This is a genomic window from Streptomyces sp. NPDC001156 (assembly GCF_053598275.1).
The window spans coordinates 1-41,745 of record NZ_JBSFJX010000076.1 but is presented as its reverse complement, the minus strand read 5'-3'; the positions used below and the strand labels follow the sequence as shown (position 1 = coordinate 41,745).

Genomic DNA, 41,745 nt, shown 5'->3' with positions numbered 1-41,745 from the left:
GACCGGGGCGGCTTCCGTCGTGACGACCGCGGTGGCTCCGGGGACCGGGGCGGCTTCCGTCGTGACGACCGCGGTGGCTCCGGGGACCGGGGCGGCTTCCGTCGTGACGACCGCGGTGGCTCCGGGGACCGGGGCGGACGGCCCGCCTTCCGCCGCGACGAACGCCCGGGAGGCCCGCGCCGTGACGACCGCGACCGGGACTTCCGCCGGGACGGTGACCGTCCCGGCCACCGGCGCGACGACGACCGTGGTGAGCGCCGCGACGACCGTGACCGCGGTTTCCGCCGGGACGACCAGCGCGGCGGCTTTGGTCGGCGCGACGACCGCCGTGGAGACGACCGTCGTGGGGACGACCGCGGCGGCTTCCGGCGCGACGACCGCCGTGACGACCGCCGCGACGACCGTAGGGACGGCGAGCGCACGGGCTACGGTCGGCGCGACGACCGCGGCGGCTACGGAGACCGCGCCGGTCACGGCGACCGTGGCGGGTATGGCGATCGTGCCGGTCACGGCGACCGCGGCGGCTACGGAGACCGTGCCGGGTACGGCCGTCGTGACGACCGCGGCGGTGAGCGCGGTGGCTTCCGTGGTCGCGACGACCGTGGCGACCGCGGTGCTGGTGCGCGCGGTCCGCGTCGTGATGACCGCGGCGCCCGCCCCGGTGGCTTCCGCGGCCGCGACGACCGTCGTGGTGACGACCGTCGTGGTGCGGGTCCTCGGTTCCGTGAGGAGCGGGACCGCGACCGCGACCGCGAGCCCATCAAGCGGCTGCCGATCCCCGAGGACGTCACCGGCGAGGAGATCGACAAGGACGTACGGCAGGAGTTGCAGAGCCTGCCCAAGACGCTCGCCGAGGACGTCGCCAAAAACCTGGTGATGGTCGCCAGGCTCATCGACGAGGACCCGGAGGGCGCGTACGCGTACTCCAAGGTGGCGCTGCGTCTCGCGTCCCGTGTCGCCGCCGTGCGCGAGGCGGCCGGCTTCGCCGCGTACGCCAACCAGAAGTACGGGGAGGCGCTCGGCGAGTTCCGGGCGGCCCGGCGCATGACCGGGAACACCGATCTGTGGCCGGTCATGGCCGACTGCGAGCGCGGTCTCGGGCGGCCCGAGAAGGCGCTCGACATGGCGGGTGCCCCGGAGGTGCACAAGCTCGACAAGGCGGGTCAGGTCGAGATGCGGCTCGTCGCGGCCGGTGCGCGCCGGGACATGGGGCAGCTCGACGCGGCCATCGTGACACTGCAGAGCCCGGAGCTTGCCTCCAACGCCGTACAGCCGTGGACGGCGCGGTTGCGCTACGCGTACGCCGACGCACTCCTCGCCGCCGGGCGGGAGAGCGAGGCCCGCGACTGGTTCGCCAAGGCCGTCGAGGCGGACAAGGACGGCAGCACGGATGCCTCCGACCGGCTCGCCGAACTGGACGGCGTGGAGTTCCTCGACGCGCTCGACGATGAGTCGGACGGCGAGAGCGAAGGCGACCCGCTGCCCTCGGACGCGGCTGCCGGGCTGGGCGAGGAGAGCGAGAGCGAGAAGGGCGACTCCGAAGACGACGACGAGCGCTGACCCGACTGGACGACGGGGCGGGGATCCTCAGCGGATCCCCGCCCCGGCGTCGCGTAGGGAGCGGGTTTCAGATCGCCTCGGGTGGCGCCAGGGCCCGGAGCACCAGTCCCGAGGCCGGCTTGGGACCGAACGACGTCGACTTGCGCGGCATCGTCACGCCCTGCCTGGCCAGTTCGCGTACGACCTCCTCGCGGACCGGGTGCATCAGCACGGCCGTCCCGCCGTCCCGCTCGGCCTTCTCGACCGTGGCGGCTGTGTCGTGGATGTAGGCGATGTGATCGGGCGAGTCCTCGGGAATGCGCCAGATGTTCTCGAGCAGCGTCGCGTGCAGGACCGTCGCGTCCAGGGTGCGCCAGGCCTCCGGGCGGTCCGCCCGGACCGTACGCGCCAGGACGTCCGGTGAGGGCCGGTCGACCAGGTGGAAGGCGCCGTCGCCCGCCAGCAGGAACGCGTTGCCGGCGCAGGACGCGTCGGCCAGCGCCGCCATGGCCTCGGGCAGTGAGACGTGCAGGTCGCGTACGCGGAACAGGCCCGTGAGGGCGGCCAGCGCCTCGGCGACCGGGAGGCGGTGCAGCAGGCGGTGGATCGCGCGGACCCGGAGGGGATAGCGGGCGGTGTCCACGAGGAGGACCAGACCGTAGTCCCAGGGGCTGGGGGAGGTGTGCTCCGCGCGTAGACGCAGATACGTCGCCCAGCGGTGGTGCCCGTCGGCGATCAGGGCCTGGTGGTGGGCCAGGTCCATCTGGATCTCGGCGAGGTCGACTGGATCCGTCACCGCCCAGAGGCAATGGCTGAAACCGTCCTCGGTGGTGGTGCACAACAGAGGCGGGCCCTCGGCGGTGCTCTCGATGACGGCCGCCGCACCGGTTTCCGAGCCCTTGCCGCGGTAGGTCAGCAGCAGCGGTTCGAGGTTGGCGGAGGTCGCGCGCATGAGGGCCGCGCGGTCGGCGATCACATGCGGCATCACGTCCTCGTGGGGCAGGACCACACCGTCCGACGGATGGGACACACGCAGGGCGCCGATGATGCCGCGTTGCAGCACACCGCCCCCTCGCTGTTCGTAGACGTAGAGGCCCGGCTCGGCGTCGGCGGTCAGGATCCCCTCGGTGACCCAGCGGCGCATGGTCTCCGCCGCCTGCTTGTTGCGTGCGGCGGGGGTGGAAGCCTGGGGGAGGATCAGCCGGACGATGTTGTGCGGATCGGCCGATTCGAGGCGGAGCAGCCCGTCCGGGCGTACGACGACGTCATACGGCGGGGAGGTGACCGCGGCGAGGCTGCCGACGCGGTCGGGGTCATAGCGCAGGCCCCGGAAAGGGTTCAGTTCAAGGCCCGTGTGCGCCGGTACGTCCCAGGGACCTGCAGTGTTCATTGATGCATCGTAAGTGTGCGGGCGTCGTGCGGGATGATCGGGGGAAACGAGCGAGCGAGGAGCGATGCGTAATGAGCCAGACCGTCAGGACACAGCCGGAGGGCAGTGCGCAGCCCCTGAACGAGGCGTACGACACCGCTCTGCTGGACCTGGACGGGGTGGTGTATGCCGGCGGGAACGCGATTCCGCACGCCGTGGAGTCCCTCGCTACCGCCCGTTCGGGCGGAATGCATCTGGCGTACGTCACGAACAACGCGCTGCGCACACCGGACGCGGTGGCCGCGCACCTCACGGAGTTGGGGATACCGGCGCGGGCGTCCGACGTCATCACCTCGGCGCAGGCGGTCGCCCGGCTGATCAGTGAGCAGGTGCCCGCCGGGTCCCGCGTGCTGGTCGTCGGTGGCGAGGGGCTGCGCGTCGCCCTGCGGGAGCGGGGGCTCACACCCGTGGAGTCGGCCGAGGACGACCCGGTGGCCGTGGTGCAGGGATACGGCGGTCCGGAGCTCCAGTGGGGGCGTTTCGCGGAGGCCTGCTATGCCGTCGCGCGCGGTGTGCCGTGGTTCGCGTCCAACACGGATCTTACGATCCCGAGCGCCCGGGGGATCGCGCCGGGCAACGGTGCGGCCGTCGAGGTCGTACGGATCGCGACGGGTGCCGAACCGCAGGTGGCGGGCAAACCGCTGCCGCCGATGCACCGGGAGACGATCCTGCGGACGGGCGCGCGGCGGCCGCTGGTGGTCGGGGACCGGCTGGACACGGACATCGAGGGCGCGTTCAACGGCGGGGTCGACTCGTTGCTGGTGCTGACGGGAGTGACGGACGGGACCCGGTTGCTCGCCGCCCTGCCGCAGCACCGGCCGACCTATGTGGATAAGGACCTGAGGGGCCTGCTCACCGGTCAGCCGGACGTCGTCGCGTCGGGTGACGACTTCCGCTGCGGCGGCTGGACGGCGACGGCGGGCAAGGAGCGGCTCGAGCTGGAGGGCGAGGGCGGGACCCTGGACGGGCTGCGGGCGCTGTGCGCGGCGGCCTGGACGGCGGCCGGTACGGGTCCGTGCGAGCTGGACGGCGGGAAGGCGCTGGCGCGACTGGGTCTGTGAGGGGGAGGACGGCCACCCCGTCGAGCCATAGCGAGGGTAGGCTAACCTAACCTCGTGTTGGTCGACAGTCCTCCCGAATCACGCGCGGAGATCGCCTCCGCGCCCCCGACTCGGAGGGTGACACGGGCTCTTGGGCTCCTCGTCTCCCTCCTGACCCTGGCGCTCGTCGCGCTGGCGAGCATCGCGATCGGTGCGAAGGGGCTGTCACCGGCCCAGGTCTGGCACGGCCTGTTCCACGACTCGGGGACGTATGCCGACGTCGTGGTGGGCGAGCGCCTCGCCCGTACGGCCCTCGGGCTGCTCGCCGGCGCCGCCCTCGGCCTGTCCGGTGCCGTCCTCCAGGCGCTCACCCGCAATCCGCTGGCCGACCCGGGCCTGCTCGGAATCAACGCGGGCGCGTCCGCGGCGGTCGTCACCGCGATCACGTACTTCGGTGTCACGAGCCTGAGCGGGTACGTCTGGTTCGCGTTCCTCGGCGCGGCCGCCGTCGGGGCCCTGGTGTGGTTCCTCGGCGGCAGCCGGGGCGCCACGCCCGTGCGGCTCGCGCTCGCCGGCACCGCGATCAGCGCGGCGCTCTACGGCTACCTCCAGGCCGTGATGATCACGGATGACGCGGCGCTCGGCAAGATGCGCTTCTGGACCGTCGGCTCGCTGGCGTCGGCCACCGACTCGACCATCACCCAGGTGCTGCCGTTCCTGCTGGCCGGAACTGTCGTCGCGCTGGCCCTGGCCAGGCCGCTGAACGCCGTGGCGATGGGTGACGACACCGCCCGCGCCCTGGGCGCCAACCTCGACCGCACCCGCGCCCTGTCCATGGCCGCCGCCACCGTCCTGTGCGGGGCGGCCACCGCTGCCTGCGGGCCGATCGCGTTCGTCGGGCTGATGGTGCCGCACGCCGTGCGGTCCTTCACGGGTCCCGACCTGCGCTGGATCCTGCCGTACGCGGCCGTCCTGTCGCCCGTGCTGCTGCTGGGCGCCGACGTCCTCGGCCGGGTCGTCGCCCGGCCCGCCGAACTTCAGGTGGGCATCGTGACCGCGGTCATCGGTGGCCCGGTCTTCATCTTCCTCGTACGGCGCAGGAGGACGGCGCAGCTGTGAAGGCCACGCGTACGTTCCGCACCCCCTGCGGACTCTCCGTGCACCTGGACGTCCGGGCGTTCACCGTCGTCGTACTGCTCCTGGTCGCCGCGCTCACCGTGAGTGTCGTACTGATCGGGACGGGCGACTACTCGATCCCGGCGGGGGACGTCCTCAGGGCGCTGGTGGGCGACGGCAACCCGGGGCAGGAGTTCATCGTCACCGAACTGCGTCTGCCGCGCGTGCTCGTCGGGCTGCTGGTCGGCGCCTCGCTCGGTCTCGGCGGTGCGCTCTTCCAGTCCGTCACCCGCAACCCGCTGGGCAGCCCGGACGTGCTCGGTCTCGGGCAGGGCTCGACGGCCGGGGCACTCGTGATGATCGTGCTGTTCTCCGGGAGCGCCACGCAGGTCACCGTGGGCGCCCTCGTGGGCGGCCTGGTGACCGGGCTCGCCGTTTATCTGCTGGCCTGGAAGCAAGGCATGCACGGCTATCGGCTGGTCCTGGTCGGCATCGGCGTGTCGGCCGTCGTCACGGCGGTCAACGGCTATCTGCTCACCAAGGCCGACATCGTGGGCGCGACCCGCGCGATCGTCTGGATGACCGGCTCTCTCAACGGCCGCGACTGGGACCAGGTGTGGCCGCTGCTCCTGATGTGCGCCGTCCTCGTCCCCCTGGTCCTCGGCAACGCCCGGGGCCTGCGGATGATGGAGATGGGCGACGACGTCCCGTACGCCCTCGGGGTGCGCGTCGAACGCGTACGGCTGCTGCTGATGGTCTCCGCCGTGCTGCTCACCGCCGGCGCCACCGCCGCCGCGGGCCCGGTCGGGTTCGTGGCGCTCACCGCACCGCAGCTCGCGCGCCGACTCACTCGCTCGCCCGGCCCGAACCTGCTGCCGTCCATGACCATGGGCGCCACCCTGCTCGTCGCGGCCGACTGGGCCTCCCAGCGGGTCTTCGGCGCGGACCAGCTGCCGGTCGGCGTGGTCACCGGAGTGCTCGGCGGTGTCTACCTGCTGTGGTTGCTGGTCAGCGAGCGACGGGCGGGCCGTATATGAGCAACGCCGGCGGACCCGACACGAACGTCATGAGGAGCACTGTGAACCGCCTCTCCGCGGACAACGTCACCCTTGCCTACGACCAGAGCGTGATCGCCGAGCAGTTGTCCGTGGAGATGCCCGACAACTCGTTCACGGTGATCGTCGGCCCGAACGCCTGCGGCAAGTCCACGCTGCTGCGCGCCCTGTCCAGGATGCTCAAGCCGTCCCAGGGGCGGGTGCTGCTCGATGGGCAGGTCATCCAGTCGCTGCCGGCGAAGAAGGTGGCGCGGACCCTGGGGCTGCTGCCGCAGTCCTCGATCGCGCCCGACGGGATCACCGTCGGCGACCTCGTGGGCCGCGGCCGCTATCCGCACCAGGGAATCCTGCGCCAGTGGTCCGGCGAGGACGAGCGGGTGGTCCAGGAGTCGATGGCGCAGACCGGCGTCGCGGAGCTCGCCGACCGCTATGTCGACGAGCTCTCCGGCGGCCAGCGGCAGCGCGTGTGGATCGCCATGGCGCTCGCCCAGCAGACACCGCTGCTGCTGCTCGACGAGCCGACCACCTATCTCGACATCCAGCACCAGATAGACGTGCTCGACCTGTGCGCGCAGCTGCACGAGGAGCAGGGGCGCACGCTCGTCGCGGTGCTGCACGACCTCAACCACGCCGCCCGGTACGCCACCCATCTGATCGCCCTGCGCGCCGGCAAGGTGATCGCAGAGGGTGCCCCGAACGACATCGTCACGGCCGGGCTGGTGGAGGAGGTCTTCGGGCTGCGCTGCCAGGTCATCGACGATCCGGAGACCGGGACGCCGCTGGTGGTGCCGGCGGCCCGCAAGGCGCGCGCCCGTACGACGGCCGAGAAGGCCTCCTGAGGCGTCTGGCGCGGGAGTGGGGCGGGCCTCGGGCGCCGGGGGGCCTACAGAAGCTTTCTGAGGCGGAACACGTCGAGCAGGGCCGCCTCCAGCTTCACCCGGCCCGAGCCCCAGGCCTTGGCGAAGTTCAGCTCGCCGTCGACCATCGCCACCAGGTCGTCGCCGGTCATCGTCAGCCGGATCTGGGCCTTCTCGGGCGGCGGCCCCTGGATCGTGTCGAGCACCTCGATCCGGCCGTCCCTGAGGCGGCCGAGGAAGCTGACGTCCAGGTCGGTGATCCGGCAGCTGAGCGAGCGGTCCATGCCGGCGGCCGCCCGGACGTCGCCGTCGGCGCCCGCCAGGTTGTCCGAGAGCTTGTCGAGTGCGCTGCGGCACTCCTCAATGGTCGCCATTGTCAGCGACGGTACCTCAGCGCTTCGAGGTAGCGTCGGGGCATGAGCGACTCAGTGCCCGAGGCCGAGGTCCCCACGGAGGCGGCGGTACCGGATCCGGACGCCCCGGACGGCACCGCATTCGAACCGGAGAACGACCCGGCCGCGCCCGCCCCGCTGAACGTGCCCCGGACCCCCACCGGCGACGCCGACGTCGACGCACAGCTGGAACGCCTGGCGGACGCCGACCACCTCGCCACGGACGGCCATGTGGAGGTGTACGAGGATGTACACAGGGGGCTGCGCGACGCGCTCACCGCGCTCGACGCCCGCCCGGGACCTCCGGCGCCCCCGTCGCCGTACGGACACAGGAGCTGAACCGAACGTGGCAGGAGTCGCACGCCGCCGTCTGGACGCGGAGCTGGTCCGCCGGAAGCTCGCGCGTTCGCGCGAGCACGCCGGCCAGCTGATCGCCGCGGGCCGGGTCACCGTCGGCAAGACCGTCGCCACCAAGTCCGCCACCCAGGTGGAGACCGCGGCGGCCATCGTCGTCGCACAGGACGGCAGCGACCCCGACTACGTGTCCAGGGGCGGCCACAAGCTCGCGGGCGCCCTGGAGGTCTTCGTACCGCAGGGCCTGAAGGTCGGGGGGCGGCGCGCGCTGGACGCGGGTGCGTCCACCGGTGGCTTCACCGACGTCCTGCTGCGCGCGGGCGCCGCCCATGTCGTCGCAGTGGACGTCGGATACGGACAGCTGGCCTGGACTCTGCAGAGCGATGAACGCGTCACCGTCAAGGACCGTACGAACGTACGCGAGTTGACGCTCGAAGCGATCGATGGGGAGCCTGTGGATCTTGTTGTGGGGGATCTGTCCTTCATCCCGCTCGGACTGGTGCTGCCCGCCCTTGTGCGGTGCGCGAAGCCGGACGCCGACCTGGTCATGATGGTCAAGCCCCAGTTCGAGGTGGGCAAGGAACGGCTGGGCAGCGGAGGCGTCGTCCGCAGCCCGCACCTGCGTGCGGAGGCCGTGCGCGGGGTGGCCGAGCGTGCCGCGGAGCTGGGACTCGGCGTCAAGGGTGTGACGGCCAGCCCGTTGCCCGGACCCTCGGGCAACGTCGAGTACTTTCTGTGGCTGCGAGCCGGAGCACCCGCACTGGATCCGGCCGACGTTGACCGTGCAGTGGCGGAGGGGCCGCGTTGACACAGATCCCAGGTCGTACTGTCTTCCTTCTCGCCCACACGGGGCGGCCGGCGGCCATCCGCAGTGCCGAACTCGTGGTCAAGGGGCTGCTGAGGTGCGGCATCGGCGTGCGCGTCCTGGAGGCCGAGGCGGAGGACCTGCCTCTGTCGGACGAGGTGGAGCTCGTCAAGGAGGCGACTCCCCAGTGCCTGGACGGCTGCGAGCTGCTCATCGTGCTCGGCGGTGACGGCACGCTCCTGCGCGGCGCGGAGTTCGCCCGCGCCTCCGGGGTGCCGATGCTCGGCGTCAACCTCGGCCGGGTCGGCTTCCTCGCCGAGGCCGAGCGCGACGACCTCGACCGGGTCGTCGACCGGGTCGTGATGAAGGCGTACGAGGTCGAGGAGCGCATGACCGTCGACGTCGTCGTGCACAAGAACGGCGACATCGTGCACACCGACTGGGCGCTGAACGAGGCGGCCGTGCAGAAGGTCTCCGCCGAGAAGCTACTGGAGGTCGTCCTGGAGATCGACGGGCGGCCGGTGACCGGGTTCGGCTGCGACGGCATCGTCTGCGCCACACCCACCGGGTCGACCGCCTACGCCTTCTCCGCGGGCGGGCCCGTGGTGTGGCCGGAGGTGGAGGCGCTGCTGATGGTGCCGATCAGTGCGCACGCGCTGTTCGCCAAGCCGCTGGTGACCTCGCCGAACTCCGTGCTCGCCGTGGAGGTGCAGCCGGACACCCCGCACGGGGTGCTGTGGTGCGACGGGCGCCGGACGGTGGAGCTGCCCGAGGGGGCACGGGTCGAGGTGCGGCGGGGAGCGGTTCCGGTGCGGCTGGCCCGGCTGCACCACGCCTCCTTCACGGACCGACTGGTGGCCAAGTTCGCGCTGCCCGTGTCCGGGTGGCGGGGGGCGCCGCACTAGGGGCCGCCGGAGGCGCGGTACCTCGCGGGGGTGATATGCGCCGCTCGGTGCCGTTCCGCCACCTGCGCCTTCGCGCGAGCGGGCCGGGGGCCGTCGCACATCCCCCGGCCGACCTCGTAAGGTCTTCTCCGTGTTGGAGGAGATGCGGATACGGTCGCTCGGAGTCATCGACGACGCGGTCGTCGAGCTGTCACCCGGCTTCACCGCCGTGACCGGTGAGACGGGTGCGGGCAAGACCATGGTCGTCACCAGCCTGGCCCTGCTGCTCGGCGGACGCGCCGACCCGGCGCTCGTACGGATCGGGGCCAAGAACGCGGTCGTGGAGGGGCGGATCACGGTGCCCGAGGGCGCCACCGCGGCCGTACGCGCCGAGGAGGCCGGGGCCGAGCTGGACGACGGGGCGCTGCTGATCAGCCGTACCGTTTCCGCCGAGGGCCGCTCCCGTGCGCACCTGGGCGGACGTTCCGTGCCCGTCGGCGTGCTCGCGGAGCTGGCCGACGAACTGGTCGCCGTCCACGGGCAGACCGACCAGCAGGGACTGCTGAAACTCTCGCGGCAGCGGCAGGCGCTCGACCGGTACGCCGGTGACGCGGTCGCGGTGCCGCTCACCAAGTACGGCGAGGCCTACCGGCGGCTGCGGGCCGTCTCCACCGAGCTGGAGGAGATCACCACCCGCGCCCGTGAGCGGGCCCAGGAAGCCGACATGCTGCGCTTCGGGCTCGAGGAGATCGCGGCCGTGGAGCCCCGGGCCGGCGAGGACGTGGAGCTGGCCGAGGAGGCGGAGCGGCTCGGGCACGCGGAGGCGCTCGCCTCCGCAGCGACGGTCGCGCACGCCGCGCTGGCGGGCAATCCGGAGGACCCCGAGGGCGTCGACGCCTCCACCCTGGTGGCCGGTGCGCACCGGGCCCTGGAAGCGGTGCGGTCGCACGACCCGGCGCTGGCGGGACTCGCCGAACGGATCGGGGAGATCGGGATCCTGCTCGGTGATGTGGCCGGTGAGCTGGCCGGGTACGCCGACGACCTGGACGCGGATCCGCTGCGGTTGGCTGCCGTCGAGGAACGGCGGGCCGCTCTGAACGCACTGACCCGGAAGTACGGCGAGGACGTGGGCGCCGTCCTCGCCTGGGCCGAGCAGAGCGCCGCGCGGCTGGCCGAACTCGACGGCGACGACGAGCGGATCGAGGAGCTGACCGCTGAGCGGGACGGGCTGAGCACCGAGCTGGGCGCGCTCGCCCAGGCGCTGACCGACGCGCGGACGGAGGCCGCCGAGCGCTTCGCCGCCGCCGTCACCGCGGAGCTGGCCTCGCTCGCCATGCCGCACGCCCGCGTCTCCTTCGAGCTCCGGCAGACGGACGACCCGGACGGCGTTGAGGTCGGCGGGCGTTCGGTCGCCTACGGGCCGTCGGGCGTCGACGAGGTCGAGCTGCTGCTCGCACCCCACCCCGGCGCGCCGCCGCGGCCCATCGCCAAGGGCGCCTCGGGCGGCGAGCTGTCCCGCGTGATGCTCGCAGTGGAGGTCGTCTTCGCGGGGACGGACCCCGTGCCCACGTACCTCTTCGACGAGGTCGACGCGGGCGTCGGCGGAAAGGCGGCCGTTGAGATCGGGCGGCGCCTGGCCCGGCTCGCGAAGAGCGCGCAGGTCGTGGTCGTCACCCACCTGCCGCAGGTGGCGGCCTTCGCGGACCGGCAGCTGCTGGTGGAGAAGACGAACGACGGATCGGTGACCCGCTCGGGCGTGAAGGTTCTGCAGGGCGAGGAGCGTATCCGCGAACTGTCGCGGATGCTGGCCGGCCAGGAGGACTCGGAGACGGCCCGGGCGCATGCCGAGGAACTGCTGGCGACGGCGCGGGCCGACGGGTAGCGGCCGCCCGCACCGGAGGGCTCTCGTAGGGTGACGGGATGATCATGCGTCTACCTACGATCGTCTCGTTCGGACTCACCGCGGCCGTCACCCGCGCCGCGACCGCCGTCCTGCGCACCACGGCTCCGGGCGGGCGTCACCGCTGGGAGCGGACGAACCACGCGGGCCGGACCGTCGGACTGTACCCGGGTCCCGCGCTGGCCGCGGCCGCAGCGCTCGGTGCGTGGCGCGTCCACCCCGCGGCCGGGGCGGCGGTGCTCGCCGCCGGGGCGTGCGGTGCCTACGACGACGTGGCCGGTGCCGGCGACCCGCGGCGCGGATTCCGGGCCCACCTTTCGGCTCTCCGGGAAGGCGAGATCACCAGCGGTGCCGTGAAGCTGTTCGGCATCTCCGCCGCCGCGCTGGCCGCCGGAGCAGCGCTCAAGGAGCGGCCCGTGGACAAGGTGCTCGCGGGTGTGGTGATCGCGGGGGCCGCGCATTTGGTGAACCTCATGGACGTACGCCCCGGGCGTGCCGCAGGTGCCGTCCTCGCGCTCGGTGCTCCGGGGCTGCTGCGCGGCGGCCCGGCCGGGGAACTGGCCGCCACCGCGACCGGCGCCGCGGCCGCCGTCCTCCCCGAGGATCTCGGCGCACGCGCGATGATCGGTGACACGGGCGCGCACGCCCTCGGGGCGGCGCTCGGCACCGCCGTCGCCGCCGCATGGGGGTCGCCGCGCCCGGGGGAGACCGGGAGCGGGAAAGGCCGGGCCGGACTCATCGTCCACGCGGCGGCCCTGGTGGCCGCGGCCGTGTACGGGGAGAAGGTGAGCGAGGCGGCGAGGTCGTGGCGCGTCGGAGCCCCGGCAAACCCAGCCGTGAGCGACGCCGGCGCCCGACTCCCTCACCCATGTGAGTGACCACACCGGTGCCCCGCCGACCGACCCGCGGTCGTCGCACGCACCCACCGGTGCCCCAGGACGCCCGTGCCCTGGCATGCTTGGGTCATCCGCGGAGCACCTCGCGCGGTCCACCCCCACGCGCGATCCTTCTGTACGTTTCTTCGTGACCGTCCGATGCCGAACCAGGAGCCCCGGCCACGTGAGCCTTGCGAGCAGCCACTCACCGCACGGCCGGTCGCCGCTGCGCACCGTGCAGGTGCTCGGCGGAGGCAGCGCGGGCAGCAGCGCGCATGTGCGCATGCTGACCTCGGGTCTGGTCGCACGGGGCGTGCGCGTGAGCGTGTGCGCTCCCGTCGAGGCCGAACGCACCTATGACTTCACCGGCGTGGGCGGCCGGCACATCCCTGTCCCCCGCAGCACGGACCCCAGCGCCCTCGCCGCGCTGCGTATCGCCTGCGCGGACGCCGACCTGGTGCACGCGCACGGGCTGCACGCGGGTCTGCGCGCCGCGCTCGCGCTCAGCGGGCGCCGCATCCCGCTGGTCGTCACCTGGCACACGCGGGCGCACGCCGAGGGCGCGCGCGCTCATCTCCAGCGCCTTCTCGAACGGCGCGTGGCCAGGGCCGCCTCCCTCGTCCTCGGCACCTCCTCCGACCTCGTCGACCGGGCCCGCCGCCGCGGCGCGCGGGACGCACGGCTCGCCGCGGTCGCTCTGCCCGCACCCCGCAAACCCGTCGAGTACGACGACCCCGACCGGCCGCACCCCAAGATCCGCGCCGAACTCGGCGCCACGGACCGCCCGTTGCTCATGGCCGTCGGGTCCCTGGACCGGCACCGCGGGTACGACATGCTGCTCGACGCCTCGCGCGGCTGGCTCCGGCTCGACCCGGTGCCCCTGGTCGTCATCGCCGGGGAGGGGCCGCTGCGCGGCGTGCTCCAGCGCCGCATCGACAGCGAGGGCCTGCCGGTGCGGCTGCTCGGCAGGCGTGAGGACGCCGCGGAACTGCTGGCCGCCGCCGACCTCGCACTGCTGACGAGCAATTGGGAGTCCCGGTCCGTTCTTGCCCAGGAGGCCCTGCACGCCCGGGTGCCGCTGGTCGCCACGGACGTCGGCGGCACCCGCGAACTGGTCGGCGACGCGGCCGAACTCGTGCCGTACGGGAACGCGGGGGCGCTCGCCACCGCCGTCGTACGGGTCCTCGGCGATCCGGCGCGGCGCGAGCTGCTGAAGGAGCAGGGCACCCGGCAGGCCGCCGGCTGGCCGACCGAGGATGAGATGGTGGCTCAAGTCCTCAGCGTCTACGATGAGTTGACGCAGATCGTGCCCTACGCGTAGACGCGCCGAGGTTTCTCTCGGAGGGCGACCACCGCGAGCGGCACGCGGTGCAGCGCGCCGGCTCTCAACCAATGACCGTGACCAGCGCGTTCGCTGCGTGACCCGGACAACTGCCGCAGGTCGATGCCCGGGAGCCGCAGACCGGTCATTCCGAGATCATCCGCCGTCCACCAAGCCGGATCAGGGTCTGAAGGCTTCCGGTGCATTCATCGTGCACCCTTCACCGACCTTGCTGAGGACGACATGTGCCTTGACGGACACTGCGAGCACAACGCTGCTCCCTTCGAACCCGACGCCGCGGGTGCCGACGACTCGGGTGCCGGAATGGGGCGGCGACGGCTGCTCACCGCGGGGTTGGCCGGTGCCGCCGCGCTGACCCTCGCCCCGGTCTCCTTCGCGCACGCGGCCGATGGCACCTCCGGCACCACTGCCCCGACCAGCGGCGACGAGACCCGCGTCATCACCGGGTTCCTGGAGACCGGGGTCGCGGACTTCGTCTACCTCCCCGTCGAGGTCCCCAAGGGCGTGCAGAAGATCGCCGTGTCGTACTCCTACGACAAGCCGGCCGTCCCCTCCGGCACCCCGGGCAACTCCTGCGACGTCGGTGTGTTCGACGAGCGGGGGATCGCGCTCGGCGGTCGTGGCTTCCGCGGCTGGTCCGGTGGTTTCCGCACCTCGTTCGAGATCAGCAACAGCGACGCCACCCCCGGCTACCTGCCCGGCCCCGTCAACGCCGGCACCTGGCACATCGTGCTCGGCCCGTACCAGGTGGCGCCGCAGGGCATGAACTACCGCGTCCAGGTGACGCTGACCTACGGCGAGCCCGGGCCCGCCTTCGTGACGAAGTACCCGCCGCAGCGGGCCAAGGGCCGCGGCCGTGACTGGTACCGCGGCGACTGCCACCTGCACACGGTCTACTCCGACGGCAAGCGCTTGCCGAGCGAGGTCGCTGCCGGTGCACGTGCCGCCGGGCTGGACTTCATGGTCTCCACCGACCACAACACGTCCTCCTCGCACGCGGTGTGGGGCGAGTACGCCGGACCGGACCTGCTGATCATGACCGGTGAGGAGGTCACCACCCGCAACGGTCACTGGCTGGCCCTCGGCCTTCCGGCGGGCGAGTGGATCGACTGGCGCTACCGCTCGCGCGACGACGCGTTCGGCCGCTTCTCACGACAGGTGCACCGCGCCGGCGGCCTCGTGGTTCCCGCACACATGTACTGCGCGTACGTGGCCTGCCAGTGGAAGTTCGGCTTCGACGACGCCGACGCCACCGAGGTGTGGACCGGACCGTGGACCTACGACGACGAGCACGCGGTCAGCACCTGGGACCAGAAGCTCGGTGAGGCGGTCCGCACCGGCAAGCGCTGGCTCCCGGCCATGGGCAACAGTGACGCGCACAGCGACCCGCAGGTCATCGGTCTCCCGCACAACGTTGTCTACGCCGACGACCTGGCCACCGACTCCATCACGGACGGTATCCGCGCGGGCCGTAGCTGGATCGCGGAGTCGTCCTCGGTCAAGCTGACCTTCACCGCCAGCGGCCACGGCAAGCAGGCCGGCATCGGCGAGAAGCTGGACGTTCCCGCCGGGGCGCCGGTGGACGTCCGCCTCGACGTGCAGGGCGTGCCCCACGGCACGGTCCGGTTCATCACCGACGAGGGCCAGATGCACCAGGAGTCGGTGGGCGCCGCCGGTTCCGGCACGGTGGTGTGGCGGACGACCGCCTCGCTCGCGGCGTACGTACGCGCCGAGGTGCGCCACCCGATGGCGGACGGCAGCCCGGGCCAGGGCAACACCATGGGCGACGCCCTGCTGTTCGGCCCCATGGCCGCGCTGACCAACCCCATCTTCCTCAACACGACGTCGCGAGGCTGACGTTCGGCCGTAGTTCCTGGGCGCGGCGGGGCTCGTCCCTCGCCGCGCCCAGCCGGCGGCACGTCGGAGCCGACGTGAGGCGTCACTTCGGCGTGCTGCTCGGCGACGGAGCCGTCCACCTCGTGCGGCCCGTCACCGACGCCCCCGCACAGCACACCTACGGCACATGTCTCCGGGCCCGCAGCGCCAGGCTGAGGGCCAGCACCGTCTGCGAGTCGTCGAGGTCCGTGCCCAGCAACTCACCGATCCGGGCGAGCCGGTTGTAGAGGGTCTGCCGGTTCAGATGCAGTTCGCGAGCGGTCTCCGCCTTGCGGCCCGCATGCGCCAGATACGTCTCCAGCGTGGGCAACAGCGGCGGCCTGGAGCGCAGGTCGTGCTCGCGCAGCGGGCCGATGGCACGGTCCACGAAGGCCGCCAGGTCCGGGTGGTCGCGCAGGCGCCACAGCAGGAGGTCGATGTCGAGGCGGCGGGCGTCGTACCAGGGGTGCTCCGGCAGCCCTTGTGCCGCCGTCGCCGTCTCCGCCGCGTGCCGCAGCCCCGCCGACGCCGCCGCCCAGCCGCCCGCGACGCCGACCACGACGACCGGCGGCCGCACACCGGGCCGTTGTATCCCGGCCCGCTCCACTCCGGCCCGCAGCGCCGCCGCCACCCGGTCGGCGACCGCCGAGCGCTCCGACTCCGAACGCAGACCCAGCAGCAGCGGCACCCGGCCCTCCACCGGCCGGACACCCAGCAGGACCGGCACGCCCACGGAGGCCAGTTCCTCCGCGACGGCCCGCGCCAGGACCGCCCAGCCCCCGCCGCCCGGCGCGAGTCCGTCCGCGAGCCGCATCACCACCGGCAGCAGGGGGCCGGTCCCCGGTCTGAAGCCGAGCACCCGGGCCTGCGCGGGTGCGTCCTCGGCGGCGATCCGGCCCTCGGCGAGGTCGGTGAGGAAGTCGCCGCGCCCGCGCGCCGCCAGCTCCTCCTCCTGCCGAGCCTGCATCAGTACCACCGCGAGGATGCCCGCGGCCCGTTCGGCGGCGATGCGGTGCACCGGCGCTACCGGCGCGCTCACCGGCAGCAGCACCAGCCTGGCCCGCACGGAACCGGTGCCGGGCCCGCCGCCCGGCACGTCGACGAGCGTCGTCCCGGCCGGGGGCTCGTCCTTGTGCTGGCCCCGCAGGCCCTCCCACACCTGGAGCGGGTCGGTGTCCGCCGGGCCCGTCCCGGCGGCGTACAGCAGCTGGCCGTCGGCCGTCTCCAGGAACACCGGATTGCCGCTGAAGTCGGCCAGGATGGCGAGCACTTGGGGCACCCCGCCGCCGCCGAGCAGTGCCTCGGTGCAGCGGCGGTGCACCTCCTCGGCCTGCTGGAGCAGTGCGTAGTGGCCGTTGACGATCTCGGTGTGGATCTCCTCGGTGACCGTCACGAACGGCACCTCGCGGTGCAGCTGGACGAGCGGCAGCCCGGCCGTGCGGGCCGTCTCGACGAGTGCGGCGGGCAGCCGGGCGAAGCGCGGGCCGAGCTCCACCACCAGGGCCGCGATACCGCGCTCGGCCAGCGTACGGACGAACGCGCGCTGGTCGGCGGGACGGGTGCCGAGGCCGTAACCGGTGGTCAGGAGCAGCTCTCCGCCCTTGAGCAGCGAGGCGATGTTCGGGACCTCGCCCGCGTGCACCCACCGCACCGTCCGGTGCAGCCGGTCGGCGCCGGCCAGCACCTCCGGCAGCCCGCTGCGCAGCCCGGGCAGTTCCAGCGCCCGCCGCACGGTGATTCCGGCGCCCTGGGTGTCCTCGGGGTCGAAACGGCTGTCCATGCGGTGACGCTACCTGCGCGAAGGCCCCGGGCGCACCGCCGGCCCCGGTCAGGCGGGCGGGATGTTGTGGTTGTACCGGAACACGTTGTCCGGGTCGTACTGGCGCTTGACCCGGGCCAGCCGGTTGAAGTTCTCGGTGCCGAGGCCGGCCACCACCCGGTCCCTGCCCTCGTCCCCGATGAAGTTCAGATAGACCGCCCCGGTGCTCCAGGGCCGTACGTCGGCGCGCAGGTCCCTGACCCAGCGCAGAGCCTGCTCGTCGTCCGCCGGGTCCTCCCAGACGCCGAAGGGGTGCACGGTCCAGGCCGCACCCCGGTAGGGGACCGGGTACTCGCCGGGTCCGGAGGCGATCGCGCCGCCCTGGGGGAAGAGCACGTGCTGACAGTCGGAGGGCACGGGCATTGCGGGGGCGCGGGCGCAGAAGACGTCGACCAGTTCGTCGGGCAGGCAGGTCACGTACTCGACCGACCAGTAGTTCCGCAGCCCGGGCGGGTCGTCGAGCATGCACTGCAGGTCGGCGTAGGGCATCGCGGAAACGACCTCCGCCTCGTGCGGCAGCGCCAGCAGCGGCTGGGCGATCTTGCGCAGGCCTTCCTCGCCGCCGACGTAGGTGACCAGTGCGGCGCACAGCAGTGTGCCGACCAGGTGCTCGGGGACGAACGGCTCGGGCGGGCCCGTGATGTACAGCACGGCGCCGCCCACCTCCGGCGGTCCGGTGGCGATGATGTCGCGGTAGGTCCGCACCGCCTCCGGGCCGGTCTCGGGCAGGAACATGAGCAGCGCGACGGAGAACTCGGGCAGTTCGTGCAGCTTGAGCGTGAGCGCGGTGGCGACGCCGAAGTTCCCGCCGCCGCCGTGCAGGGCCCAGAACAGCTCGGGGTTCTCCTCGGCGGTCGCGAGCACCGTGGTGCCGTCGGCGGTCACCAGCTCCACGCCGAGCAGGTTGTCCACTGCGAGGCCGAAGGCGCGGTCCAGCCAGCCGTTGCCGCCGCCGAGCACGAAGCCGCCGACGCCGGTCGTGGAGACCCGGCCCCCGGTGGTGGCGAGAGAATGCGGCTGGGTGGCGCGGTCCATCTGGCTCATCAGGGCGCCACCCTCCACCCGCACCGACGCGGACCCGGGATGGACCGTGATCTCGTGCATCCGGCGCAGGTCGACGACCAGGCCGTTGTCGTTCAGCGCCATGCCCGCGACGCTGTGGCCGCCGCCGCGGACCGCGATCTTCAGATCCAGGTCCCGGGCGAAGCGCACCGCCCGGACGACGTCGGTCGTCCCCTCGCACTGCGCGATCACGGCCGGGTGGCGGTCGATCAGCGCGTTGAAGACGGTCCGGGCCTCGTCGTAGCCGGAGTCACCGGGGGCGAGGACCTCGCCCTCGAGGTCCTCGCGGAGCGCGGCGAGCGCCGCGCCCGCCTTCGACGAGGGAGCCATGGCAGCCGCCCCTTCCAGCGAGGGGACACATCTGCCTTCAGCCTAGGCGGGCACGGCGCACCGGTCCTGTTCGGCGGCGGCGTGCGGAGGGGGCGGACTCAGCCGCCGTACGCGCCGGACGCGGTCAGCCGCAGGGCGGTGTCGATCAGCGGGACATGGCTGAACGCCTGCGGGAAGTTCCCGACCTGCCGCTGCAGACGCGGGTCCCACTCCTCGGCGAGCAGGCCGAGGTCGTTGCGCAGGGCGAGCAGCTTCTCGAAGAGCTTGCGGGCCTCGTCCACACGGCCGATCATCGCGAGGTCGTCGGCCAGCCAGAAGGAGCAGGCGAGGAACGCGCCCTCGTCACCCGGCAGCCCGTCCACGCCCTCCTCCGCGCCCGCGGTGGGGTAGCGCAGGATGAAGCCGTCGGGAGTGGACAGCTCGCGCTGGATCGCCTCGATCGTGCCGATCACGCGTTTGTCGTCCGGCGGCAGGAAGCCCATCTGCGGGATCAGCAGCAGCGAGGCGTCCAGTTCCCTGGATCCGTAGGACTGTGTGAAGGTGTTGCGCTCCTTGTCGTAGCCCTTCTCGCACACGTCCCGGTGGATGTCGTCGCGCAGCTCGCGCCACTTCTCCAGCGGGCCGTCCGCGTCGCCGGACTCGATCAGCTTGATCGTGCGGTCGACGGCGACCCAGGCCATGACCTTGGAGTGCACGAAATGGCGGCGGGGGCCGCGCACCTCCCAGATGCCCTCGTCCGGTTCGTCCCAGTGCTGCTCCAGGTAGCGGATCAGCTTCAACTGGAGCAGCGAGGCGTAGTCGTTGCGGGCCAGTCCGGTCATATGGGCCAGGTGCAGGGCCTCGGTGACCTCGCCGTATACGTCGAGCTGCAGCTGGTGGGCGGCGCCGTTGCCGACGCGCACCGGGGCCGAGTTCTGGTAGCCGGGCAGCCAGTCCAGCTCGGCCTCGCCCAGTTCCCGCTCGCCCGCGATGCCGTACATGATCTGCAGGTTCTCGGGATCGCCGGCGACGGCCCGCAGCAGCCACTCGCGCCAGGCGCGGGCCTCTTCACGGTAGCCGGTGCGCAGCAGCGAGGACAGGGTGATCGCCGCGTCACGCAGCCAGGTGTAGCGGTAGTCCCAGTTGCGCACGCCACCGATCTCCTCGGGCAGCGAGGTCGTGGGTGCGGCCACGATGCCGCCGGTCGGCCCGTAGGTGAGGGCCTTCAGCGTGATCAGGGAGCGGACCACCGCCTCGCGGTACGGACCGTGGTACGTACAGTGCTCCACCCACTCGCGCCAGAAGTCCTCGGCCGCCTCGAGCGACTGCTCGGGCTCCGGCAGCTGCGGCGGCTTCTGGTGCGAGGGCTGCCACGAGATGGTGAACGCGATCCGGTCGCCCGGCGCGACCGTGAAGTCGGCGTACGTCGTCAGTCCCTTGCCGTAGGTCTCGGCCTGGGTGTCGAACCACACAGAGTCGGGTCCGGCGACGGCGACGGTGCGGCCCTCGTGCTTGTGGACCCAGGGCACGACCCGTCCGTACGAGAACCGCATGCGCAGCGCCGACCGCATCGGCACCCGGCCGGTGACGCCCTCCACGATGCGGATCAGCTGCGGGGCGCCGTCACGCGGGGGCATGAAGTCGACGACCCGGACCGTGCCGCGCGGGGTGTCCCACTCGGACTCGAGGATCAGGGAGTCACCGCGGTAGGAGCGCCGGGTCGCCGTCGGCGGCTGGGCGTTCGGCGCGTGGGCCGGCCCGAGCCGCCAGAAGCCGTGCTCCTCCGTGCCGAGCAGTGCTGCGAAGACGGCATGGGAGTCGAATCGGGGCAGGCACAACCAGTCCACGGTGCCGTCCCGGCAGACCAGCGCCGCGGTCTGCATGTCTCCGATGAGTGCGTAGTCTTCGATGCGCCCGGCCAATTGAACTCCAGTCGAACGGCCACGTCGCCCTCGAGGGGCGGTCGCTCTTGCGGTCATGGGGTTGGTGAGAAAGTCGTTGTCCACCGACCCATTCGGAAAAGAAGCAGCCGATGTTCAACGATCTGACGAGCTCTTGTTGTTCCGGTGACGGGCGGGGGGTGGTGCCCTTTTCCGGATGTGCTCGGCAGCGAGTGTCCGAGCAGGATACGACGCACCTCCATGATCCGCGCGCCGCTCCGGATAACGCGAGTGCGCCGAACGAGTGGGGCGCGGGTGACTGTTGCGCGTCTGTGGTGACACGTGCGCGGAGCGTGGCCGGAAGCAGTCCCGCCCGGGCGCTGATACGCTGGTAGCCCGTGGACCGGTGGGCACGAAACCCCCGAACCGCAGCGACGGCACCCCCGACATCCCTCGGAGGACCAGCCGGACCGCACCAGACCGCGACCACGGGAGCCCCCTCTTGGCCATGCCGCCCGCTGCTTTCCGAACCAGCAAAGCCACGACGACCAAGCACATCTTCGTCACCGGGGGTGTTGCCTCCTCGCTCGGCAAGGGCCTGACGGCGTCCAGCCTCGGCATGCTGCTCAAGGCGCGGGGCCTGCGCGTCGTCATGCAGAAGCTCGACCCGTATCTGAACGTGGATCCGGGCACCATGAACCCCTTCCAGCACGGTGAGGTGTTCGTCACCAACGACGGCGCCGAGACCGACCTGGACATCGGCCACTACGAGCGCTTCCTCGACCGCGATCTGGACGGCTCCGCCAACGTCACCACCGGGCAGGTCTACTCGACGGTGATCGCCAAGGAGCGGCGCGGTGAGTACCTGGGTGACACGGTGCAGGTCATCCCGCACATCACCAACGAGATCAAGCACCGCATCCGGCGTATGGCCACCGACGAGGTGGACGTGGTGATCACCGAGGTCGGCGGCACCGTGGGCGACATCGAGTCGCTGCCGTTCCTGGAGACGGTGCGCCAGGTCCGCCACGAGGTCGGCCGTGACAACGTCTTCGTGGTGCACATCTCACTGTTGCCGTACATCGGTCCCTCGGGCGAGTTGAAGACCAAGCCGACCCAGCACTCGGTGGCCGCCCTGCGGAACATCGGCATCCAGCCGGACGCGATCGTCCTGCGCTGCGACCGCGAGGTCCCGACCGCGATCAAGCGCAAGATCTCCCTGATGTGCGACGTGGACGAGGCGGCCGTCGTGGCCTGCCCCGACGCCCGCTCGATCTACGACATCCCGAAGGTCGTGCATACCGAGGGCCTGGACGCCTATGTCGTCCGCAAGCTGGACCTGCCGTTCCGCGACGTGGAGTGGACGACCTGGGACGACCTGCTCGACCGCGTCCACAACCCGGAGCACGAGGTCACCCTCGCCCTGGTCGGCAAGTACATCGACCTGCCCGACGCCTATCTGTCGGTGACCGAGGCGCTGCGCGCGGGCGGCTTCGCCAACAAGGCCCGCGTGAAGATCAAGTGGGTCACGTCCGACGACTGCAAGACCCCGGCGGGCGCCAAGAAGCAGCTGTCCGACGCGGACGCGATCTGCATCCCCGGCGGGTTCGGCGACCGCGGTGTGTCCGGCAAGGTGGGCGCCATCCAGTACGCCCGCGAGAACAAGATCCCGTTGCTCGGACTCTGCCTGGGCCTGCAGTGCATCGTGATCGAGGCGGCGCGCAACCTGGCCGACATCTCCGACGCGAACTCCACCGAGTTCGACGCGGCCACCGGCCACCCCGTCATCTCCACCATGGCCGAGCAGCTCGACATCGTGGCGGGCGAGGGCGACATGGGCGGGACGATGCGGCTCGGCATGTACCCGGCCAAGCTGGCCGAGGGCTCGATCGTGCGCGAGGTGTACGACGGCAAGGAGTACGTCGAGGAGCGCCACCGGCACCGCTACGAGGTGAACAACGCCTACCGGGCCGAGCTGGAGAAGAAGGCGGGCATCGTGTTCTCCGGCACGTCGCCGGACGGCAAGCTCGTCGAGTACGTCGAGTACCCGCGCGAAGTGCACCCTTACCTGGTGGCGACGCAGGCGCATCCCGAGCTTCGCTCCCGCCCGACCCGGCCGCACCCGCTCTTCGCCGGCCTGGTCAAGGCGGCCGTCGAGCGCAAGAACGGCAAGTGACACAAGAGCTGTACGGTGGCCGGGGTACGCGTCCTGCGGGAGGCGTACCCCGGTTCGTGCGAGGGCGTGGGAGGAACAGGGCGACATGACGATCAAGGACACCCCCGAGGAGTGGGAGGTCAGGGCGAGTCAGACCCCGTTCGTCGGCAAGAAGACCTCGGTCCGCGCCGACGATGTGGTCATGCCCGACGGCTCGGTCGCCCGCCGCGACTACCAGGTGCACCCCGGCTCGGTGGCCGTCCTCGCCCTGGACGACGACGACCGGGTCCTGGTCATCCGCCAGTACCGCCACCCGGTGCGCCACAAGCTCTGGGAGATCCCGGCCGGACTCCTCGACGTCCCCGGTGAGAACCCGCTGCACGCCGCCCAGCGCGAGCTGTACGAGGAGGCGCACGTCAAGGCCGAGGACTGGCGTGTGCTGACCGACGTCTACACCACCCCCGGGGGCTGCGACGAGGCGGTGCGCATCTTCCTCGCCCGAGGTCTGTCCGAGGCCGACGGCCGGCGCTTCGAGGTGGAGGACGAGGAGGCCGACATGGAGCAGGCCAGGATCCCGGTCCAGGAACTGGCCCGGGGCGTGCTCGCCGGCGAGCTGCACAACAACTGCCTCGTGGTCGGTGTCCTCTCGCTCCTCGCCGCGCGCGGCGGCGACGGTCTCGACGCCCTGCGCCCGGCCGAGGCGCCGTGGCCCGCACGGCCCTTCGAGGCCTGACCACCACTGAGGCACCTTCGCTCACAGGCCTCACAACGCTCCGACCATGGCGGTCGTACCATCGGCTGATCCGATCGGGGGATGTGCCCGCCGTGGTCCACCCGGATCGTCGCAGAGCGTCAACTAGGCTCTGGGAACGACCCGCCCCAAGGCATCGGCGGGCCCGTGTGCGCAGTGGGACGGGAGCGTGGCCCGTGGCGGATCAGGCGGTGGAGACACCCGGCGTCGAACTGTGCCGGAGCGAGCGGCCCGCCGCCCCCGTGGACGGTCAGTTCCTCGGCCGCACACGGGAGTTGAAGGAACTCATGCTCGACATCGAGCGTGCGGGACTCGACACCCTCTCCGGCCGCAAGGCGCCCCGGGCCAGAGTGCTGCTGATCGCCGGCCGCCCCGGTTGCGGCCGCACCGCGCTCGCCGAGGAACTGGTGCGCCAGGTCGCACACCGTTACGAGGACGGCGTGCTGCGGGCCCGCCTCAGGGAGCCCGACGGCACACCCGTACCGACCGAGCGCACCGCCCGCGCACTGCTGACCGCCCTCGGCCTGCCCGCCCCCGCGGGCGCCGACGGGGACGAGCTGGGCCAAGCGGTGCGCGAGGGCCTGGCGGGCCGTCGCGTGCTGCTTCTGCTCGACGACGCCATGGCCGCCGAGCAGGTGGACCCGCTGCTGCCCGAGGCACCCGACTGCCTTGTCGTCGCCGTCTCCGAGGGCCCGCTGACCGGTATCACGGACGTCCGTCCCTGCACCCTCGGCGGACTCGACACCAAGTCGGCCCAGGAACTGCTCACGCGGTACACCGGATCGGTGCGCGTCACCGTCGACCCGAGCGCCGCCGAACGGCTGGTCGAGGAGTGCGCAGGCCACCCCGCCTCACTCGTCCTGGCCGGCGGCTGGCTGGCCGCCCGTCCCAAGGCGGGCGTCGCCGACCTCGGCAAGCAGCTGCGGGTCGGCGGCGACGAGGGACCGCCACTGGCCCGGGTCTTCCGGCTCGCCCACGCGGGGCTGCCGGGCACCGCCCAGCGGATGCTGCGCCTGCTCCATCTCGCCCCCGCCGGCCTCGTGGACCCGCACACCGCCTCCGCGCTCGCCGGCTGCTCGGTCGACGACGCCCGTACCGCCCTCGAGGAGTTCGCGGCCCACGGTTTCCTGCGACGCGTCGCCTGCGCCGTACCGCAGTACGAGGTACCCGGCTGTCTGCTGCCCCTGCTGCGAGCCGTGAGCGGCAGCCAGGACCGCCCCGCCGAGCTGCAGCTGGCCCGGGCGCGGATGCTGGAGCGGACCGTACGGCTACTGCAGTCCTGCCGCGCGATCACCGAGACGGACAGCCCGCAGGCCCGCGAGAAGCTGGCCGGACTGCCCAAGGCCCTGCGCTTCGAGAGTCCCCGGGCCGCGGAGGACTGGCTGCGCGTAGGGCAGCCCGCGCTGCTGGCCGCGGCCCGCCTCGCGGTCGCCGACGGCGAGCTGGACACGCTGGCCAGGCGTCTGATGGCCGCGCTGGTCAGGGCCATGGTCGCGCACTTCGGCACCCAGGCCGCGGCGCCCGAGCTGTACGGCATCCACCGGCTGGTCCTCGATGTCGCCGAGCGCCGCGACCTGCCTCGTGAACAGGCGGCGGCCCTGCTGAACCTCGCTGACCTGGACGCCCAGACCGGCCGTACGACGGAGGCGCTGGCCCGCTACCGGGCCGCGCTGGACGCCGGACGGCGTGCCGAGGACCCGTATGCGACGGCGCGCGCAATGGAATCCGTAGCAGGCGCCCACCAGGAGCTGGGCGACTACGACCGTGCCGCCGACTGGTACGGCCGGGCGCTCGCCCGGCGGCTCGCCCGCGACGAGGGCGCGGACGCCGCCCGGCTCTACGGCCGCATCGCGACCGTCCACACCTACGCGGGCCGCTACGGCGAGGCGCTGCGCAATTGGCGCGCGGCGGTGGCGGGACACCGCAGGAACAACGATGTCGCCGCCCACGCACGGGCCTTGAGCGAGCTCGCCCGGGTCCAGGAGTACGCCGGCCGGCCCGAGGAGTCGCTCCGCACCTGCCAGGAAGCGGTCGAGTGGGCGCGGCGCGCCGAGGATGTACGGCTCCAGGCGGCGCTGCAGCTCAGGCTGGCCGACACTCTCGAACGCCTCGGCGACCCGGCGGCCGCCGGTCTGCACCGGGGGGCCGCCTCGCGAATGCTGGGTGAAGTGGGTCCGGAAGACGCCGAAAACCAGGAACCCGCCGGTAACGCCTACGAAATCCGCAGTGCATCAGCTGAAGATTGATGCAATGAAAGGCTAGACAGCGGGAACGCCTTCATTAAACTGGCTCTGCCGCACATTCTCCGGCGGTGTCTCCCGATGTGCCCCTGCACGTCCGGGTATGCAGTTCAATGCCCCACATTCCCTGAGTCAAGGACCGTGATCGACGTGAAGGTCGGCATCCCCCGCGAGGTCAAGAACAACGAGTTCCGGGTGGCCATCACCCCCGCCGGCGTGCACGAGCTGGTGCGCAACGGCCACCAGGTCGTCGTGGAGCGGAACGCCGGCGTCGGCTCCTCGATCCCGGACGAGGAGTACATCGCCGCCGGCGCCCGGATCCTGGACACCGCCGACGAGGTCTGGGCCACCTCCGACCTGCTGCTGAAGGTCAAGGAGCCCGTCGCCGAGGAGTACCACCGCCTCCGCAAGGACCAGATCCTCTTCACCTACCTGCACCTGGCCGCCTCCAAGGAGTGCACGGACGCCCTCCTGGAGTCCGGCACCACGGCCATCGCGTACGAGACGGTCGAGCTGCCGAACCGGGCGCTCCCGCTGCTCGCCCCGATGTCCGAGGTGGCGGGCCGGCTGGCCCCGCAGGTCGGCGCCTACCACCTGATGGCCGCCAACGGCGGTCGCGGTGTGCTGCCCGGCGGTGTCCCGGGCGTGCCGGCCGGCAAGGCCGTCATCATCGGCGGTGGCGTCTCCGGCTGGAACGCCGCGCAGATCGCCATCGGTCTCGGCTTCCACGTGACCCTGCTCGACAAGGACATCAACAAGCTGAAGGAGGCGGACAAGATCTTCGGCACGAAGATCCAGACGGTCGTCTCCAACGCCTTCGAGCTCGAGAAGGCCTGCCTCGACGCCGACCTCGTCGTCGGCGCCGTCCTCATCCCGGGTGCCAAGGCCCCGAAGCTGGTCACCAACGAGCTCGTCTCCCGGATGAAGGCGGGAAGTGTCCTTGTCGACATCGCGATCGACCAGGGCGGCTGCTTCGAGGACTCCCGTCCCACCACGCACGCCGAGCCGACCTTCAAGGTCCACGAGTCGGTCTTCTACTGCGTCGCCAACATGCCCGGCGCCGTCCCCAACACCTCCACCTACGCGCTGACGAACGCCACGCTGCCCTACATCGTGGAGCTCGCCAACCGCGGCTGGGCCGAGGCGCTGCGCCGCGACGCCGCGCTGGCCAAGGGCCTCAACACCCATGACGGCAAGGTGGTTTACAAGGAGGTCGCCGAGGCACACGGCCTCGAGCACGTGGACCTGGAGACCCTCATCGGCTGAGCGGGCCGCGACCCGGGTCCGATTACCCGGCACTACAAGGCGATAGGTCAACACGCCTCGTCAACACCCGGCACCCGGCCGGACCTTGCCCGACAAGGTCCGGCCGGGTGTGTGTATGGTCACTTTGCGGCACTCGTTCAACTCGCCTCGAACGCAACCCTTCCACCGTTTCGTACACCGGTGAAACCTGGCGAACGGTGCCCGGACACTCTTGACAGCGGGATGTTTCATTGCCGACACATCGGGCCGGGTCCGGCGGATTGTGTTGCTGCGGACCGCCGACACGCCATAGAGTCGCCAACCGTCGGCATGGTGCCACGCTGACCTATCTAGAAGTTTCCTGGTCACCAAGGAGGTAAGACGACTTGTGAATGAGTCGACATTTGCTCCCGGGGGTGGTCAACCAGGAATGCCTGCGCGGGGCACGGGCCCCACGGGGCTCGAGGCTGTCGGCTCCGTCGCTGTCCGTACCTTCGCTGCCCACCAGAGCCAGAGCCCTTACCTGGCTGAGACAGCACATCAAAGCTTGGATGGCCAACACGTGAACGCCATGGCCGGCAACGGAAGTGGCGGGGTCCACAACCACTTCGCCGACTACGACGAACTGCCCGAAGGGCACTTCTACGACCCCGACGCCGAATACGAGCCCGATCCCGAGTACGCGGCCACGCTCGCGCCCGACGCGGCCCGCCAGCGCCGCGAGCGCATCGGCCCGACGGGCCGTCCGCTGCCGTACTTCCCGATCCCGGGCCCGCTGACCGACCACGGCCCCGCGAAGATCATCGCGATGTGCAACCAGAAGGGCGGCGTCGGCAAGACGACGTCGACCATCAACCTGGGTGCCGCGCTCGCGGAGTACGGCCGCCGTGTGCTGCTCGTCGACTTCGACCCGCAGGGCGCGCTGTCCGTGGGGCTCGGCGTCAACCCCATGGAGCTCGACCTCACGGTCTACAACCTGCTCATGGAGCGGGGCATGTCCGCGGACGAGGTCCTGCTGAAGACCGCGGTCCCGAACATGGACCTGCTGCCGAGCAACATCGACCTGTCCGCGGCCGAGGTCCAGTTGGTGTCCGAGGTCGCGCGCGAGTCGACGCTCCAGCGGGCGCTGAAGCCGCTGATGCCCGACTACGACTACATCGTGATCGACTGTCAGCCCTCGCTCGGCCTGCTCACCGTGAACGCGCTCACCGCCGCGCACAAGGTGATCGTGCCGCTGGAGTGCGAGTTCTTCGCGCTGCGTGGTGTCGCGTTGCTCACCGAGACCATCGAGAAGGTCCAGGAGCGACTCAACCCCGAGCTCGAACTCGACGGCATTCTCGCCACGATGTACGACTCCCGGACCGTGCACAGCCGTGAGGTTCTCGCGCGTGTCGTCGAGGCATTCGACGACCACGTCTACCACACAGTGATCGGCCGGACCGTGCGCTTCCCGGAGACCACGGTCGCCGGCGAGCCCATCACCACGTACGCCTCCAACTCCGTCGGTGCCGCCGCCTACCGCCAGCTCGCCAGGGAGGTGCTCGCCCGGTGTCACGCCGAGTGAGTCTGCCTGGGGCCGACGAACTGTTCCGTACCACCGGGGGAATGGCGCTCCAGTCGTCCTCTCCCAGGCGCCAGGCCAACGGCGAGGCCCGGGTGCCGGCTCCTGCGGGCGAGAGCGACGCGACGGCCGCGACGGAGGACGCACCGCCGTCGGTGCCCGTCCAGGGCGGTGACGGGGAGGGTGACGAGCACGTCGCGGCGGACACGGCCGAGGCGGAGGCGGGGGAGTCCCGCACGCGGTCCCAGGCCGCGGAGCGGTCCGCGCGTCGGCAGGCGACGCAGGAAGGTTCTCCCGCCTCTTCGACGGCCCAGTCGCGCAAGCGGGCGCGCGCGGCCGGGCGGCGGCCCAGCGGGCGGGAGCGGCACGACGAGAAGATCACCGTGTACGTGTCCGCGGAAGAACTGATGGACCTCGAGCACGCACGTCTTGTGCTCCGGGGCGAGCACGGGCTCGCGGTCGACCGCGGGCGCATCGTGCGTGAGGCGGTCGCCGTCGTACTGGCGGATCTGGAGTCCCGGGGGGACGCCAGCATTCTCGTGCGTCGGCTCCGGGGGCGATGAGCAGGTAGCCTGCGACGGCTATGACCTCGTACGACGGCTCCTCATCCGCCCCCGGCTCCGCCGGCCGCCGGCGTGCGCTGGGGCGCGGGCCGGGCGCCGCGCCGGTGGCCCCGGATGTGCCTCCCGCGGAAGCGGAGCCCCTCGAAGAGACCCCGCTCGGCCCGGGTCCCGAACCGGAGGCCGACTCTCAGGGGAGCGAGCCGCAGGCCGCCCCCCAGGAACCCGAAGCCGGACAGGACCGCCCGTCCGAGGAGCCCGCGCGGACAGCCCCGTCCCGTACGCCCGCGCCCGCAGGCCCCTCCCGAGCAGGGGCCGAACTCCCTGCCGCCGACGTGCCGGGGCCTGGTTCCGCGGCGGAGGAGTTCCGGACCGGCGCGTCGTCGGTGCTCGAAGCGGAGGCACCTGCCGAGACGGAGCGTGAGCGGGGAGCCACGCCGAAGGAGTCCCGGGGCACCGTCCCCTCGGCCGCAGTGGACGTCTCGGAGGCGGCCGGGGCGGGTGTCGCAGCACCCGAGAGCGAGCCGGAGACCGTGCCCGGCCCGGCGGCCGTCGTGACGTCGGTACCGGGGCCCCGCCCGGCCGTCGCCGCCGAGGCGACCCCTGCCGCTGCGGTGACCGCGCCGGGTTCCGGGTCCTCCGGCGAGGCCGCCGGCACTGCCGGCGGCCTCCCGGCCGAGCAGGAGTCCGACGACGGTGTCTTCAAGGTCCGGCTGTCCAACTTCGAAGGGCCTTTCGACCTTCTGCTCCAGCTGATCTCGAAGCACAAGCTCGACGTCACCGAGGTCGCGCTGTCCAAGGTGACCGACGAGTTCATGGCCCACATCCGGGCGATGGGGCCGGACTGGGACCTCGACCAGACGACCGAGTTCCTGGTCGTCGCCGCGACCCTGCTCGACCTCAAGGCGGCACGGCTGCTGCCCGCCGCCGAGGTCGAGGACGAAGCGGACCTCGCGCTCCTTGAGGCCCGCGACCTGCTGTTCGCGCGGATCCTGCAGTACCGCGCCTACAAACAGATCGCCGACATCTTCAACCGGCGCACTGAGGACGAGGCCCGGCGCTACCCCCGTACCGTCGGCCTCGAACCCCACCACGCCGAGCTGCTGCCCGAGGTCGTCATCAGCATCGGAGCCGAGGGGTTCGCGAAGCTGGCGGTCAAGGCGATGCAGCCCAAGCCCAAGCCTCAGGTCTACGTCGACCACATCCACGCACCGCTGGTGTCCGTGCAGGAGCAGGCCGGGATCGTGGTCGCGCGGCTGCGGGAACTCGGCGAGGCGAGCTTCCGCGTGCTCGTGGAGGACACCGACGACACGCTCACCGTCGTGGCGCGCTTTCTGGCCCTCCTGGAGCTGTACCGGGAGAAGGCGGTGGCGCTGGAGCAGGAGACCGCCCTCGGCGACCTGGTCGTGCGCTGGACCGGCGGGGTCGGCGAGGAGGCACCGGTGGTGACGGACGAGTTCGACCGGCCGCCCGAGGATCCCGACAAGAGCGGCACGAAGACGGAGGAGAAGGCGTGAGCGAGAAGACCGCCGAGGTTCCGGCCAGCCTGAGCACGGTGGCCGGACTCGACCTCAAGCCCGCCCTGGAGGCCGTCCTCATGGTCGTGGACGAGCCCGCCACCGAGGAGCACCTGGCGAAGATCCTGGAGCGTCCCCGGCGGCAGATCGCCGACGCCCTGCGCGAACTCGCCGACGAGTACACGGTGCAGGGGCGCGGCTTCGAGCTGCGGTTCGTCGCCGGCGGCTGGCGCTACTACACCCGGGCCGACTACGCGCCCGCCGTGGAGCGCTTCGTGCTCGACGGCCAGCAGGCCCGGCTCACCCAGGCCGCACTGGAGACGCTGGCGGTGGTCGCCTACCGCCAGCCGGTCAGCCGCAGCCGCGTCTCGGCGGTCCGCGGAGTGAACTGCGACGGGGTCATGCGCACCCTCCTCCAGCGCGGTCTGGTCGAAGAGGCGGGCACGGAACCCGAAACAGGTGCGATCCTGTACAGGACGACGAACTACTTTCTGGAGCGGATGGGCCTGCGCGGCCTGGACGAGCTCCCGGAACTCGCGCCCTTCCTCCCGGAGGCGGAGGCGATCGAGGCCGAGACCCAGGAGGGCGTTCCGTCGTTCGACCCGGATGCTCTCGACGCTCCGGACGCGGACGGCGATCACACGACAAACACGACGACGGAACTTTGATGCGAAGCAGCGGCAGCGGCAGGAACGACGGGCGCGGCAACTACCGCGGTGCCGGTAACAACAGGGACGAGCGGCAGGGCCGCCCCCGCAAGCCCCGCCCCGAGGAGCGCCGCTACGACGTGGGCCCCGGGGCCTCCCAGGACGGCCCGAAGTCGGGTCGCGGCTCGGACGCGCGTGGCGGCGCCAAGGGCGGTCCCAAGCAGTCCCAGCAGCGTGGCGGCCGTACGACGCCCTCGCGCTCCCGTGAGTACGAGGCGCGGGCCGAGGAGCGCAACCGCGAGCGGTACGCGGGCAAGCCGGACCTCAAGCTGCCCAAGACCTTCCCGGGCGCCGAGCAGGAGGGCGAGCGCCTGCAGAAGGTGCTCGCGCGCGCGGGCTACGGCTCCCGGCGTGCCTGCGAGGAGCTGATCGAGCAGGCCCGGGTCGAGGTGAACGGCGAGATCGTCACCGAGCAGGGCCTGCGGGTCGACCCCGACAAGGACGAGATCAAGGTCGACGGGCTGACCGTGGCCACACAGTCGTACCAGTTCTTCTCGCTGAACAAGCCGGCCGGTGTCGTCTCCACCATGGAGGACCCGGAGGGCCGTCAGTGCCTCGGCGACTACGTCACCAACCGCGAGACCCGGCTGTTCCACGTGGGCCGGCTCGACACGGAGACCGAAGGCGTCATCCTGCTCACCAACCACGGCGAGCTGGCGCACCGGCTGACCCACCCCAGGTACGGCGTGAAGAAGACCTATCTCGCGCACATCGTGGGCCCCATCCCGCGCGACCTGGGCAAGAAGCTCAAGGACGGCATCCAGCTGGAGGACGGGTACGCGCGCGCGGACCACTTCCGGGTGGTCGAGCAGACCGGCAAGAACTACCTCGTCGAGGTGACCCTGCACGAGGGCCGCAAGCACATCGTGCGCCGCATGCTCGCCGAGGCCGGCTACCCCGTCGACAAGCTGGTGCGGACCGCCTTCGGCCCGATCACCCTCGGCGACCAGAAGTCGGGCTGGCTGCGCCGACTTTCCAACACCGAGGTGGGGATGCTGATGAAGGAAGTCGAACTCTAGCCACGCTCCACGCCCGAGCGGCCGGTTCCCGCGGTGCGGGAGCCGGCCGTCCTCTTGTGCGCCGACGTCCGCTCTGTTTATAGTCAATGTGACCACTAAGGGGGTGGGGGTCGTGGGGGCCGTGCAGGGCTATGACAAGTACGCCTTCGAACCCTTCGCCGTCACCGTCGACCTGGCCGTCCTCACCCTCCGCGCCGGAGCGCTCCACGTCCTGCTCGTCGAACGCGGGCAGGAGCCCTACGCGGGCCGCTGGGCGCTCCCGGGCGGCTTCGTGCGGCCCGAGGAGTCCGCGGAGGACGCGGCCCGGCGGGAACTCGCCGAGGAGACCGGGCTCGCGGACGTCTCCGGGCTCCATCTGGAGCAGCTGCGCACCTACAGTGACCCCGGTCGCGACCCCCGTATGCGGGTCGTCTCCGTGGCCTTCGCCGCGCTGCTGCCCGACCCTCCCGAGCCGCACGGCGGCGGCGACGCCGCGCACGCCCGCTGGCTGCCGTACGAGGCCGCCGGGCCGCTCGCCTTCGACCACGACCGGATCCTCGTCGATGCTCAGGAACGCGTCGGCGCCAAGCTCGAGTACACCTGTATCGCCACCGCCTTCTGCCCGACCGAGTTCACCCTGGGCGAGCTGCAGCAGGTCTACGAGACCGTGTGGGGCACCTCGCTCGACCGCCCCAACTTCCGGCGCAAGGTCCTCGCCACCCCCGGCTTCGTCGAACCGGTCCCGGGCGCCGCCCGGCTGACCGGCGGCCGCGGCAAACCCGCCGCGCTCTACCGCGCAGGCGGCGCCACCGCCCTGCACCCGCCCCTGCTCCGCCCCGCCACGGAAGGACGGCTCTCATGACCGGCACGGCCCTCGCCAAGCACGCCGCCACCGGATCCCTGATCGGGCTCGCTCTCGGCGACGCCCTTGGATTTCCCACCGAGTTCAACGATGTGCCGGCGATCCTCGCCAAGTGCGGGCCGTGGCGGGAGATGGAGCTGCCGAGGCCGGCGATCGTCACCGACGACACCCAGATGACGCTGGCGCTCGGACGCGGGCTGCGCACGGCCATGGACCGCGGTGTCCTGGCGCCGAAGCGGATGCAACGGCCGGTGCGCGAGGAGTTCGTCGACTGGTACCACTCGCCGGACAACAACCGGGCGCCCGGCCGGACCTGCCTGGTCGCCTGCAATCTGCTCAACGACGAGAGCCGGCCCTGGCAGCAGGCCAGCCAGATCGGCTCCAAGGGCTGCGGGGCCAACATGCGTGTGGCGCCCGTCGGGCTCGCACCGGGGCTGAGCGACGAACAGCGGGCCGGTGCCGCCCAGTTGCAGGCCGCGCTCACACACGGCCACCCCACGGCGCTCGCCGCCTCCGATCTCACCGCCCGCGCGATACACCTTCTTGCGCAGGGTGCCGAGCCGACGGGCCTGGTGGGACTGCTGCGGTCGTACGCCTACGAGAACCGCAGCCGCTACCACGAGGAGTGGCTCGGCGATCTGTGGACCCGCGCCCAGGACCCCACGCCCGAGCACTTCATCGCGCGCGGCTGGGACGAGTGCCTGGAGATCCTCGAACGCCTCCAGGAGGCCGTGCGGACCGTCTCGGCCGAGACCGACCCGTGCCTGGCGACCGGTGAGGGGTGGATCGCGGAGGAGGCCCTCGCCACCGCTCTGCTGTGCTTCCTGCTGTTCCCGGACGAGCCCGTCACAGCGCTGCGCCGGGCCGCGTGCACCTCCGGCGACTCCGACTCGATCGCCTGCCTCGCGGGCGCCTTCGCGGGCGCCCACCTCGGCGCCGAGGCCTGGCCACGGGAGTGGGCGGACCGCATCGAGTACGGAAGCGAACTGCAGGCGCTCGGGGCCCTCTGGGACGCGTGACCCCTCGGTCGGCGCTGCCCTCGACCGGGATCCGCTCAGCGGGCGTGTCGCCGCTCCGTGCGCCCCCGACACGCCCGCTGGGCCACCGGTCCCGGTGAGCCGGCCGGCGGCCCGGCACCGAGGGGCGCACGGGGGCGTTCGCATCACGGCGCGGTGCCGTCTCGCCAGACGGGCGTCGCGCACCAGTACGTTCCGGGCTGACTAGGCTGGTGTGATCAGAAGTTTCCGTAGATCAGCGAGGAGCGAAACCGTGGCGGTACGAGCGGTCCGGGGCGCCGTCCAACTTGAGCGGGACGAGGCCGGGCACATGAGCGAGCAGGTCGGCGCCCTGCTCACCGCCGTCCTGGAGCGGAACGGACTCACCACGGACGACCTGATCAGCATCTGGTTCACCGCCACGCCCGATCTGCACAGCGACTTCCCGGCGGCCGCCGCGCGCAAGCTCGGCATCGTGGACGTGCCGCTGATCTGTGCCCAGGAACTCGACGTCGAGGGTGCGATGCCCCGCGTCGTCCGCGTCCTCGCCCACATCGCGTCCGACAAGCCGCGGGCCGACATCGTGCACGTCTACCTCGGTGCCGCCGCCTCCCTCCGCAAGGACATCGCCCAGTGAGGTCCGCACTCGTCATCGGTGCCGGGCTGATCGGCACATCGGCGGCCCTGGCGCTCGCCTCCCGCGGTGTCACCGTGCACCTGACCGACCGCGACCCCGAGCAGGCCCGTACGGCCGCCGTCCTCGGTGCCGGCACCGACGAGGCCCCCGAGGGGCCCGTCGACCTGGTCGTCGTCGCGGCCCCGCCCGCCCATGTGGCCGCCGCGCTCGCCGACGCCATGCGGCGCGGTCTCGGGCGCGGCTACCTTGATGTGGCCAGCGTCAAGGGCGGGCCCCGCCGCGAACTGGAGGCGTTCGGCCTCGACCCGGACCTCCTGTCCCGGTACATCGGCTCGCACCCCATGTCGGGCCGTGAGAAGTCCGGTCCGCTGGCGGCCACCGGCGATCTCTTCGAGGGCCGCCCCTGGGTGCTCACCCCGACCCGGGACACCGACACCGAGGTGCTGAACCTCGCCCTCGAGCTGGTCTCGCACTGCCGTGCGGTGCCGGTCGTGATGGACGCGGACGCCCACGACCGGGCCGTCGCGCTCGTCTCGCACATGCCCCACCTGGTCTCCAGCATGGTCGCCGCGCGCCTCGAGCACGCGGAGGAGACGGCCGTACGGCTGTGCGGACAGGGCATCCGCGATGTGACCCGGATCGCCGCCTCCGATCCCCGCATGTGGATCGACATCCTCTCGGCGAATCCCGGTCCGGTCGCCGATCTGCTCTCCGACGTCGCCGCCGACCTCGAAGGGACCGTGCGGGCCCTGCGCGCACTGCAGTCCTCCGACGAGGACAAGCGGCGTGAGGGCGCCGATGGGATCCACGACGTTCTGCGCCGCGGCAACGCCGGCCAGATCCGGGTGCCCGGCAAGCACGGCGCCGCCCCGCGGGTCTACGAGACCGTGGCCGTCCTCATCAGCGACCAGCCCGGTCAGCTGGCCCGCATCTTCGCGGACGCCGGAGCGGCGGGCGTCAACGTCGAGGACGTCCGCATCGAGCACGCGACCGGGCAGCAGGCAGGTCTGGTCCAGCTCATGGTGGAGCAGAAGGCGGCCCCGCTGCTCAGCGCGGCGTTGCGGGAGCGGGGCTGGACGATTCGCCAGTAGCGGTGGGCCCGCCGTCCGTCAGTCATACCGGGTCCGGCGACCCAGTAACCTTGTGCGGGGCGCCCCGGACGCTGTGGCCGTACTCCCGCCTGCCCCGCCCGCCCTCCGGGCGGACGACGGGAGGGCGACGACAGGGTCTGTGTACCCCCACACCCACCACCTCGCACCAGGAAGGTGTCCTCACCGTGGAAAACGGCGCCGCCCGGACCGCCCAGGCAGTGATTGTCGCCATCGACGGCCCCTCCGGCACGGGCAAGTCGAGCACCTCGAAGGCCGTGGCCGCGCAGCTAGGGCTGAGCTACCTGGACACCGGCGCCCAGTACCGCGCGATCACGTGGTGGATGGTCAGCAACGGCATCGACACAGCGGACCCGACGGCGATCGCGGCGGTCGTGGGCAAGCCCGAGATCGTCTCCGGCACAGACCCGTCCGCGCCCACCATCACCGTGGACGGGACGGACGTCTCCGGCCCGATCCGCACCCCGGAGGTCACCGCCAAGGTGAGCGCGGTCAGCGCCGTGGCCGAGGTGCGGGCCCGGATCACCGAGCTGCAGCGCTCCCTCGCCGCCGCCGCGGAGACCGGCATAGTGGTCGAGGGCCGCGACATCGGCACGACCGTGCTGCCGGACGCCGACCTGAAGATCTTCCTCACCGCCTCCCCCGAGGCGCGGGCCGCGCGACGCAGCGGCGAGCTCAAGGGCTCGGACGTCCATGCCACCCGTGAGGCGCTCATCAAGCGGGACGCGGCCGACTCCAACCGCAAGACCTCCCCTCTCGCCAAGGCGGACGACGCGGTCGAGGTGGACACCACCGAGCTCACCCTCCAGCAGGTCGTCGAATGCGTCGTCACGCTCGTCGAGGAGAAGCGGGCGGCCAAGTGAGCACCCGTCCGTCACCCGGCCGTGACGCCTCCGCGAGGCGCCCGGAGCCGCCCCTGACCCTCGCGTCCGAGCGGGGCGCCGAGGTCGGGCGGCGCATCGGCGTACCCCTGATGCGCGGGCTGTGGAAGCCGCGTGTCCTCGGCGCCTGGAAGGTGCCGGCCACCGGTCCGGCGATCTTCGCGGTCAACCACTCCCACAACATCGACGGGCCGATGGTCCTGTCCGTGGCACCCCGGCCGACGCACTTCCTGATCAAGAAGGAGGCGTTCGTCGGCGTGCTCGGGTCCTTCCTGACCGGCATCGGTCAGGTGCAGGTGGACCGCACGGCGACCGACCGCACGGCGATCACCCGGGCGCTGGCCGTCCTGGACAACGGCGGTGTGCTCGGCATCTTCCCCGAGGGCACCCGGGGCGAGGGCGACTTCGCCTCGCTGCGCGCCGGGCTCGCCTACTTCGCGGTGCGCAGCGGAGCGCCGATCGTGCCCGTGGCGGTGCTGGGAAGTTCCGAGCGGCGCGGCCGGTTGATAAAGGCGCTGCCGCCGCTGCGCAGCCGTATCGACGTCGTCTTCGGAGATCCGTTCGACGCGGGCGACGGGACCGGCCGGCGTACGCGCAGGACGCTGGACGAGGCGACCGAGCGCATCCAGAAGCAGCTCACCGAGCACCTGGAAATGGCCAGGCGCCTCACCGGGCGCTAGGCGACACTTGAGTAGTGGATCACCGCGGTGCGGTGCTCCACCGATCACCACGATGAACGAGGTACGGACTTCATGAACGACCACATCCAGCCCGACGGCTCGGCCGAGCACGAGTACGAGCACGGGGCGCTCGGCGACGCCGAGTACGCGGAGTTCATGGAGCTTGCCGCGGAAGAGGGCTTCGACCTCGAGGACGTCGAGGGCGCCATCGAGGCGGCCGGACACGGTCCACTGCCCGTGCTCGCCGTCGTCGGTCGCCCCAATGTCGGCAAGTCGACCCTGGTGAACCGGATCATCGGTCGTCGTGAGGCGGTCGTCGAGGACAAGCCCGGTGTCACCCGCGACCGTGTCACCTACGAGGCCGAGTGGGCGGGCCGCCGCTTCAAGGTCGTCGACACCGGCGGCTGGGAGCAGGACGTCCTCGGTATCGACGCCTCCGTGGCCGCGCAGGCCGAGTACGCGATCGAGGCGGCCGACGCGGTCGTCTTCGTCGTCGACGCGAAGGTCGGCGCCACCGACACCGACGAGGCGGTCGTGCGCCTGCTGCGCAAGGCCGGCAAGCCGGTGGTGCTGGCCGCCAACAAGGTCGACGGCCAGAGCGGCGAGGCGGACGCGGCGTATCTGTGGAACCTCGGTCTCGGCGAGCCGCACCCCGTGTCCGCCCTTCACGGCCGCGGCACCGGTGACATGCTGGACGCCGTCCTGGAGGCGCTGCCCGACGCGCCCGCCCAGACCTTCGGTGCCGGCGGGATCGGCGGACCGCGCCGCGTGGCCCTGATCGGCCGTCCCAACGTCGGCAAGTCCTCCCTGCTGAACAAGGTCGCGGGCGAGGACCGCGTGGTCGTCGACGAACTCGCCGGCACCACCCGCGACCCGGTCGACGAGCTGATCCAACTCGGCGGCAAGACCTGGAAGTTCGTCGACACGGCCGGCATCCGCAAGCGGGTGCATCTGCAGCAGGGCGCCGACTACTACGCCTCGCTGCGCACCGCGGCCGCCGTCGAGAAGGCCGAGGTCGCCGTCGTGCTGCTCGATGCCTCCGAGAACATCTCGGTCCAGGACCAGCGCATCGTCACCATGGCGGTGGAGGCCGGGCGTGCGCTCGTCCTCGCCTTCAACAAGTGGGACACCCTCGACGAGGAGCGCCGCTACTACCTGGAGCGGGAGATCGAGACGGAGCTCGCCCAGGTCGCCTGGGCGCCGCGGGTGAACGTCTCGGCGCGCACCGGACGGCACATGGAGAAGCTGGTCCCGGCGATCGAGACCGCCCTCGATGGCTGGGAGACCCGGGTCCCCACGGGCCGCCTCAACGCCTTCCTCGGCGAGCTGGTCGCCGCCCACCCCCACCCGGTCCGCGGAGGCAAGCAGCCGCGCATCCTCTTCGGCACGCAGGCGGGTACCAAGCCGCCGCGGTTCGTGCTCTTCGCCTCCGGTTTCATCGAGGCCGGCTACCGCCGGTTCATCGAGCGACGGCTGCGCGAGGAGTTCGGTTTCGAGGGTGCGCCGATCCACATCTCGGTGCGTGTGCGCGAGAAGCGCAGCAAGAAGAAGTGACGTAGGGACACCGAAGACGTCGAAGGGGCGGCTCCACGGCGGGCCGCCCCTTTCGCATCGTCCTCACAGCCCCCTGCGCGGTGCGGGCGGCAGCGCCGGGATGTGGTGCCTGCCCCTCGCGTGCCGGGCCACCTGCTGCCAGACGTCGTTCGCCGTGGCCGACTGGCCGTGCTGGGCGGCCAGTTGCCCGGTCGCGTGCCGGGGGGTGCCGTGGCGGATGCCGTACGTCCCCGTGCCGTAAGAGTCCGTGTCCCGGGGGAAGTTGGCGAAAGGGACGAAGTCCGTGTCCTCCTCGCCGCTGCGGTCGCCCGGGAAGGCCTTGAAGGACGTGACGTACTCGTCGTAGAGCGCGTCGTAGATCGGCGTGGCCGATGAGCCGCCCGGGCCCTGGTCCGCTCGCCCGGAGGGGATCGGCTGGTAGGACTGGCGGCGGGGGACGTCATATGCGTGCACGTAGGTGCCAACGACACTGCAGCCCAAGGGATGCGGTCGATTAGTCCGCTTCGTCACAAGTAAAGCCCCCGCGCTCCGACTGGGGCGTGGGGGCTGTACGCAGGTGTGCCGCCGCCGTACAGGCACACCCGTCCATGGGGCGGGAGCCGCTGAAACAGGGTCGGGGAGCTGCGATCAGCCACCGCGGCACGCCACTTGACGGGCGAGCCCGCATCCCGTGAGGGGGGTGCGGGAACCGTGCGATCGACCGCGGCGGACCCGCACCTCCCGACCCGGCCCTTGGAACGGACCGTCCGGGAACTCAGATCCCGGCCAGAGGCAGCGCGGCGGCGACCAGCTTGCCGTTCGCCGCCGCCTTGTCCAGCGCGTCGCGCAGCAGATCCTCCCGGGGCTGGCGGCCGATCGAGCCCACCGGCGCGGCGAACATCAGGATCTGTTGGTGCTTGTTGGCGGCCGCCCGCCACCCGTCCGTGACCTGGAGCGGCTGGTGGGCCTGCCACCAGGCGACCGGCTGCCCGCCGTTCGCGCCGGGCTGCAGCACGGCGTGCAGCTGGCCCATGGCGAGCAGCACCGACCAGCCGTGCAGCACGGGCGGCACGGACTCGATCACGGTCAGCGGCATGAACCCCTGCTCGATGAGCAGGGGCAGGAAGTCGTCGCCGACCCCCATCGTGCCCGGGCGCACGATGGGCGCGGTGGGCTCCACGACCAGCGCCGGGTGCAACTCCCCGGCGATCAGGATCAGTCCGCTGGTGACGCCCAGCACGGCCTGCTCGGGGGTAGCCGTGCTGAATTGCTCGTCGGCGGTGATGGAGCGCACCGCGCCCTGCAACTGCTCCTCGGTGACCTGGACGACCTGGGAGGGCAGGCAGGTGGCATGGGCGAAAGCGAGGACGGCGGTCTCCTCGCCGATGAACAGGACGGTGCTGGTGCGCTCCTGTTCGGAGTCGCCGGGCGTGCGGCACGAGGTGCAGTCGTAACTGCCCGGGGCGTTGTCTCCGGCGAGCAGCCGGTCGGCTTCTTCGTCGCCGATCTCGGCGCGTACGGCGTCGCTGACGTCGAGCATGCGCGGCACGGGTGGCTCCCTCGGGATGCGGTTACGTGACGGTGCCGGGTGGCTCCCGACCCATGAGCCCGGCGGTCCCCGGCTCATGAAGAAGACAACGGCCGATCTGTGGCCGGAGTCACGCCCGGGAGCGAACGGATTCGTACCATCCGCTGCGCTGGGTGAACGTGCCTGCGGAACCGGTTACTCCGTGTCAACTCTTGCAGGGCTCAGGGAAGTTGGTTGAGTGAAGTGGCTCACAGGCCATCGAGCCACCTGGCCGACAAATCCTGAAATCAGCGAATGAAGTGGGTGGCCGAAAATCGACGATACCGGGGGTAACGGCGAACTGGCCTGGAATGACTAGGAGTTGGTTGAAAACGGGCGGTGGATCTCCCTACATTCCTCCGCCGTGTGCAACGAGCACCGCCCGGGTACGTCCACCGGCCGCGCCGCACAGCCGGCGCGCAGCACCACCTCCGGTGGACGGGGCGGAACACGACGGCCGCGAATCATCCGCGGATCGACGTGTCCCGCCTTGGGGGATCCCGGGTTTGTGGAGAGGGAATTACATGTCTGAATGTGCCGACAACACCCGTAAGACCCGTACGACCCGTACGACGGCGGTCCTCGCCGGCGCGGCCCTGCTCGCCCCGCTCGGACTGCTCGCCGCGACCGGCAACGCCGCCGCGGCCGACGGCGGAGTGTGGGACCGCATCGCCCAGTGCGAGAGCGGCGGGAACTGGCACATCAACACCGGCAACGGCTACTACGGGGGACTGCAGTTCTCTGCCGGCACCTGGCGCGCGTACGGCGGTACGGCTTACGCCGCGACCGCCGACCAGGCCTCCAGGGAGGCGCAGATAGCCGTGGCCGCCAAGGTGCAGCACGCGCAGGGATGGGGCGCATGGCCCGTCTGCTCGGCGCGTGCCGGAGCCTACGGAAGCGCGCCCGCCGGGTCGGGCGGGCAGTCGGCCACGAGGTCGTCCTCGGGTTCCGCCACCACTGAGTCCGCCCCGACGACGCGTCCGGCGAAGGCGCCGGAGCACTCGGCGGGACACACGGCCCGCGGGGCGTCCCGCGGCGACTACACCGTCCGCAGCGGCGACACCCTCAGCGGGATCGCCGAGCGCCACGGGATCGACTGGCGGGAGCTCTACGCGCGCAACAAGGCGGTCATCGGCGGCGACCCCGACATGATCGTGCCGGGACAGCGGCTCGCACTCTGAGCGTGTCCATGCACCGGGCTCCGGCGCCGCATC

The 41,745-nt window shown here is 71.9% G+C and carries 36 protein-coding genes and 1 pseudogene; 29 read left to right on the top strand and 8 right to left on the bottom strand.

Annotated elements, in window-relative coordinates; genetic code table 11:
* A pseudogene (locus ACWDA7_RS29230) lies at nt 1-510 on the bottom strand (hypothetical protein); the annotation flags it as partial.
* A gap of 258 nt (nt 511-768) precedes the next feature.
* Between ACWDA7_RS29230 and ACWDA7_RS29225 the strand changes: the two are divergent.
* Nucleotides 769-1,560, top strand: a complete 792-nt coding sequence (locus tag ACWDA7_RS29225; protein ID WP_450607770.1) for a hypothetical protein — start codon at nt 769-771, stop codon at nt 1,558-1,560.
* Between the two features lie 67 nt (nt 1,561-1,627).
* Here the strand turns inward: ACWDA7_RS29225 and ACWDA7_RS29220 are convergent, their stop codons facing one another.
* A complete protein-coding gene (locus tag ACWDA7_RS29220) occupies nt 1,628-2,929 on the bottom strand; it encodes a DUF1015 domain-containing protein (protein WP_450607760.1) in 1,302 nt (433 codons plus the stop codon).
* A gap of 71 nt (nt 2,930-3,000) precedes the next feature.
* Between ACWDA7_RS29220 and ACWDA7_RS29215 the strand changes: the two genes are divergently transcribed.
* From ACWDA7_RS29215 to ACWDA7_RS29200, 4 genes are read left to right on the top strand one after another with little or no spacing between them, the layout of a single operon-like run.
* Entirely contained in the window at nt 3,001-4,029 is a 1,029-nt protein-coding gene (locus ACWDA7_RS29215; protein ID WP_450607758.1) for an HAD-IIA family hydrolase, read from the top strand.
* A 54-nt stretch (nt 4,030-4,083) separates the two neighbouring features.
* Nucleotides 4,084-5,127 carry a FecCD family ABC transporter permease gene (locus tag ACWDA7_RS29210; protein ID WP_450607756.1) on the top strand — a complete coding sequence of 348 codons (1,044 nt, stop codon included), beginning with the start codon at nt 4,084-4,086 and terminating at the stop codon, nt 5,125-5,127.
* Nucleotides 5,124-6,161 (top strand): FecCD family ABC transporter permease, encoded by a 1,038-nt coding sequence (locus tag ACWDA7_RS29205; RefSeq protein WP_450607754.1) that lies wholly within the window; start codon nt 5,124-5,126, stop codon nt 6,159-6,161. The genes ACWDA7_RS29210 and ACWDA7_RS29205 overlap by 4 nt, the downstream gene beginning before the upstream one ends.
* Nucleotides 6,158-7,018, top strand: a complete 861-nt coding sequence (locus ACWDA7_RS29200) for an ABC transporter ATP-binding protein (protein ID WP_450607752.1) — start codon at nt 6,158-6,160, stop codon at nt 7,016-7,018. The genes ACWDA7_RS29205 and ACWDA7_RS29200 overlap by 4 nt, the downstream gene beginning before the upstream one ends.
* A 44-nt stretch (nt 7,019-7,062) precedes the next feature.
* Here the strand turns inward: ACWDA7_RS29200 and ACWDA7_RS29195 are convergent, their stop codons facing one another.
* Nucleotides 7,063-7,410 carry an alkyl sulfatase C-terminal domain-containing protein gene (locus ACWDA7_RS29195; protein WP_450607750.1) on the bottom strand — a complete coding sequence of 116 codons (348 nt, stop codon included), beginning with the start codon at nt 7,408-7,410 and terminating at the stop codon, nt 7,063-7,065.
* Nucleotides 7,411-7,452: 42 nt separating this feature from the next.
* On the opposite strand from ACWDA7_RS29195, the gene ACWDA7_RS29190 reads away from it, so the two are divergent.
* The 7 genes from ACWDA7_RS29190 to ACWDA7_RS29160 all read left to right on the top strand — a co-directional run bounded on the left by ACWDA7_RS29190 (nt 7,453) and on the right by ACWDA7_RS29160 (nt 15,445).
* The gene (locus tag ACWDA7_RS29190; RefSeq protein WP_359391634.1) at nt 7,453-7,767 is read left to right on the top strand and encodes a hypothetical protein; all 315 of its coding nucleotides are present in this window, start codon (nt 7,453-7,455) and stop codon (nt 7,765-7,767) included.
* A 7-nt stretch (nt 7,768-7,774) separates the two neighbouring features.
* Nucleotides 7,775-8,590 carry a TlyA family RNA methyltransferase gene (locus ACWDA7_RS29185; protein WP_359391635.1) on the top strand — a complete coding sequence of 272 codons (816 nt, stop codon included), beginning with the start codon at nt 7,775-7,777 and terminating at the stop codon, nt 8,588-8,590.
* Nucleotides 8,587-9,492 carry an NAD kinase gene (locus ACWDA7_RS29180; protein ID WP_359391636.1) on the top strand — a complete coding sequence of 302 codons (906 nt, stop codon included), beginning with the start codon at nt 8,587-8,589 and terminating at the stop codon, nt 9,490-9,492. Before ACWDA7_RS29185 ends, ACWDA7_RS29180 begins: the two co-directional genes overlap by 4 nt.
* A 142-nt stretch (nt 9,493-9,634) precedes the next feature.
* The gene (recN, locus tag ACWDA7_RS29175; RefSeq protein WP_450607768.1) at nt 9,635-11,353 is read left to right on the top strand and encodes a DNA repair protein RecN; all 1,719 of its coding nucleotides are present in this window, start codon (nt 9,635-9,637) and stop codon (nt 11,351-11,353) included.
* Between the two features lie 38 nt (nt 11,354-11,391).
* Nucleotides 11,392-12,249, top strand: coding sequence for a hypothetical protein (locus ACWDA7_RS29170; RefSeq protein WP_450607747.1), 858 nt, complete (start codon nt 11,392-11,394; stop codon nt 12,247-12,249).
* Between the two features lie 181 nt (nt 12,250-12,430).
* Nucleotides 12,431-13,567 (top strand): glycosyltransferase family 4 protein, encoded by a 1,137-nt coding sequence (locus ACWDA7_RS29165; protein ID WP_450607745.1) that lies wholly within the window; start codon nt 12,431-12,433, stop codon nt 13,565-13,567.
* Between the two features lie 324 nt (nt 13,568-13,891).
* A complete protein-coding gene (locus ACWDA7_RS29160) occupies nt 13,892-15,445 on the top strand; it encodes a CehA/McbA family metallohydrolase (protein ID WP_450607766.1) in 1,554 nt (517 codons plus the stop codon).
* A gap of 157 nt (nt 15,446-15,602) precedes the next feature.
* Here the strand turns inward: ACWDA7_RS29160 and ACWDA7_RS29155 are convergent, their stop codons facing one another.
* The 3 genes from ACWDA7_RS29155 to ACWDA7_RS29145 form a co-directional block, all read right to left on the bottom strand.
* A complete protein-coding gene (locus ACWDA7_RS29155; RefSeq protein ID WP_450607743.1) occupies nt 15,603-17,243 on the bottom strand; it encodes a PucR family transcriptional regulator in 1,641 nt (546 codons plus the stop codon).
* A gap of 48 nt (nt 17,244-17,291) precedes the next feature.
* Entirely contained in the window at nt 17,292-18,674 is a 1,383-nt protein-coding gene (locus ACWDA7_RS29150) for an FAD-binding oxidoreductase (RefSeq protein ID WP_450607742.1), read from the bottom strand.
* Between the two features lie 98 nt (nt 18,675-18,772).
* Nucleotides 18,773-20,575, bottom strand: coding sequence for a glycoside hydrolase family 15 protein (locus ACWDA7_RS29145; protein ID WP_450607740.1), 1,803 nt, complete (start codon nt 20,573-20,575; stop codon nt 18,773-18,775).
* A 466-nt stretch (nt 20,576-21,041) separates the two neighbouring features.
* Here ACWDA7_RS29145 and ACWDA7_RS29140 point away from each other — a divergent pair, with 466 nt between their 5' ends.
* The 16 genes from ACWDA7_RS29140 to der all read left to right on the top strand — a co-directional run bounded on the left by ACWDA7_RS29140 (nt 21,042) and on the right by der (nt 38,985).
* On the top strand, nt 21,042-22,709 hold the full coding sequence (locus ACWDA7_RS29140; RefSeq protein WP_450607738.1) for a CTP synthase: 1,668 nt from the start codon (nt 21,042-21,044) through the stop codon (nt 22,707-22,709).
* A gap of 85 nt (nt 22,710-22,794) precedes the next feature.
* Entirely contained in the window at nt 22,795-23,421 is a 627-nt protein-coding gene (locus ACWDA7_RS29135) for an NUDIX domain-containing protein (protein ID WP_450607736.1), read from the top strand.
* A gap of 194 nt (nt 23,422-23,615) precedes the next feature.
* On the top strand, nt 23,616-25,685 hold the full coding sequence (locus ACWDA7_RS29130) for a tetratricopeptide repeat protein (RefSeq protein WP_450607734.1): 2,070 nt from the start codon (nt 23,616-23,618) through the stop codon (nt 25,683-25,685).
* Between the two features lie 135 nt (nt 25,686-25,820).
* Complete coding sequence (ald, locus tag ACWDA7_RS29125) at nt 25,821-26,945, top strand: alanine dehydrogenase (RefSeq protein WP_359391643.1); 1,125 nt, start codon at nt 25,821-25,823, stop codon at nt 26,943-26,945.
* Between the two features lie 409 nt (nt 26,946-27,354).
* Nucleotides 27,355-28,488: a ParA family protein gene (locus ACWDA7_RS29120; RefSeq protein WP_359391644.1), complete on the top strand. Its 1,134-nt coding sequence runs from the start codon at nt 27,355-27,357 to the stop codon at nt 28,486-28,488.
* Complete coding sequence (locus ACWDA7_RS29115; RefSeq protein WP_450607731.1) at nt 28,473-29,048, top strand: hypothetical protein; 576 nt, start codon at nt 28,473-28,475, stop codon at nt 29,046-29,048. Before ACWDA7_RS29120 ends, ACWDA7_RS29115 begins: the two co-directional genes overlap by 16 nt.
* A 470-nt stretch (nt 29,049-29,518) precedes the next feature.
* Nucleotides 29,519-30,562 carry a segregation and condensation protein A gene (locus ACWDA7_RS29110; protein WP_450607764.1) on the top strand — a complete coding sequence of 348 codons (1,044 nt, stop codon included), beginning with the start codon at nt 29,519-29,521 and terminating at the stop codon, nt 30,560-30,562.
* Nucleotides 30,559-31,230 carry an SMC-Scp complex subunit ScpB gene (gene scpB / locus ACWDA7_RS29105; RefSeq protein WP_450607729.1) on the top strand — a complete coding sequence of 224 codons (672 nt, stop codon included), beginning with the start codon at nt 30,559-30,561 and terminating at the stop codon, nt 31,228-31,230. Before ACWDA7_RS29110 ends, scpB begins: the two co-directional genes overlap by 4 nt.
* Nucleotides 31,230-32,288 (top strand): pseudouridine synthase, encoded by a 1,059-nt coding sequence (locus ACWDA7_RS29100; RefSeq protein ID WP_450607727.1) that lies wholly within the window; start codon nt 31,230-31,232, stop codon nt 32,286-32,288. Before scpB ends, ACWDA7_RS29100 begins: the two co-directional genes overlap by 1 nt.
* Nucleotides 32,289-32,409: 121 nt before the next feature.
* On the top strand, nt 32,410-33,129 hold the full coding sequence (locus ACWDA7_RS29095; protein ID WP_450607762.1) for an NUDIX domain-containing protein: 720 nt from the start codon (nt 32,410-32,412) through the stop codon (nt 33,127-33,129).
* Entirely contained in the window at nt 33,126-34,148 is a 1,023-nt protein-coding gene (locus ACWDA7_RS29090) for an ADP-ribosylglycohydrolase family protein (RefSeq protein WP_450607725.1), read from the top strand. Before ACWDA7_RS29095 ends, ACWDA7_RS29090 begins: the two co-directional genes overlap by 4 nt.
* Before the next feature lie 250 nt (nt 34,149-34,398).
* Nucleotides 34,399-34,761 (top strand): chorismate mutase, encoded by a 363-nt coding sequence (gene aroH / locus ACWDA7_RS29085; protein WP_450607723.1) that lies wholly within the window; start codon nt 34,399-34,401, stop codon nt 34,759-34,761.
* The gene (locus ACWDA7_RS29080; RefSeq protein WP_450607722.1) at nt 34,758-35,852 is read left to right on the top strand and encodes a prephenate dehydrogenase; all 1,095 of its coding nucleotides are present in this window, start codon (nt 34,758-34,760) and stop codon (nt 35,850-35,852) included. Before aroH ends, ACWDA7_RS29080 begins: the two co-directional genes overlap by 4 nt.
* 185 nt (nt 35,853-36,037) lie before the next feature.
* Nucleotides 36,038-36,733 carry a (d)CMP kinase gene (cmk, locus tag ACWDA7_RS29075; RefSeq protein ID WP_450607720.1) on the top strand — a complete coding sequence of 232 codons (696 nt, stop codon included), beginning with the start codon at nt 36,038-36,040 and terminating at the stop codon, nt 36,731-36,733.
* Nucleotides 36,691-37,431 (top strand): lysophospholipid acyltransferase family protein, encoded by a 741-nt coding sequence (locus tag ACWDA7_RS29070; protein WP_450607718.1) that lies wholly within the window; start codon nt 36,691-36,693, stop codon nt 37,429-37,431. The genes cmk and ACWDA7_RS29070 overlap by 43 nt, the downstream gene beginning before the upstream one ends.
* Before the next feature lie 72 nt (nt 37,432-37,503).
* Nucleotides 37,504-38,985: a ribosome biogenesis GTPase Der gene (gene der, locus ACWDA7_RS29065; protein ID WP_450607716.1), complete on the top strand. Its 1,482-nt coding sequence runs from the start codon at nt 37,504-37,506 to the stop codon at nt 38,983-38,985.
* Between the two features lie 63 nt (nt 38,986-39,048).
* Here the strand turns inward: der and ACWDA7_RS29060 are convergent, their stop codons facing one another.
* Nucleotides 39,049-39,438: a hypothetical protein gene (locus ACWDA7_RS29060; protein WP_450607714.1), complete on the bottom strand. Its 390-nt coding sequence runs from the start codon at nt 39,436-39,438 to the stop codon at nt 39,049-39,051.
* 301 nt (nt 39,439-39,739) lie between these two features.
* Entirely contained in the window at nt 39,740-40,513 is a 774-nt protein-coding gene (locus ACWDA7_RS29055) for a hypothetical protein (RefSeq protein WP_450607712.1), read from the bottom strand.
* A gap of 542 nt (nt 40,514-41,055) precedes the next feature.
* Between ACWDA7_RS29055 and ACWDA7_RS29050 the strand changes: the two genes are divergently transcribed.
* A complete protein-coding gene (locus ACWDA7_RS29050; RefSeq protein ID WP_432926102.1) occupies nt 41,056-41,712 on the top strand; it encodes a transglycosylase family protein in 657 nt (218 codons plus the stop codon).
* Nucleotides 41,713-41,745 lie beyond the last annotated feature (33 nt).

Coding starts and splice junctions, on each gene's coding strand:
- ACWDA7_RS29220 (WP_450607760.1), bottom strand. CDS start 2,929: ATGAACACTGCAGGTCCCTGGGACGTACCGGCGCACACGGGCCTTGAA.
- ACWDA7_RS29215 (WP_450607758.1), top strand. CDS start 3,001: ATGAGCCAGACCGTCAGGACACAGCCGGAGGGCAGTGCGCAGCCCCTG.
- ACWDA7_RS29200 (WP_450607752.1), top strand. CDS start 6,158: ATGAGCAACGCCGGCGGACCCGACACGAACGTCATGAGGAGCACTGTG.
- ACWDA7_RS29195 (WP_450607750.1), bottom strand. CDS start 7,410: ATGGCGACCATTGAGGAGTGCCGCAGCGCACTCGACAAGCTCTCGGAC.
- ACWDA7_RS29190 (WP_359391634.1), top strand. CDS start 7,453: ATGAGCGACTCAGTGCCCGAGGCCGAGGTCCCCACGGAGGCGGCGGTA.
- recN (WP_450607768.1), top strand. CDS start 9,635: ATGCGGATACGGTCGCTCGGAGTCATCGACGACGCGGTCGTCGAGCTG.
- ACWDA7_RS29170 (WP_450607747.1), top strand. CDS start 11,392: ATGATCATGCGTCTACCTACGATCGTCTCGTTCGGACTCACCGCGGCC.
- ACWDA7_RS29160 (WP_450607766.1), top strand. CDS start 13,892: ATGGGGCGGCGACGGCTGCTCACCGCGGGGTTGGCCGGTGCCGCCGCG.
- ACWDA7_RS29155 (WP_450607743.1), bottom strand. CDS start 17,243: ATGGACAGCCGTTTCGACCCCGAGGACACCCAGGGCGCCGGAATCACC.
- ACWDA7_RS29150 (WP_450607742.1), bottom strand. CDS start 18,674: ATGGCTCCCTCGTCGAAGGCGGGCGCGGCGCTCGCCGCGCTCCGCGAG.
- ACWDA7_RS29140 (WP_450607738.1), top strand. CDS start 21,042: ATGCCGCCCGCTGCTTTCCGAACCAGCAAAGCCACGACGACCAAGCAC.
- ACWDA7_RS29135 (WP_450607736.1), top strand. CDS start 22,795: ATGACGATCAAGGACACCCCCGAGGAGTGGGAGGTCAGGGCGAGTCAG.
- ACWDA7_RS29120 (WP_359391644.1), top strand. CDS start 27,355: ATGCCTGCGCGGGGCACGGGCCCCACGGGGCTCGAGGCTGTCGGCTCC.
- ACWDA7_RS29100 (WP_450607727.1), top strand. CDS start 31,230: ATGCGAAGCAGCGGCAGCGGCAGGAACGACGGGCGCGGCAACTACCGC.
- ACWDA7_RS29090 (WP_450607725.1), top strand. CDS start 33,126: ATGACCGGCACGGCCCTCGCCAAGCACGCCGCCACCGGATCCCTGATC.
- ACWDA7_RS29070 (WP_450607718.1), top strand. CDS start 36,691: ATGCGTCGTCACGCTCGTCGAGGAGAAGCGGGCGGCCAAGTGAGCACC.
- der (WP_450607716.1), top strand. CDS start 37,504: ATGAACGACCACATCCAGCCCGACGGCTCGGCCGAGCACGAGTACGAG.
- ACWDA7_RS29050 (WP_432926102.1), top strand. CDS start 41,056: ATGTCTGAATGTGCCGACAACACCCGTAAGACCCGTACGACCCGTACG.